Below are 56,231 nucleotides of genomic sequence, written 5' to 3'. Positions count from 1 at the left end.
GCGACCGGGAGTCCCACGGCACGATCGCGTCCCCGGTCGCCGACTCGGCGTAGAGCCGCTCGAACCAGCCCACCGGATCCCCGGCGGCCAGCGACTCACCGGCCAGCCTGATGGCGTCCTCGTCCGGATCCTTCCCCGTCATCCACGCCCCCCGCAAGATCCCGTACGGCTCGGCCGCCCCACCCGCCCGCGCGACTCGATCAGGTACGCACCTTACGCACGAAAGGAATCTTTCGCCATCCTCCGCAGCCGCGTCTCGTCGATGTCGTGGCCGAGGCCGGATTGGGTCAGGGGGACGGCGATGACGCCGGCGTTCGCGCCGACGATCGGCGTGACGATCTGGTTCTGGCGGGGCGGCTGCGTGACGTCGCACGGCAGCGTGCACCCGGGCAGGCTCGCCACCGCCACCGTCGCCGCCCTTGCCAGCCCCGCTCCCTGGCCGCCCGCGCACTGGATGTCCCACCCCGCGGCCGCGGCGCGGTCGTGCGCCCGGCGGGCCTCGGTCAGCGACGGGAAGGCGGTCGGCCGCAGCAGCAGGACGCGGGCGGCACGCAGCGTCAGGTAGTCGTCGAGCTCGGCGCTCGAGCCGACCTCGACCGCGACCGACGCGGCCACCTGGTCCTGCAGCGAGGCGTGGGCGTAGACGTCGCCGGCGGCGAAGGGCCGCTCGATCACCTCGAGCCCGTAGGAGTCGAGCGCGACGAGCTGGCCGAGGTCGGTGTAGGCGTTGCCGCAGTCGACGGCCAAAGTCAGCGCGGGGTACGCCTGCCGCACCGCGCGCACCGGCTCGACGTCCCATCCGGGCCGGATGTCCAGCGTGACGTGCCCGTACCCGGCGCACACCTGCTGGTTGACCCGGCTCACGAGGCTCTCGGGCGACGGGTCGGGAGCGAGCCGCACGGTGGCCATGAGCGAGGTGCGGGTGCCGCCGATCGCCTCGGCGAGCGGGACGCCGCGCATCCTCGTCCACAGGTCCCAGCAGGCCATGTCGACCGCGGAGTCGCCGCTCGGCACGGTGTCCGGGTGCTCCCAGTCGACCCCGATGATCAGGGCGGCCAGCGTCTCCTCCAGCCTCGACCACGTCTTCGGCTGTGGGGAGAGCGCCTCACCCCACCCCGTCATGCCGCCGTGGTCGGTGAGCTTCACGAGCAGGGTCTCCGACCTCCTGCCGTACGGCAGGACCACCCGGAAGACCTCAAGCTCCCGCACTCGCGGCATGTACCCCCCTTTTATGACGCGGTCCTCTCCATAGTGCCTGCTGCGCGGGAACGGACCAAACGCGGAGCCAGAGCGAAGGCCAGGACGGCGAGCGCCACGGTGAAGAGCAGACCCACCGCATAGGTCTCGCCGGTGGCGGTGAACAGGGCGCCGCTGACCGCGACCGCGACCACGGTGAACACCGACTCGCCGACGCCCACGGCCGCGCTGTTGTGGCCTTCCTCGCCCTTCTTCGACATCTCCAGCACCAGGACGGACACCGTCGGGTGCAACGCGCCGATGCCGAGCCCCGCCACGGGCATGGCCACGTACGCGACCGCGATCGGCACCGCGTCGACCAGCACGAGCGTCACCAGCGCGAGCCCGATCGCGAGCAGGGCGGCGCCGCCGCGGATGGCGGTCATGTGGCTCATGCGGCCGCGGCCCTTGATCCAGGAGCCGGTGGACCAGCCGAGCGCGCCGACGGTGAGCACGATGCCGGCCTGGGTGGCGCTGAGCCCGCGCTCGTTCATCAGCATGAGGGGGATGAGCACCTGGGCCGCCGTGAGCGAGCCGAACGCGAGGCCGCGCAGCACGGGCGCGGTCGGCAGCCCGGGGGCGGCCCTGAGGGAGCCGGGCAGCAGCAGCTTGGGCAGGGCCACGGCCAGCAGGACGACGCCGGCGGCGAGGAGCGGCAGGCCGGCGAGCCTCAGCGCGCTGCCGTACTGGATGAGGGCGGCGGCGACGGCGGTCAGCGTGGCCCAGGCGAGCTTGGGGCCGAGGCCGGAGGCGGGCACGGTGACTCCGGGCCGCAGGTCGTGGCCGGCGGCGCCGCGCCAGAGCAGCAGCGCCGACGGGACGACGATCAGGGAGACGCCGAGGAAGATCCACCGCCAGTCGGCGTTCTCGACCACGAACCCGGCGATCGCGGGCCCGACCATGGACGGCACGACCCAGGCGGCCGAGAACAGGGCGAAAACCTTGGGATGCAACGCGCCCGGATAGACCCGGGCGACCAGCACGTACAGCGCCACCTGGGTCAGCCCGGCCCCGAGCCCCTGCACGAACCGGCCCGCGACGAGCACCTCCATGGTCGGCGCGAACCCCGCCAGCAGCAGCCCGGCCACGAAGGCCGCCACACCGACCGAGATCGGCTCCACCGGGCCCCGCCGGTCGCTCCACCGCCCGCCCAGCACCGTCGCGATCACGCTGGCCGCCAGGGTGGCGCTGAAGGCCAGGTTGTACAGGTGCATGCCGCGCAGCTCGCGGGCCACGACGGGCATGGCGGTCGCCACCGCCATCGCCTCGAACGCCAGCAGCGTGACGATGGCCACCAGCCCGAAGCTCAGCGCCCGGTAAGGAGCGGACACCACGCCCGCCGTTTCCGATCTCTCAACAGTCGTCGTCATGCCCGGCACGCTATGGGGCAAGCGGAGGCCGGCACATCGGGCGCAGGGCCTAGACGACCTCGGCCTTTGGACCTGGATCAGGACGTGGGCATGCGCGCCCCGATGCCGTCGAGCAGCAGCTCCAAGCCGTAGTGGAAGCGGTCCTCGCCGTCGCCGGCGATCAGATCGTCAACATACGTGTGCAGGTGCGGGAGCCTCGCCGAACGACAGTCCCGGTAGTACGTGGCGATCTGGCCGGAGAACGACTCGAAGCATTCCCGCGGGTCCGTAAGCCGGATATGAAACCACGTGTGCAGACAGGTGGAAACCACACTGCGACCTCTTCGAACGCCTTCGATTCCCATGACAGTGACGCAGATCACACGATAGTACGTTCGCGTCTACGGCGAGCTGAAGGCCGCCGGGCTGGGGGCGCAGCAGGCCCAGCAAGTGATCAAGAAGGTCGCCGACGCCTACACTAGCCTGCGCGGGCTGATCCGCAACGGCCGCCTCACAGGCAGGCGACGGCGCAAGGCCGAATCCAAGCCGATCATCTTCCGCCCTGATGCGGCCCACCCGTTCGACGACCGCTGCCTGTCGTGGCTGCACGACGGCCGCACGATCTCCATCTGGACCGTGCGCGGCCGGGTGAAGAACATCGCCTTCACCGGCTCGCCCGACCAGCTCAAGACACTGGCCGCCTACCGAAAGGGCGAAATCGACCTGCTGTTTCGTGACAATGCCTGGTATCTGGTGGCGACCTGTGAGATCCCCCAAGCACCGCCGGAGGCCGACCTGGGCGCGTGGCTGGGGGTGGATCGCGGGATCGTCAACCTGGCCACCACCAGTGACGGGATTAACTACAGCGGGGAGGAACTCACCCGCTACCGCCGGAGGATGGCCAAGGTCCGGGCCGAACTGCAAGCGCGCAGAACCAAAAGCGCGCGCCGGAAGCTGAAACGGCGCGCCAAGCGGGAGCGCCGCTTCGCCACCCAGACCAACCATGTGATCGCCAACGAGATCGTGGCCGATGCGCAGCGCACCGGACGCGGCATCGCCGTCGAGGAACTGGCGGGGATCCGCGACCGGGTACGGCTTTGGCCATCCCAGCGGGCCACGCTCTCGACCTGGCCGTTCCACCAGTTGGGCGAGTTCCTGGCCTACAAGGCACGCCGCGCCGGCGTCGCCTTCGTGCAGGTGGATCCGGCCTATACCTCGCAGACGTGCCCGAACCCCTGGTGCGGGCTCACCGGACGAGGCAACCGCCCCACCAGGGATGTCTTTTGCTGTGCGTCGTGCGGGTTCGCTGGACCGGCCGACCACGTCGCCGCGCTCAACGTCTCCCGACGGGCTGGCGCGGTGTGGGCATTCGTCAACATGCCCAACGAGCCCGCCGTGGAAAGCGGGCTCAGTGCGTCCCGAGCCGGTCAGCCAGATCGGACCGCGAGGCGCAAGCCCAGGGCTCCTGCACTGGGTCGTTGACCCTCTACACCCAGTCGCCTGGCGCCGACCTGAGCAGGTCGGGCACTTGAGGATCACGCGATGAGGTGCCGTTCGGCCCACTGCGCGATGTCCCGCCGCTCGATCGCGGCGGCCATCAGGTCGGGGAACGCGTCGGGGGTGCAGGCGAACGCCGGCACCCCCATCGCGGCCAGCGCGGCGGCGTTCTCGTGGTCGTAGAAGGGCGCGCCCTCGTCGGACAGTGCCAGCAACACGATCACCTGCACGCCGGCCTGCGTCATGGCGGCCACGCGGCGCAGCATCTCCTGCCGGACGCCGCCCTCGTACAGGTCGCTGATCAGGATGAAGATGGAGTCCGCGGGGCGGCCGATGAGCCCCTGGCAGTAGGCGACGGCCCGGTTGATGTCGGTGCCGCCGCCGAGCTGTGTGCCGAACAGCAGCTCCACCGGGTCGTGCAACTGGTCGGTGAGATCCACCACGGCCGTGTCGAACACCACGAGCGACGTCTTCAGCGCCCGCATCGACGCCAGCACCGCCCCGAAGACGCTCGAATAGACCACCGAGGCCGCCATCGACCCGCTCTGGTCGATGCAGAGCACGACCTCGCGCTGCACCGAGCGCTGGCGGCGGGCGTACCCGACGAGCCGCGACGGGACGACGGTGTTCCGCTCCGGCAGGTAGTTCTTCAAGTTCGCCCGGATCGTCCGGTCCCAGTCGATGTCGGCCACCCGTTTGGGCCGGTGTGTCCTCGCCGAGCGGTCCAGCGCGCCCGTCACGGCCGCCCTGGTCTTCTGGGCGAGCCTGCGCTCCAGCTCCTCCACCACCTTGCGCACCACCGCCCGGGCCGACTCGCGGGCCTGGTCGGGCATGACCCGGTTGAGCGAGAGCAGGGTGCCGACCAGGTGGACGTCGGGCTCCACGGCCTCGAGCATCTCGGGCTCCAGCAGGAGCCTGGTGAGGTCGAGCCGTTCGATGGCGTCCTTCTGCATCACCTGGACGACCGTCGAGGGGAAGTATGTGCGGATGTCGCCCAACCAGCGGGCCACCCGCGGCGCGGACGCGCCGAGCCCGCCCTCCCGGGCCGTGCTCTGCCGGGATCCGCCGGGCCCGCCCTGGTCGTAGAGGGCCCCGAGCGCCGCATCCATCCGCGCGTCGTCCCCCTGCAGCCCGGCCCCGATGCCGTCGGCGTCGCCGCCTCCCAGCACCAGCCGCCAGCGCCGCATCCGCTCGTCGAGCCCGCCGCCGGTCGCCTCGCCCGATCCTCGTGTGGGCGTGCTCATGTGCTTTCCTCCCCGATGCCCGCTCTCCCGATGATCGCCAGCACGGTAGCGGCGGCCGCGGCGGCTCGTCGCTCGTCCACGTCCTGCTCCCCTCGCTCCTGATCGCGCTCCGACGAGCGCAGGCGCTCGCCGATGGCCCTGCGCTCCGGCGCGGCGAAGCTCCCGAACGTACGCCGGAGCAGCGGCAGCACGTCGGTGAACTGGTCGCCCGGCAACCCCGTCAGCCAGCCGTCCACCAGGCCCAGCAGGCGCGGGTCGTGCACCAGCAGCAGCCCGCCCCCGGCCAGGAATCCCTCCACCCATGCCGCCGCCCTGGCCGGGTTGTGGCCGCGGGACATCGCCCGGGACATGCGGTCGCCCGCGTCGTCGAGCTCGCCGGCGTCCAGCAGGATCCTGGTCAGCCTCCCCTCAATGAGACCGTGCAGGTCCGGCCGGTCGCTGATCCCCCGCAGGGTCGCCATCCACCGCCCCCGCTGCGCGGCTCCGCTCCCCTCGGCGAGAGCGGCGGACGTGCCGGCCTGGGGTTCGCTGAGCAGGGCGACGGCCGCGTGGACGGCGTCCACGTGCTTGAGCACGCCCGCCGCCGCGTCGTCGTCCAGGCCCGTCACCGCCACCGGCAGCCCCACGCAGATCCGATCCAGCATCGACCGCACGATCACCGCCAGCCCGTCGGCCGAGGTGCCGCGGACGTCGCCGTACCGATGGGCGCGGACCATCGCGGGCAGCGCCGCCATCAGATGGGTGACGTCGGTGTCCAGCGCCGCCTTGGCCGACAGCGCCGCCAGCACCCCGGGCAGCGCCTGCGGCAGGTCGGCCAGCAGGCACTGCTCGACCAGCGACGTCAGCTCAGCCAGCGCCGCCGACTCCTCCCCCGCCAGATCCCCGGCCCGCTGCGCGGCCGCGGCCACCACGGTCGTGCCCAGCGCGGCGTGCTCGATGAGCGCGAGATCGTGCTCGGGCCGCCACCGCAGCGTCCACGTCTCCCTGAACGTCCCCTTGCCCCGGGCCTGCCCCGGCGTGCCCCAACCCACCCCGAGCAGCCCGAGCCGGTGCAGCAGGTGGCTGCGGTCGAGGTCGAGCGGCTTGCGCAGGTCGAGGTCGATCTCGCGGTCGAGCGCCTCGGGCTTGAGCTTCAGCCGCCGCTGCTGGTCGCGCAGGTCACGCTGAAGCGGCACCATCGGCGTGCCGTCGCTGACGTGGCCGAGCCGGTCGCCGACGACCAGGCGCCGCTGGATCAGCTCCACGGCCAGGTCGTCGCCCTCGCACAGGACGGCCCTGGCCGCCTCGGTGACCTCTCCCAGCCCTGCCAGGGGGCGGCCGCGCAGGGCGGCGAGGCTGTCGGCGAGGCGTACGGACTCGATGACGTGCGCGGACGACACGGCCAGCCCTTCGTCGCGCAGCACGGCGGCGGCCTCGGCCAGCCACCGCTCGATCGGCCGGTCGGGGGCGGTGAACAGGTGGTGGTACCAGCCGGGCGAGGTGATGCCCGCGCCGTAGCCGCTCCAGGAGGCCAGCCGCCCGTACGTCCACGGCACCCACGTCAGCTCGGCCTTGACCTTGGGCAGCCCCCGCAGGACCGCGTTGTCGGCGGTGGCGGACGGCAGGGTGCCGGTCAGCGCGGGGACGTGCCAGGCGCCGCAGATCACCGCGATGCGCGTGTGGCCCTGCTTGAGCGCCGCGCGGATGGTCTTGCGCATGTACGCCTCACGCCTGGACTCGCGCTCGTCCGGCTCGTAGCCCTCGCGTACGGCGGCCATGGCCTCGGCGATCACCTCGAACCAGGGGGTCTGGTGGGGTGGGCCGGACACCGTGTCGCCGCGGTGCTCGACGACGTCCTCCCACCAGCGTTCCGGGTCGTCGTACCCGGCTGCCGCGGCCAGGGAGCCGATGGGATCGGCCCGCATGCCGGACATTTCACGATCATCGCGGTCGTCCGCGAGCGCGTGGCCCGCGGGCAGGTCGCAGAAACGCACCGGCACGCCGGCGGAGGTGCCGTACAGGATGGCCTGCCACTCCGGCGAGAACCCCGCGAACGGCCAGAACGCGGCCCGCGCCGGCGCCCCCGGCACGTGGGCGAGCAGCGCCACCGGCGGCTCGAGGTCGGGGGCCAGCGGGATGAGCGAGTCGGCCTCGGGCGGGCCCTCGATGAGGATCGCGTCGGGACGCAGCCGCTCCAGCTCCGCCCGCACGGCCCGCGCCGACCCCGGCCCGTGATGCCGCACCCCGAGCACGAAGACCCGCGCCCGGCCGACGCTCAACACCCCGGCCGCATCGCCGACCAGCACGCCGGCCACCCCGGCGGCCGGCACGCTCACGCCACCACCGACCGGCACCCCGGTCTCCCCGCCGGCCGCAGCGCCGGACGAGGTGGGTGGGGTCCGGGTGGGTGGGGTCCGGGTGGGTGGGGTGGTGGTCATGAGACCTCGCGGCAGGCGCGGTAGAAGTCTCGCCAGTCAGAGCGTTCGCGGACCACGGTCTCCAGGTATTCCCGCCACACCACCCGGTCCGACACCGGCTCCTGCACCACCGCCCCGACGATCCCGGCGGCCACGTCGGCCGGGCGCAGGACGCCGTCGCCGAAGTGGGCGGCCAGCGCGATGCCGTTGGTGAGCACCGAGATGGCCTCGGCCGTGGACAGGGTGCCGCTCGGCGACTTGAGCTTGGTGCGCCCGTCCTCCGTGACGCCCGTGCGCAGCTCCCTGAACACCGTCACCACGCGCCGGATCTCCGCCAGCCCTGTCGTCGTCTCCGGCAGCTCCAGCGCCCGCCCGAGCTGGGTGACGCGCCGCGCCACGATGTCCACCTCCTCCTCCGCGGTGGCCGGCACCGGCAGCACGACCGTGTTGAAGCGGCGCCGCAGCGCGCTGGACAGCTCGTTGACGCCCCGGTCGCGGTCGTTGGCGGTGGCGATGACGTTGAAGCCGCGCTGGGCCTGCACCTCGCGGTTGAGCTCGGGGATCGGCAGCGTCTTCTCCGACAGGACGGTGATCAGGGCGTCCTGTACGTCGGACGGCATGCGGGTCAGCTCCTCGACCCGGGCGATACGCCCCTCGGCCATCGCGCGCATCACCGGCGACGGGGTCAGCGCCTCGATCGACGGACCCTCGGCCAGCAGTCTGGCGTAGTTCCAGCCGTACCGGACGGCCTCCTCGGCGGTGCCCGCCGTGCCCTGCACGAGCAGCGTCGAGTCGCCGCTGATGGCGGCGGCCAGGTGCTCCGACAGCCACGTCTTGGCCGTGCCGGGCACCCCGAGCAGCAGCAGCGCGCGGTCGGTGGCCAGCGTGGCGACGGCCACCTCGACGATGCGGCGGGCGCCGACGTATTTGGGGGTGACGCGGTCACCGTCGCCCAGGACGTAAGTGGTGACGGCCCACGGCGACAACTTCCAGCCCGGCGGCCTGGGCCGGTCGTCGTCCTTGGCGAGGAGCGCCAGCTCCTCGGCGTACTGATCTTCCGCGTGCGGGCGCAGAACGGTCATGAAAACTCCTTGCCCGGTCTCGTGACCGGGGTTTCTGGCGAGGACAACTCTTTGTGCATGTCGGCGCGGAAGCGCAGCAGCGCGGCCACCTGCTGGATCGCCTCGACCGGCGAGTAGCTCTCGGCCAGCGGGAACAGGGCCGGGTCGATGTGCTCGCCGGCCAACTTGACCAGCTCGCCGAGGTTCCACGGCTGGGTGGCGGCCACCTTCACGATCTTGCGCAGGACGGCCGTGGCGAGGCCCTCGCGCCAGTGGGACGACACGCCGCCCAGGACCATGATGAGCTGGCTGTCCAGGTCGTGCTTGCGGACGAAGTCGGCGGCGAGCTCCTGCTGCTCGTCGGGCGGCAGCGACTCCAGGAGGTCGGCGATCGGGTCCCAGCCGAACATCGCCCGCGCCCACTCCGGGTCCTTCTGCAGCACGGCGGCGCGCACCCAGGCGGTCTTCACGTCGGCGTCCCAGTCGGGGATCCGCATCCGGAGCAGCGCGGCGGGCGGACGGCCCCACACCGCGAGCGGCGCGCGGGCGATGACCTGCTGGAGCCACCAGGCCCGCTCGCCGATCCCCCTGGGCGGCTTGGGCCGGATGCCGTCGCGTTCCATGGCCTTGTCGCACTCGCGCGGGGCCTCGATGGCGATCACGTCGCCGGCGACGGCCACGCACGCGCGTACGCGCTCGGCCATGCGTTGGGACAGGCGCGATGCGGGGAGGCGGGTGAGGAGGTTGGCGGCGGCCTGACGCACCTCTCTGCGGCGGTCGTCCAGCACCGACTCCAGGAACGGCTCGTCGTCCATGCTCAGCCCGTCGGCGAGCACCTCCACGAACTCGGCCCGGTCGTCCGGCGTCTCACGCTCCCACGTGCTCTCCAGCAGCCGCCTGGCCTCGGCCGGGTCGGCCGCCCTGAGCGTGCGCAGGTGTGCCCGCCGGTCGGCCGCGCCGCCCAGCTCCCACGTCTCGCCCGTCGGCTCCTCCAGCAGGTACGCCCACGCGGGGTTCTGCCCGGCCAGCCACCGGCCGCGCTGCCCGGCAAGGACGCCGAGGTGCACGCGGATCGAGCGGTCGCGGCGGCCGCGTTCGAGCAGCTCGGGCAGCACGTACGCGGGCACGCGGCCGCCGGTCGCGGCCGCGGCGGCCAGCCATTCGGGCAGCAGTCTCTCGTGCTCGCCGCCCATGATCCTGACCAGGCGCTCGGCGGCCCGCCTGGTGACGGCGGGACGCTCCTCCTCGGGCGCAGGCTCCGGAGGCGCCACACCGCCCGGTCGCCGCCCGGCCCGCCGCCTGGCCACCTCCACGGCCGCGTCCTCGAGCAGGACCCCGTGGTACGGCCTCCGGTCGATGCCCACGAGCGCCGCCGACGCCATCTCCTCCCAGGTGCTCATGGAGCCACCCCCGATCCCCGGTCGTTCCGTCCGTCCGTGTCGCTCACAGGATCACCGCCGCTCCCTCGTCGTCCCAGGTGGTCAGGGGGCGCACGCCCTGAGGCGTCCATTCGGCGGCCACCGTGAGCGGGCGTCCCCCCGAGACGGCGATCAGCCGCCAGGGGTCGCGGGACCTGGGGTGGAGCGGAAGGCCGCCGAGCGACCTGCGCTCCGGGACCACGCCGGTCAGCACGAGCGGCCAGGACTCGGTCCACGGATCCTCGGCCAGCGCCCTGGCCACCTCGTCGAGCGCCTCCTCCGGCGACATGCCGGGCGGCACGGTCGCCGGCCCGACTCGGCCCCCTCCGGCTGAGCGAGGGACGGCAGGAGGCGGCGAGGCGGGGAACGGCTCGGCAGCGGGCGGCGATGTCGCGACGCTCGGCACGGCGGGTGGCGCGGTGTGGGGTGACGGCGTCGCGGCGCGCGGCACGACGGCGGATGGCACGACGGCGGGTGGCGTTGGCGCGGTGTGGGGTGGCGCCGCCCGGAGCGAGCTGGCGGGCCGGGCCGCGTGAACGGCCTCCGGGGCGTCTGCCGCACCGGCGGCGGGTTCGGGCTCGGAAGCGCCGCCCTGGCGAGCGGCGGGCCGGGGCGCCGGGCCGACGCCGAAGGCAGCGGCACGAATTGGGCCATGGTCATCCACGACCTCGGCTCCAAGGGCGGCCTCGTGCCCCGTCGCGCGATCCGCCCCAGCGGGGGCCTCGTGTCCCGTCGCGGGGGTATTGCCGTGGCCGGGGGCAGGCTCGGTCGCCGGGACCGTGGCGTGCTCGGTGAGGAGTTCCGATGCCGGGACGGTGCCGTGGCGGGTGGCGACCAGAGCGCGCAGCGGGGCGGCGCCCGGGTAGAAGGTCAGCTCGGCGTCGATGGTGGTGCCCGTGACCAGCGAGGCGTCCAAGGGCTGGCCCTGCGGGGCGAAGGACAGGATCAGGGCGGGCCGGCCGGTGCGGCGGCCGCGGAGCCAGACGCGGCGGGCCGTCAGCCGGTCCTGCTGCTCGTCGCGCCGGCCCAGCACGTCCCACTGGTCGCGCACCACGGGCCCGGCCAGCACCTGTTCCCTGGTGACGGGGAATCCGGCACGGATGAGGACAGTCTGGGCCAGCGGCGCGGGCAGGTCCGCCCGCCGCCGGTAGGCGACGGCGAGCAGGTTGATCAGGGCGTATTCCTCCAGCAGCCGCCCCGGCCAGTCGTCCTCCGCCCGGACCCGCGCCAGACGGGAGACCATGCTCGCGACCCCGGGAGCCTGGGCGTCGATGAGGCGCTTGGCCAATCCGTCCCAGTCGTCCCCCGCCGCTCCTGCCAGGCCCTGATGCACCTGGTCGGCCAGCCAGCGCTCCAGCTCGGCCAGCCCGGCGGCGACGCGCGCATGCCGCACGGACTCCGCGCCCGGGCCGCCGCCCAGAGCCGCACCGGCCGGCCCCGCTCCAGCGACGGCTGCCCGGCCGCCCGGACCGACGCCGGCTCCGCCGGACCTCCCGGCGACCACCTGCCCGGGGCCGGAGGGCTCGGAGCCGACCTGACCGAAACCGGCGGCGGCCGGGGCCGCTTCGGCATCCGCGGCGCCCTCCGAGCCGGGCCTCATGGGGTCGGAGTCCTCTTCCGCCGCCTTCGCCACGGCCGCTTCAAGCCGGGCCGCCTCGAGCCGGGCCGCCGCCTTGGCGGCGCGTTCGGCTCGGGACTCCTGCCACTCCGCCGCCCACTGCGGCATGGCCTCCACCTCGGGCACCTCGTCGGCGGACCACATGAGCAGCAGCCCGAGCGCGTGCTTGCAGGGGAACTTCCGGCTCGGGCAGCTGCACCGGTACGCGGGCTCGGTCAGGTCGACGCACGCCAGGTAGGGCTTGGCCCCGCTGCCCTTGCACTCGCCGTACACGACCGTGCCCGTCGCGCCCCGCGACGTCCATTTCCCGGGCGCCGCCACCCCCTGGGCCGCCTTCTGGGAGGAGGCGTCGGGGGCGAGGGCGAGCACCTGATCACGGCTCCACCGATCGATCACCTGCCGCAGACTAGCCAGGCCGACCGACATTTCGCCGGGAGACGCCGGGACAGGGCGCGGACGTCAGCCTGCGGTCGCCTCGGCGGCGGACAGGTACGACCCGCCGAGCGCCCGATGCCCTTCCAGCCGCACGTAACGCGCGTCCACCGCCGCGAACGCAGCCGTCTTGAGCCGGGCGTCGCCCGCCCACGTGCCGGCCGCGACCTCGGTGAAGGCCTGGCCGTCGGCGCTGACGTACACCTTGTAGTCCAGGATCGTGCCGTTGAGGTTGCCGTCGAAGCGCGGCTGGTACTCGATCTTGCCGACCCGCCCGACCGCCCCCAGGTTGAGGGTGATCGACTGCGGGAGCGGGGTGGGCGGCGTGTACTCGGAGTGCCAGAACGTCGCGATGTCGCCGTCGATCGCCCGCTCGGGGCCGGTGCCGGCGTGGAAGCTGGTGGCGTACACCTTGGGCTCCATATCTATTCATGCGGCGATGAACGAACCAGGATGTCAAGCCGGACGGCAGGTGAATGCGCGCGGACACGGGTTCAGCCACATTTATCCCGAAATATCGCCCTAAACTCTCCTAAGTGGAGCTGAAGACCTATCCCGACGGCCCGTCGATCCAGGTGCCGGACGAGGCCGCGGCCCTGGCCAGCCGGCTGGAGGGGCAACTCGTCCTCGACGGCACCCGTTTCCTCCGCAGGGACGTCACGGGCGCCCCGATCGCCTTCGTCGAACGTCCGCCCGTCGCCGCGGCCCTCGACCTCCTCCCCCACCCGGAGGGCGGCTGGTTCCGGGAGACGTGGCGCTCTCCGGTGACGTTCCACCCGGACGGGTACGAGGGTCCGCGCTCCAGCGCCACCGGCATCTACTTCCTGCTGAACCCCGGCGAGGAGTCGGTGCCGCACATGGTCAAATCGGACGAGGTCTGGCTGTGGCACCGCGGCGGCCCGCTCGCCCTGACCGTCGGCGACACGACCGTCACGCTGGGCCCGAGGGTGGAGGACGGCGAGGTGCCGCAGGCGCTCGTGCCCGGCGGGGTCTGGCAGTCCGCCCGCCCGGCGGCCGACGAGCCGGTCCTGGTGAGCTGCATCGTGTCACCCGGCTTCGATTTTGCCGATTTCACCGCATAGCGGGGCTGTATATACCTCCAGGGGATGGCACTGACGGAGGGTCGCTGAGCCGGCTCACCGTCACCCTCGGCGCCGGCCAGCGTGTCACGAACGGCCATCTCCTCCGTGGCACGGTCACGATCGAACGCCTGTAGAGACGGTTTCGCCGCGCCGGCGCAGGGCAGCCCGTGTGCCCATGAAAGCAAAAGAATGGACCGTGCGAATTCGGCTGACCGAGGACGGCGACGACACCTCGGCGCAAGCGGCGCTCATCACCGACGACGGCACCGAAGTGACAGGAAACGGACACGCCCGGCGCAACCCGTCCGACCCGGCGGTGCCCGTGATCGGGGATGAGCTGGCGGCCTCGCGGGCCCTGGCCGACCTGGCGGAGAAGCTGGCGGTGATCACACAGCGGGACATCGCGAGCTCGGCCGATTCCCCTGCCCCACCCCGTTCCTGGTAAATCTTATTATACCATAAATAACTAAATTCCGCACTTTTTACGAAATGCGCGTCAAACGCTAAATTGGCGGGCATGGCTGCGATCGAGGAGAAATTCGCCCTCTCCGGAGAATTGCATCTGTGGACCGAGCGATTCGGTGACCCCGCCGGCCCCGTGGTGCTGCTCGTCATGGGCACCTCCACTCCGGGCATCGGCTGGCCGGACGAGCTGGTGGAGACGCTCGTGTCCGGCGGGCGGCAGGTCATCAGGTACGACCACCGCGACACCGGCCGATCGAGCTGCGTGGACTTCGCCGCGCAGCCGTACACGCTCGCCGACCTGGCCGGGGACGCGCTCGCCGTGCTCGACGCGTACGGCGTCGCCGCCGCCCACGTCGTCGGCGCGTCGCTGGGCGGCGCGATCGGCCAGTGGCTGGCCGTGCACCGCCCGGAGCGCGTGACCGCGTTGACCGTGATCATGTCCAGCCCGATGGGCGCCGACGCCGGGCCCGCGTGGGCGCGGGCGCTGTCCGGGCAGGAGCCCGATCCCGCCGACCTTCCGCCGCCCGAGCCGCGTTTCCTGGAGCATCTCGCCCGTTCGGCGGCCATGACGCCCGCGACGCGCGAGGAGCGCCTCGCCGCCGGCCTGGAGACCTGGCGGGTGCTCAACGGCGGCGTGCTGCCGTTCGACGAGGACGCCGCCCGGCGGTTCGTCGAGGAGTCCTACGACCGGACCACGAACCCCGACGCGCCGCTCAACCACGACAAGGCCGGGCGGAGGATGACCGAGGACCGGCGCGCCCCGCTGGACTCGATCAAGGCGCCGACGCTGATCGTGCACGGCACCGCGGACCCGCTGCTGCCGCTGCCGCACGGCAAGGCGCTCGCCGCCGCCATCCCGCACGCGCGGCTGGAGACCATCGCCGGCATGGGCCACGCGTTGCTGTCGCCCGGACTGCCCCGCCGGATCGCCGAGCTCATCCTCACGCAGCCTGCCTGACGAAGGTGCCGCGGCCGCGCACCGTCTCCACCAAGCCCGCCTCACCCAGCTTCGCGATCACCTTGCGGACGCGCTCGCGGCTGACGCCGTGGTCGTCCGCCAGGCGGGCCTGGGACGGGAGTGCCTCCCCCGGCCGCAGGACGCCCTGGTGGATCTGCTCCAGCAGGGCCTCGAGGAGATACTGCTCCACGAGATCGTCGTGCTCGGAGCCGGCCGGGGACACCGCGATCGACCACGGAATCGGGCACGGCGGGCGATGCGACGGGTCGGGGCACAGCAGCCGCTGGATACGATTCTGGAGATCCTCGGCCTGTTCCTCGGAGGCATAGACGCCGACGCGGATCTCCCAGGTCTTTCTCCTGTCGTTGCTCATCTCGTTGCTCATCGGCGCCAGTCTGCGCAGACGGCCCCCGCCCACGCAAAGGATTAACGCATGGCCAAGATGCACGCCGGCGAAGTCGACACCGACGAGTCGCTCGTGCGCCGGTTGCTGGCCGCGCAGTTCCCCCAGTGGGCGCACCTGCCCGTCACGCGGTTCCCCTCGCCCGGCACGGTCAACGCGGTCTACCGGCTCGGCGACGACCTGTGCGCACGGCTGCCCCTCATCGAGTCGGGCGTCGGGGACGTGGAGAAGGAGCAGCGGTGGCTGCCGCTGCTGGCTCCGCTGCTGCCAGTCGCCATCCCCGAGGTGCTCGGCGCCGGCGTCCCCGGCGAGGGTTACCCCTGGCCGTGGACGGTGTGCCGGTGGCTGCCCGGTGCCAATCCCGAAGCGGGCGCCGAGGCCGGGCCCCTGGCCGCGGACCTGGCGGCGTTCGTGGCCGCGTTCCGCCGGGCCGGCCTGCCCGGCGGGCCGCGGGCCTACCGCGCGGGGCCGCTGGCCCGGGTCGAGCGGGCGACGCGCCACGCGCTCGGCGAGCTGGACGGAGTGATCGACACGGCGGCCGCCGCCGCGGTGTGGGACGCGGCCGTGCGGACGCCCGAGTGGCAGGGCCCGCCCGTGTGGGTGCATTCCGACCTGATGCCCGGCAACCTCCTGGTCGAGGACGGGCGGCTCACCGGCGTGATCGACTTCGGGACGGCCGGCGTCGGCGACCCCGCGAGCGACCTGATCGCCGCGTGGAACCTGCTCCCGCCGGACGACAGGAAGATCTTCCGCGCCGCGCTGGACCCGGACGACGACACCTGGGCCAGGGGCCGCGGCTGGGCGCTGTCGATGGCGCTCACCCAGCTCGCCTACTACCAGCACACCAACCCGGCGATGGCGGCCAACGCACGGCACACGATCCAGGCGGTGATCACGGAATGCGGCTGAGGTAACGTCGGCACTCTCCACCACGATCAAGGAGAGTCGCATGGTCCACAAAGCCGTGATCCCGGTCGCCGGCTTGGGCACCCGGCTGCTGCCCCTGACCAAGGCGCTGCCCAAGGAGATGCTGCCCATCGGCGACAAGCCCGTCATCGAGCACACCATCCGCGAGCTCGTGGACTCCGGCATCGACGAGATCACCATCGTCACCTCGCCGCGCAAGGACCTCGTCCAGAAGCACTTCGCCCCCGACGCCGACCTGGAGCTGCAGCTGCGCGCCGCCGGCAAGGACGACCTGGCCGACGCGGTGGCGGAGCTGTCGTCGCTGGCCCACATCACGTACCTGTACCAGAACGGCCCGTACGGCAACGGCACGCCCGTGCTCAACGCCGCCCGCGTCATCGGCGACGAGCCGTTCATGGTGCTGTGGGCCGACGACGTGTTCGTGGCCGAGGTGCCGCGTGCCAAGCAGCTCAAGAGCGCGTACGAGGCCACCGGGGCGCCCGTGCTGGCCCTGATGCCGATGGCCGTCGAGGACGCCTCCCGCTACGGCGTGCCCGTCGTCGAGGAGGACCTCGGCGGCGGCCGGCTGCGCATCTCGGGCCTGGTGGAGAAGCCTTCCCCGGAACAGGCACCCTCCCGGTACGCCGCGATCGGCGGCTACGTCGTCACCCCCGGAGTCATCGAGGAGCTGGAGGCCGCGACGCGCCGCTGGCACGAGAAGCCCGAGGGCGAGATCTACCTCACCGACGCCCTGCACCGCCACGCCGCCGCCGGCCACCCGGTGTACGGCCAGGTGATCGACGGCACGTGGTGGGACACGGGCTCGCCGCTCGACTACCTCAAGGCCCAGTTCGCCGCCGCCCTCGCCGACCCCGCGTACGGCCCGGAGCTACGCAGACTTGCCTCGGAGAGCTAGCACGTGATCGACTCCGCGCTCGCCCGCCTCCAAGAGGCGATCATGCGGGAGATGGGGTTAGCGTCGTGTCTGGAGGATCAATGAGGAGGGCATCGGTGAGCCGTCAGATCGTTTCCATCGTGGGGGGCAAGGAAGCCGCCGCCACGACCACATATGACTCGACCAACCCCGCCCGGCCGGGCGAGGTGGTCGCCCGGGTCGGCCTGGCCGACGCGGGCGCTTTCGCCGCCGCCTGCCGCACCGCCAAGGACGCCCAGCGCGAGTGGGCCAGGGTGCCCGCGCCGGTGCGCGGCCGGGTGATCGCCTCGATCGGGCGGCTGGTCGAGGCCAACACCGAGCGGCTGGCCCGCCTGGTGACCGAGGAGATCGGCAAGCCGTACGCCGAGTCCCTGGGCGAGGTGCGGGAAATCGTCGACACGTGCGACTTCTTCCTCGGCGAGGGCCGCCGGCTGTACGGGCAGACGGTGCCGTCGGAGATGCCGGACAAGAACCTGTTCACGTTCCGGAACCCGGTCGGGGTCGCGGCGGTCGTCACGGCGGGGAACTTCCCGGTCGCCGTGCCGGCGTGGTACCTCGTACCGGCCCTGCTGTGCGGCAACGCGGTCGTCTGGAAGCCCGCCGAGTACGCCGCCGCCTCCGCGCACGCCATGTTCCAGCTGTTCACGGCGGCGGGGCTGCCGGACGGCGTGCTCAATGTCGTCTTCGCCGACGGCGCCGAGACCTTCCGCGGCCTGGAGCTGGCGCTGGAGGAGGGCACCGTGCACAAGGTCGGCTTCACCGGCTCCAGCGCGGTCGGCAGGAAGATCGGCGAGCTGACCGGGCGGCACCTGCAGTCGGCCTGCCTGGAGCTGGGCGGCAAGAACCCGATGGTGATCATGCCGGACGCCGACCTGGACCTCGCCGCCGAGGGCGCGTTGTTCTCCGGCTTCGGCACCGCCGGCCAGCGCTGCACCAGCCTCGGCACGGTCATCGTCCACGAGGACGTCCACGACGCCTTCGTCGAGCGGTTCACGCGGGCGCTGGCCGCGGCCAGGATCGGCGACCCCACGCAGGACGTGCTGGCCGGCCCGCTGCTCGACCAGAAGTTCGCCGACCGGTACGAGGAATACCTCACCTGGATACAGCCCCACCACACGGTGGTGTCGGGAACCATCGGGAAGATCACGAAGGACAATCCGCGCGGCGACTTCGACGGCGACAGCATCAACGGCGGGGGCCTCTACTACCACCCGGTGGTCGTGGACGGCGTCAAGCCCGGCGACCGGCTGTTCATGGAGGAGACGTTCGGCCCGATCGTGGGCGTGACCACGTTCCATACCCTCGACGAGGCCATCGAGCTCGCCAACCTGCCCGGCTACGGCCTGTCGAGCTCGATCTACACCACGAACCCGAAGCACGCCTTCCGCTTCCGCGAGGGCATCTCGGCCGGCATGGTGAGCGTCAACAACTCCACGTCGGGCGCGGAGGCGCACCTCCCGTTCGGCGGCAACGGCAAGTCGGGCAACGGCAGCCGCCAGTCGGGCATGTGGGTGCTCGACCAGTTCACCCGCTGGCAGGCGATGAACTGGGACCACTCGGGCCGCCTGCAGAAGGCGCAGATGGACGTCGCGGAGATCGTCCCCGATCTGGACTTCCGCCTCCCCTAGCGCAAGAGGAAAGGGCGCCGCCCGTGAGCCGGGTGGCGCCCTTCCTTCATGTCAGCCGCGGGAGGGAGAGCGGTCAGACGAGGTCCTTCTTCTCCAGGGCCGCGCAGACGGTGTTCACCAGCAGGCGGGTGACGACGTACGGGTCCATGTTGGCGTTCGGGCGACGGTCCTCGATGTAGCCCTTCTTCTCCACCTCGACCTGCCACGGGATGCGCACGGACGCGCCGCGGTGGGACACGCCGTAGCTGTAGACGTTCCACGGGGCGGTCTCGTGGGCGCCGGTCAGGCGGGCCTCGACGCCGGAGCCGTACTGGGTGATGTGCTCCATCGGCTTGTCGCCCTCGCCGAGCGCCTCGCAGGCGGCGATGATGGCGTCGTAGCCCTCGCGCATCGCCTTGGTCGAGAAGTTGGTGTGCGCGCCGGCGCCGTTCCAGTCGCCGCGGGCGGGCTTGGGGTCGAGGGTGGCCTCGACGCCGAACTCCTCGGCGGTGCGGTAGAGCAGGTAGCGGGCGACCCACAGGTGGTCGGCGACCTCGAGCGGGCCCGCCGGGCCGACCTGGAACTCCCACTGGCCGGGCATGACCTCGGCGTTGATGCCGGAGATCTTGAGGCCGGCGGCGAGGCAACGGTCGAGGTGGAGCTCGACGATCTCGCGGCCGAAGATGGCGTCGGCGCCGACACCGCAGTAGTACGGGCCCTGCGGGGCGGGGAAGCCGCCCTCGGGGAAGCCGAGCGGGCGGCTGCCCTTGAAGAAGGTGTACTCCTGCTCGATGCCGAACCAGGAGTCCTGCTCGGCGTACTGCTCGGCGATCGGGCGGAGCAGGGCGCGGGTGTTGCTGGAGTGCGGGTCGCCGTTGATCTCCTCGACCTCGCAGAGCACCAGCACGTTGTCACCGCCGCGAATCGGGTCCGGGCAGGTGAACACCGGGCGGAGCACGCGGTCCGACGAGTGGCCCTCGGCCTGGTTGGTGCTGGAGCCGTCGAAGCCCCAGACCGGCGGCTCGACCCCGTCGGCCAGGATCTTGGTCTTCGAGCGCAGCAGGGCCGTCGGCTCGGTGCCGTCGATCCAGATGTACTCAGCCTTGTAGCTCACGGCGGTCCTTTCAGGGTGTTTCACAGCCACGCCGAGTCTTATGGACAGCCGTTTCCCGCTTTTTGCCCACATGTGAACGCCGTGTTAATCGGAAGTCTTTACCAAGACGAACGCATGTGGTCCGCATCACCCTTCGCGGACCACGCCGTCGCCTTCGACGGTCAGCACGGCTTGCGGGCCGCCCGCCCCGCACTCGGGGCCGTTGGGGTAACGCAGGCGCGGGGTGACGTCGAGCGTGCGCTCCAGCACCGGTTCCCCTTCGGCGTCCAGCAGCGTCAGTCGCACCCGCACCGGCCGGTCGGGCAGCCCGGGCACGTCGCCGAAGGCGTGCTTGCCGCCGTCCGGGACCGCGCTCATCGAGCAGGTGTCGCCCGAGCAGGTCTCCTTCCCCGGGCGCGTGGACGGCATCAGCTCGGCGCGCGCCGTCTTGCAGGCTCCGTCCCAGCACACCTCCATCGACGTGGCGGCCGCCCGGCCCGCCGGCGGACCCTTGACGTTCACCGATACCCCGACGGGGGTGCCGATGAGCGTGCACGGCGCGTCCGGCGAGCATCCGGTGATCAGGGCGCCCGCGACGGCGAGCCATGCGAGCCGATGCATATCCCTTGAGACGCGGGTCAGACATATCGGGTTCGCCCGGCCATGCGACCATTTACTCAGGGGGATTAGTCATGCACGATCTGTGGTTCGGCGCGTTCCTGTCACCCGAGGCCGAGGGGCGTGACCGGCTCTTGCGCCAGGTCACCTTGGCCGACCGGCTCGGTCTCGACCTGATCGGCATCCAGGACCATCCCTATCAGGCGGGATTCCTGGACACCTGGACGCTGCTGTCCGCGATCGCGGGGCGTACGGAGCGGATCCGGCTGGTCCCCGACGTGGCCAACCTGCCGCTGCGGCCGCCCGCCGTGCTGGCCAGGGCCGCCGCCTCGCTCGACCTGCTCAGCGACGGGCGCGTGGAGCTTGGCCTGGGGGCGGGCGCGTTCTGGGACGCCATCGCGGCGATGGGCGGGCGCCGGCTGTCCCCGGCCGAGTCGATCGAGGCACTGGCCGAGGCCGTCACGGTGCTGCGGGCGCTGTGGACGCCGGGCGAACCCGTCGTGTTCGAGGGCAACCACTACCGGCTCGGCGGGACGCGGCCCGGGCCGTTCCCCGCGCATCCGATCGGCATCTGGATCGGGGCGATCAAACGCAGGATGCTGGAGCTGACGGGGCGGATGGGCGACGGGTGGCTGTGCTCGTCCTTCTACAGCCCTCCCGAGAAGGTGGCCGCGCAGGCCAAGGTGCTCGACGCGGCGGCCGAGGACGCCGGGCGCGACCCGGCGGAGATCCGCAAGGTCTACAACATCGGGGGCACGTTCGCGCCGCTGCCCGGGCCCGGGTTCCTCGACGGGCCCTCGGCGCTGTGGGCCGAGCAGCTCACGGAGCTCGCGCTCGGCGTCGGCATGACGGGGTTCGTGCTGGCGCCGGGGCTGGAGGCGGAGCGGGACCTGCGGACGTTCGCCGAAGAAGTGGCGCCGGCCGTGCGCGAGGCCGTGGCCAAGGAGCGGGGGCGGCCGGTGCCGGAGCCGGAGCCGGCCGAGCGGCCGGTCGTCCTCACCGACCTGGACGAGGCGGCCCGGCCGCGCGCGCCCAAGCACGACCCGGCCGCGCTCACGCCGGAGCAGCGGCGGCTGGGCCGCCGCCTGGTCGAGGTGCACGACGGTTACCGGCAGGAGATGCGGCAGGTCCAGGACGCGATCGAGCAGGTCGCCGAGCCGCAGGAGACGATCGACGGGTTGTCCACGCGGCAGAACCACTGGACGCTCGGCACGTACTGCGCGACGTTCCGCAGGTTGCTGACCGTGCACCATACGATCGAGGACGAGACCACGTTCCCGGCGGTCCTGGAGGCCGAGTCCACGCTGGCACCGGTGATCAAGAAGCTGGAGCAGGAGCACGAGGTGATCGCCGAGCTGCTGGCCCGCCTCGACGAGGCGTGCGTGCAGTTGCTGCGCAACCCGGCCAGGCTCGGCCTGGTGAGGGCTCGGGCGGACCGGCTGGCGGCCGCGCTGTCGTCCCACTTCGCCTATGAGGAGGAAGAACTGATGGAGCCGATCGGGCGGCTCGGGGTGCGTGCGTGATGGAGGTTCCCCCGCTGGTGTGGTGGGTGACGATCATCGGGATCGTCGCCCTGCTGCTGTTCGACTTCGTGTTCCACGTACGCCGGGCGCACGCCCCCACGCTGCGCGAGGCGTCGGTGTGGTCGGCCCTGTACGTCGGCATCGCCCTGGTGTTCGGCGCCGGCGTGTGGATCTTCGGCGGTCCCGATCCGGGGACGGAGTATTTCGCCGGCTACCTCACGGAGAAGGCGCTGTCGGTCGACAACCTCTTCGTGTTCCTCGTCATCATGTCGAGCTTCAAGGTGCCGCGGGCCGACCAGCAGAAGGCGCTGCTGTTCGGGATCGTCTTCGCGCTGCTGGCCAGGAGCGGGTTCATCGCGCTCGGCGCGGCGCTGATCAACTCCTTCGCCTGGGTGTTCTACGTGTTCGGCCTCATCCTGCTGATCACCGCGGGCCACCTGATCAAGCCCGAGAGCGAGGAGAGCCACGAGCCGGACAACATCATGGTCCGCCTGGCCCGCCGGCTCCTGCCGGCCACCGACACCTACGACGGCGACAAGCTCTTCACCGTCCAGGACGGCAAGCGGGTCATGACGCCGATGCTGCTCGTCATGGTCGCCATCGGCGGGACCGACATCATGTTCGCCCTCGACTCGATCCCGGCCATCTTCGGCCTCACCCAGAACGTCTACCTGGTCTTCACCGCGACCGCCTTCTCCCTGCTGGGCCTGCGGCAGCTGTACTTCCTCATCGACGACCTGCTCGACCGGCTGATCTACCTGGCCTACGGCCTGGCCGTCATCCTCGGCTTCATCGGGGTCAAGCTGGTCCTGCACGCGCTGCACGAGAACAACGTGCCGTTCATCAACGACGGCGAGCCCGTGCCGGTCACCGAGATCAGCACGGGCCTGTCCCTGTCGGTCATCGTCGGCGTGCTGGTGGTGACCGTGATCGCCTCGCTGACCAGCGCGAAGGGCAGGGCGCAGAACTACGTGTCGGCCGCGCGCCGGCACGCCCAGGAGTACCTCGAGGTCGAGCACGACCCGGAGCTGCGCGAGGAGCTGTTCGGGAAGGTGTGCGCGGCGGAGCAGGAGCTCCGGAGGCTGCCGGAGAAATACCGCCGGCGGATCCGCGAGGAGGAGAAGCTGATGGCCCTGCTGCGCAGGGTCCACGAGGAGCACGACCGGGGCTGCTGAGAGCCCCGGTCGCGCGCCGCGTCAGGTGCGGCCGTCGCGCCCGTTGCCGTCGTAGCCGAGCAGCCGCATGGCGGTGTCCGGGTCCATCGCCGCGGCCAGGAGCTGGGCCCGGGCGTGGGCCTCGTCGCGCTCGCGTTCGGCCTTGGCCTGCGCCGCGCGTACCCCCTTGATCGCGACCAGCGCCAGGCCGGCGCCCACGATCACTGCGACGATCACCACGAACAGCAGGAGCAGCAGCCCCGGCGAGGCCACCATGCCGGCGGCCGCCGCGGTGGCGCCGGCACCGCCCGCGCCCGTCACGGCCAGCGCCGCGATGATCGACAACGTGACCAGCACGAGCAGGCTGGCGCTGACCAGCCACAGCTTCCCCACGCCCCGCCGCCGCGGGGGCGGAGGCGCGGCCGCCGGCTCCACCATGACGGGCACCGGCGGGGGCGCCGGGGCCGTGCTGGGCGCCCACGGCACGAACTCGGGCCGATCGGACACCTCGCCGGCCGGCGTCACGGCCGCGGCCGACGGCGTGATCACCGGCGCGGGCGGCGGCTCGATCAGCACCGGCGACCCCGGCTGGACGACCTTGGCGGCGGGAGTGCTGAAGGCGGCCGCGGGCACGGCCTCCTCCTCCACCGCCCCGGGCAGCTCGCGCTCGATGCGGCTGTGCTCCTTGTGCGCCCTGGCCGCGTCCCTGTGGTAGTCCTCCAGCTCCTGGTACAGCTCGTCGGAGGCGTAGATCGTGCCGTCGATGAGCGGCCCGGGCTCCCGCCGGATGACCGCCACCACGTCGTCGCCGTTGAGCGTCTTGTGCGTCTCCAGCGCGTGCGCCACGCAGAGCACCTCCCTGCGGTGCTCCTGCAGCAGCTGCTCGGTCTTCTCCAGCAGCCGCACCAGGTTGAACTCGATCCGCTCCCCCAGCACGTCGGGGGTGAGGTCGGGTTCGCGCTTGGCCGGCTCGCGCTCGGTGATGCCGATGGAGCCGCCGCCGGGGGTGCGCTTGCGCATGGCCTTGCCCCCCATGATCTCCAGCTCCTGCAGCGCGGGCAGCGAGGTGACGCCGGAGCCCATGCCCCAGTACGACTCCATCATCGCGGTGAGGTACGTCGCCGAGAACAGGTCGCCGGACACGCCGGAGGAGTTGTCCTCGCCGAAGAACATCCGCTCCCCGGCCAGCGACGCAAGCGAGACCATGATGTCGGCCTCGTGCTCCGACTTCCACCGGGTGAACTGGTCCTCAGGCTTGATCGAGGCGACCATGCCCAGGTAGTCGGCGCCCTTCTCGATGGTGGCGATGTCGATCTCGAGGTGGAAGCGGGTCACGTATGCCACGACGGCGTGGCAGGCCTCGTGCACGGCCACGGCGTGCCGCTCGCGCTCGATGTACTCGACGTCCTCGGGCGGGCCGAGCTGCTTGAGCCGCTTGGCGCGCAGCACGTCCGACCAGGTGATGATCTCGCGCCCGTCCCGGATGGCGGTGATCAGCGACTCGTTGACCAGGTCCTTGATCGTGGCGCCGGTGGCGTACGGGGTGATGGTGGCGAGCTTGTCGATCTGCTCGGCGGTGAGCTCGTGGTCGACCTTGTCGAAGTAGCCCTGGTAGGTGCGCACCCGCCCGGCCTTGGACGGGTAGCCGACCTTGTAGATGCGGTCGATGCGGCCCGGCCGCAGCAGCGCCTCGTCCAGCGCATCCGGCCGGTTCGTGGCCATCATGACGAGGATGCGGTATTTGGGCGGCGGCTTGGGCCGCATGCCGAGCAGCCGCCTGACGAGCCGGTTGAAGAACCCGCGCGGCTTCTTGAGCCCGGACAGCTCGGTGAGCAGCGCCTGCAGCGTGCCGGGGTCGCCGCTGCCCGCCATGCCGCCGCCCATGAAGAAGCGGTTGCGCGGCTGCTCCGGCTCCTCGCGCCGGGCGCGGAAGGCCAGCACCTGGCGGGTCTCCTCGGACAGGTAGTTGAGCCCGTGGCAGCCGTTGTGCCCGGACAGTCCCGAGAAGCCGCCACCCGGCACGTTCGGGCCCTGCTGGGCCAGCCGGCCGCGCTTGCCGAGCGAGTCGGCCTCGTCGAAGAAGACGATCACGCCGCCGTACCGGAGCGCGAGCTTGCGCAGCTTCCTGAACAGCGACTTCACCTTGAGGATGCCGATGCCCATGAACATGTTCGTGAACGCGCCCGGATCCACGAACACGTACGGCTTGCCGGTCTCGCCGGCCACGGCCTCGGCCATCAGCGTCTTGCCGGTGCCCGGGGGCCCCCACAGCAGCAGGCCGCTGGGGACGTACCCGCCGCGCTTCTCGATCTCGTCGGGCTTCTCCAGGAAGACGATGTTCTCCCGGACGCGCTCGACCACGTGGTCCTGTCCCCACACGTCGTTGAAGCGGGTCTTGATGTCGTCGGGGAAGTACGTCTCGACGCCACCCCTGGACAGGAACCAGAACAGGCCGACGAACTGGATGATGATGAAGAAGAAGAGGAAGACGATCTGAAGGAAGAACGGCAGCGCCTGCCAGATCAGCGCCGGCACCTGGAACAGCGCCTGGAACGGGCTCACGTCCAGCACCGCCCCCAGCACCAGGGCGGTCAGCACCACGAAGAACGTGATCTTGAGGGCCCGCGAGAGGCGGTATCTCGTCCAGTCGTCGAAGCGGCGATGCGTCCAGCGGTCGAAGCCGCCGAAGACCTTCTGGCTCCAGAAGCGGTGGTAGGCCGACCAGCGCTCACTGATGAGGAAGTGCAGCTGGCGGACGACCTCCACGCCGATGAGCCAGAAGATCCACTGGTACTCCAGCGCGATGACCCGCGCGGCCTCGGGGAAGGGAACGATGCCCTCGTAGTCGGCCATCACCTTCCACGTCAGGATGAAGTAGGCCGCCACGAGGGCGATGAGGAACTTGCTCCGATCCCAGAACTGCATCTTCTTCCTGGTCACGGAGTCGGGGTCGGAGGGCCCGCTGCCGGGGGCACGCAGCCCTTCATGGGGAATGGTCGTGGTCAATGGTGCTCCCTCATCCAGGCAGCCGGAGCAGCTTGAACGAACTCGCGATCTTGTCGAACTCGCCGGCGCGCTTCCTGAAGCAGATCGACTGGCAGCCCATGAGCATGACGGAGACCGTCGAGCCCTTCTCGTCGAGGAGGGCGGTGTGGTCGAAGGTCTGGACGTCGTTGCCGATCTGGTAGTTGAAGCGGACCCGGACCCCACGGGCGCCGTTGTCCAGGGTCAGAACCTCGTCATTGAGGAGCTCGAAGTTACGGAAGGTCGGCGGCTGACCCATCGCCACCGACTGTTGCGTGTACGCCTCCCGTGTCTGCGTGGTGACGGGCAGGATGAAGTCACGCAGCAGGTCGAGCGAGATTCTGTCCCGCTGCTCCTCGGTGAGCTGGTGCACGGTCGCGTAGACGAAGGGATCCGCCGAGCCGAGCATGTGGTTGACCGACGGTTCCGTGGACTGGTCGAAGGCCGTCGACCAGACCCGCTGGGCCCGCAGCTGCGCCGCCTGCGAGTTGGGGTGGTCGCCGGACAGGTATCCCTCGATGGCCTTCGTGTCGAGCTGTGTGAACGAGGACGGCACCTTGAAGTACGTGGTGCCGGCCCGGTCACGGACGTAGGTGAACTCCGGCTGCCCGCACGCAGACAGCATGAAGATCGCGATGCTGAGCGCGATCCAAGCCCGTGTCTTTTTCACCAGGGCCTACCTCCGCTTTACGGACCAACGGAGTTGTTGTGCCCGCTTTCAGGCAGAATGAGCCCGATGCACGGTGAGAAATCTTGACCAAATCTTGCTCATACATTGGCTCGACTTGTTACAGATCGAGAAGCCGTGTCCACCTGCGGCGCTCCGGCCGCTACAACGTTCATGCAACCCCCATTGGTGCAACTCAGGAAGTAGCGAAAGATATGAGGATCCCTTCCGACACCCGGAGCGCGCGATGACTGAACCCGCAATGGAGACCGTCGACTCCTTCGGCGTCATGGCCGAGCGCCAGTTCGCCGACGTCTGGTCGCGAACGGTCCTGTCGGTCAGGGAGCGGCGGCTGCTCCTGCTCGGCCTGCTCGTCGGCCAGGGCCTCGACGAGCAGACGGACGTCCAGCTCGACGCCGCCCTGCGCGGCGGCGACCTCACGGAGACCGAGCTGCGCGAGGTCGTCGTCTTCCTGTCGCACTACGCGGGCTGGGCGCGGGGGGCGAGGCTGAACGACCAGGTGGAGAACCTGATCGAGCGGGTCAGGCGGGCTCGATCCGGTAGAGCGGACCCCGCAGGCTGAGGGCATAGAGCTCGCCGTCGTGGCCCTCGCCGAACGACGACAGCTGCGCCACCTCGCCGACCTCGGCGGCCTGGTCCAGCTCGTCGACGGGCGCGGCCTTGACCCAGCCGGCGCAGAAGTCCCCGTACAGGAAGTGCCCCCGCAGCCAGGGGATCTTCTCGCCGCGGTAGACGTGCCCGGCGATCACTGAGCAGTTGCCGCCCTCTTTGAGCGGGTAGACGATCACCGGGTCGACCAGCTCGCGGCCCTTCCCGCCGCGGAAGGGCTTGTCGCCCTCGCGCAGGTTCCACCCGTAGTTCTCGCCGCCCTCCGAGCCCGCGGGCTGGTAGTCGACCTCCTCCCACGCGTTCTGCCCGACGTCGCCGATCCACAGGTCGCCGGTCTCGCGGTCGAAGGTGAACCGCCAGGGGTTGCGCAGGCCGTAGGCCCAGATCTCGGGCTTGGCGCCCTCCTTGCCGACGAACGGGTTGTCCTCCGGCACCGCGTACGGCCGCTTGCCGCGCGGGTCGATGCGCAGGATCTTGCCGAGCAGCGTGCCGAGGTCCTGGCCGTTGCCCTGGGGGTCGCCCGCGCTGCCGCCGTCGCCGAGCGCGATGTAGAGGTAGCCGTCGGGGCCGAAGGCGAGCTGGCCGCCGTTGTGGTTGGCGTACGGCTGGTCCTGGGTGAGCACGTCGCGCCGGCCGGTCGCCCTGGAGCCGTCGTAGGCCCACTCGGTGACGTGGGTGTGGCCGCGGGCGTCGGTCCAGTCGAGGTAGACCCACCGGCCGGTCGGATGGAACGCCACGCCCAGCAGGCCCTGCTCGTTGCCGGTGCTCACCTCGCCGGACAGGTCGATCACCGTCTCGCCGTCGTCGGTGCGCAGCCGGCCGGTCTGCTCGGCGATGTAGAGCCGGTCGTCGCCCTTGCGCACGGCGAACGCCACCGGCTGGTCGAAGTCGCCGATCCTCCGGAACCTCAGCTCGCCGCGCTCGGCCGGGGCCGGCTCAGGACTGGCGGTGGTCTCGGTGGGCGGTGGCGAGGTGGCGGTCGTCGTCTCCGCACGGGGAGTGAGCGTCCCGGCGGACGGCGGCGACTCGGGCGGCTGCCAGCCCGTGCAGGCGGTGACGGCCACGAGGACAAGAAGCACAGCCACGACGAGGCGCACGCCGATCATCCTGCCACGAGTACCGATGAGAAATCTGCGAATTGTCCTGCCGGTACCGTCTTGGCCCGGCAGGACGGTGGGCCGGCAGTCTGATGAGCAGGTTTCTCATCGGTAGGGTCGATGCATGCCAACCGCATTGATCACCGGTGCCACCGCCGGTATCGGCGCCGCCTTCGCCCGGCGCCTGGCCGCCGAGGCGTACTCGCTCGTCCTGGTGTCGCGGGACGAGAGCAGGCTCGCCGAGGCCGCCGACCAGCTCAAGCTCAGGTACGGCGTGAGCGTCGAGGTGCTGCCCGCCGACCTCGCGACCGACGACGGGATCGCCAAGGTCGAGTCCAGGATCCGCGACGGGGTCGACCTGCTGGTGAACAACGCCGGATTCGGCCACCCGGGCCGATTCCCCGACGTGCCGGTCGCGGACGAGGTGCGCATGCTCAAGGTGCACTGCGAGGCCGTGCTCAGGCTGACGCTGGCCGCGCTGCCCGGGATGCGCGAGCGTGACCGGGGCGCGATCGTCAACGTGGCTTCCGTGGCGGCGTTCTTCACGCGTGGCACTTACAGCGCGACCAAGGCATGGGTGGTGAACTTCAGCGAGTCGGCCGCGGCCGAGGTCGGCAACCCGCGCATCAAGATCATGGCGTTGTGCCCGGGGTTCGTGCGGACCGAGTTCCACCAGCGGGCCTCCATGGACACCTCCGGCATTCCCGGGTTCCTGTGGCTGAAGGCCGACGACGTGGTGCGGGAGGCGCTTCGCGACCTGGCGCTGGGCAAGCGGGTGTCGGTGCCGGACGTGCGCTACAAGGCCATCGTGGCGCTCGGCAGGCTGGTCCCGCGCAACCTCCAGAGCCTCGTGTCGGGCCGTCTCGGCCGCTGACCCACCGCACCGGATCCGCGCTCAGCCTCCTGTCCGCGACCTCGATCGGCGCTCGCGCGAATGCGCCGAGCGGCGTACGGAGACGCCGCCGACCAGACGCGCCGCCCCAGGGCACCCGGCCCTCGTCGCGCAGGCAGAGGCGCACCCGGCTCCCGACGCGCGGGCAGAGGCGCACCCGGCCCCTCACCGCACCGGTGCCGGTGCCACGTCGGAAGCCCGGTCGGCGGCGGGCACCGGCACCTGTGATGCCACGTCACAGGCGCGCCCGGTGTCGCGTGCCGGCGCAAGCGTGCGCGGTGTCGAGGCGGGCCTCGTCATGGGCACGATCGTCATGAGCACGATCGGCTGCGGAGGCCATGCGATGGGGCGGGATGGCACGGGTGGATCAACCGCCGGCCGCCCTCCGCGGCTGGAATGGAACGGGCCCCCACCGCGGGAGGGGGTCGCGGTGGGGGCCCGGCGGTCGTGAGCGTGGCTCACGACCGGGCACGAGGGGCCTGAGGCCGGATGATCAGCGGTTGGCCTCGTGGCCGATCGCCAGACCGGAGGCCGGGTCGAAGAAGTGCATGTTGTGCGTGTCGACGACCAGGTCGATGCTCTGACCCGGGCGGACGTGGCTGCGGGCGTTGACGCGGGCCGTCCAGAGGGACTTGTCGCCGGTCAGCGGCAGCGTGGCCTCTTCCTCGTCACCCGTGTCGGCGGCGGCGACGGTGTCCTTGTGCTCGACCGGCGGGGCGTCGATGAGGAACAGGACGTTGATCTCGGAGCCCAGCTCCTCGGTGACCTCCGCCTTGACCGGCAGCGTGGCCCAGCCGTTGGCGTGGTTGCCCGCGGAGCTGGCGTCCTCGAAGTCGGACGGGCGGATGCCGAGGATGATCTTCTTGCCGATGTACTGGTCGAGGCCCGGCTTGTCGGTGAAGGTCGAGTCGGGGATCGGCAGCTTGTAGCCGGCGAAGGTGACCGCGGCGCCGCCGTCGCGGACCAGCTCGGCGGTGACGAAGTTCATCGACGGCGAGCCCATGAAGCCCGCCACGAACAGGTTGACCGGCTTGTCGAACAGGTTCTGCGGGGTGTCGACCTGCTGGAGCAGGCCGTCGCGCAGCACGCAGACGCGGTCGCCGAGGGTCATGGCCTCGACCTGGTCGTGGGTGACGTACACGGTGGTGACGCCGAGGCGCTCGTGCAGCGTGTTGAGCGAGGCGCGCATGGAGACACGCAGCTTGGCGTCGAGGTTGGACAGCGGCTCGTCCATGAGGAAGGCCTGCGGCTCACGCACGATGGCGCGGCCCATGGCGACACGCTGCCGCTGACCACCGGACAGGGCGGCCGGCTTGCGCTTGAGGTACTGCTCCAGGCCGAGCATCTTGGCGGCGTCGTTGACGCGCTTCTGGATCTCCGCCTTGGGCATCTTGCGGAGCTTGAGGCCGAAGGCGAGGTTCTCCTCGACCGTCATGTGCGGGTAGAGCGCGTAGTTCTGGAAGACCATCGCGATGTCGCGGTCCTTCGGCGGAAGGTGGTTGACGACCTTCTCGCCGATCGCGATCTCGCCGCCGCTGATGTCCTCCAGACCCGCGATCATCCGGAGCGCGGTCGACTTACCGCAACCGGAGGGACCGACCAGCACCATGAACTCGCCATCCTTGATCTCAAGGTTGAGCCCGTTCACGGCCTTTACGCCACCGGCGTAGACCTTGTCGACGTTCGTCAGAACGATGGATGCCATGACATTCCTTCGCGCTCCAGGGCTGTGGCCCGGACGTTGTTACCGTGTCCCACTCACGTGGATACGTTTTCAAGCATCTCACCAAGAAACGGACAAGTGTGTCAAGGGTTACGGTGTGACCAGCCTTTGTCGCCCGGCCGGGCTTCCCCCGTTTCGGAAACCATGATGGAATCGTTTCCATGGAGAAGCGGGCGACGATCAAGGATGTGGCCGAGGCGGCCGGCGTGGGCGTCGCGACCGTGTCCAGAGTGCTCTCGGGCGGCTCGGCCAGCCCGGAGACCCGGGAGCGCGTCCTGGCCGTCGCGGCGCAGCTCGACTACCGTCCCAGCGCGCTGGGCCGCAACCTGCGCCAGCGCCGCACCGGCGGCATGGGCCTGCTCGTCCCCGACCTGACCGACACCTTCTACGGCCAGCTCGCCGAGGGGGTGCTGGCCTGCGCCCGCTCGGCGGGCGAGCCGGTCGTGCTCGGCTCCACGGGCGACGACCCGGAGCAGGAGTCCGAGCTGATCGGCATGCTGCTGGAGCAGAGCGTGGACCGCCTCATCGCCGTCCCCACGGGCGACTCCGACACCTGGGCCCCGGCGATCCGCGCGGGCATGACCGTGGTCTTCGCCGACCGCCTCCCCTCCCAGGCGGTTCTGGAGGACCCGGGCGCGGCCGCCGTCGGCGACCTCATGCTCCTGGACGGCCTCGCCCCTGCCCCCCGAGCCCGTCCGCTGGACGCGCCGTCCGTGGTGGCCGACGACCGGGCCGGCATCCGTACGGCGGTCCGCTATCTGCGGGGCCTCGGCCACAAGCGCATCGCCTTCCTCGGCGGGCCCGGCCACGACCGGCGGGAGGCGGCCTTCAGGGAGGCGGTGGGGGCGCCCGTGGACGAGGAGCTGGTGGTGTTCGGGACCGGCAGCCGCGACTCCGCCTACGCCGCCGCCTCTGGTCTCTTCCAGAGCCGTCCGGACCTGTCGGCCGTGGTGGCCGGGGGGAACGTGCTCGGGGAGGCGGCCGTGCTGGCGGCAAGGGAGCTGGATCTGCGGGTGCCGCAGGATGTGTCGCTGGTGATGTACGACGACGTGCCGTGGGCCGAGCTGTGCTCCCCGCCGCTGACGGTGATCGCCCAGCCGGGCCGGGACATGGGGTATCGCGCGGCGGAGCTGGTGCTGCGCGCCGGTGGCCGCAGGCCGCGCAGCGTGGTCCTCCCCACGGAATTGATCATCCGCGGCAGCTGCGGCCCCCACCGCTGACCCCACACCCCGACGACCCGCCTCCCACGGACCCCCGCCCGCACCACAGACCCGCCCCGCCGCGCACGCCGCCGATCGGCACCTGTCGCCGCCCGTACTCGCCGGCACCGTGCCCGCCGCGACGCCATCGCTCGGGTTCAGCCTGAGCAGAGGCGGCGAGCAGGGAGAAGGCGGCCCGCCTGCTGCGCCCGCGTTGCGGGTTCTGCCCATCGCCGCTCTCGTGCGATGTCGACCGCGCACCTGCTCGACCCGTTGCGGCGGAGCGCGGAAGCAAGAAGGGCGGGTGTTCAGGGAAGGGGCAGGCCGTGGTCGGCGGTGCCCTCGGCGGGTGGGGCCGTGGCCGTACCCGAATGAACGGGGCCGGGTGGGGCCGTGGGGGAACCGGGACGAAGGGGGCCCGGTTCAGCTGTGTCGAGGCCGAGGATCGCGCCCGCGCCGCGCAGGAGCTCGGCGCGGAGTTCGTCCTCGGGCACGTCCGGCAGGCCTCCGAGCCCCACCGGGTCGGTGACCGCGGCGAACGCCTGCGCGGCCCGGACCCGCGCCCGCCAGTCCGGGTCCGGCCCGGCCAGCAGCTCGACGGCGCTCTCCACGACATCGACCACCCGGGACATGACCTCGGTCGTCTCGTCCCCGTAGACGGAGGCGTCGCGCAGCAGCAGGACCATGGTCGCGCGGTGGGCCAGCATGACGTCCAGGCAGCCGCCGAGCACCTGCCGGCGGGCCTCGCCGTGCGTGGGCGCGGCCGCCGCCGCCCGGACGGCCGCGTCCAACTGCTCGACCGGCGGCCCCACGAGGCTCGCCAGGATCTCGCTCTTGCTGCGGAAGTGGTGGTAGAGGGAGGGCTTGGTGATGCCGACGCGTTCGGCGATGTCCCGCATGGACGCGGCGCGGTAGGTCTGCGTGGTGAACAACTCCCGCGCCGTCGCGATGATCCGCGACCTGGTGTCGCCGGGCTCGTCTCGGCTCAACGCCTTCCCTCCGGTGGTGGCGGCTGTGGGTGGCTCCCCAGCGTAGCAGCCCTACCTACCGGTCGGTCGCTATGCGTGGCCGGCCGCCGACGCCCCGGTGTACCGGCGGGGAAGGATCATGACCGGATTGTCGTCGAGGATCACGTCCGGCGGCCCGAACCGCGCGGCGACCTCGCGGATCTCCGGCTCGTCGAGGATCAGCAGCCGCCCGCGCTCGATGAACAGCTCCCCGTCCACCACGACGGTCGGCCGGTCGACCTGGCAGTCGCAGTGCGCGAAGCCCGGCCCCGTCTTGACCGCCACGCCGTCGGTCAGCCCGTCGATGCCGCAGTAGAAGGCTCCCGCGTGCTTCTCCCGCTCGAACTGTGTCCCGCCGGCCACCCGCACCTTCGGGTTCAGCCCGATCAGGCCGTGCCGCATGTAGTAGCCGCCGGGCGCGTAGCGCCGCAACTGCTCGGCCGCGACCCCGCCCTCGATCTTGCGGACCAGGTTGTCCTCGAGGGTGATGCGCAGCGGCTCCTCGGGCACGCCGGTGACCGTGCTGTCCTCGATGACGAGGACGCCCTCCGTGTTGACCGGCCAGAAGTTGGCGCCCCCGTACGGGAAGGGCCGCCAGTCCCCCGGCCGCATCGCCCCGGGGTCGGGGTCGAACGCCGGCCCCGAGAACGTCACGTCCGTCCCGCGCTCGGACGTCACCCGGATCGACCGGGCCTCGGACAGCTGCCCCAACGTCCGCCGCAGGAGCGCGTAGAAGACGTCGGCGGGCAGGCGTCCGCCGGTCAGCAGCGCTCCGGCGGTGGCGGTCATGTGCAGGGACAGCCACCGCGAGGAGCGCGACTTGATCTGGTCGAAGAAGAGCGGCGCCGTGTGGACCTCGCCCCACCAGGTGCCGCTGATCACGACGTCCGCCTCGCGGAAGGCCGCCGTCTCGATGCCGAGCGGCGCCTCCCTGTCCCATCCTCCGGGACTGAACGGCGGCACCGACAGGATGCGCACGTCGGCGTCCCGGTACGCGGCCGCCGCCGCGATCGCCTGGACGACGACCGGATCAACGGTGTGCTCCATGAGCAGCAGCACCCGCTCACCCGGTTGCAGCCCCACGTATTCGCACAGGTTGCGGACCCCGGGCATCAACTCGACGATCGAGTACGGCGCCGCGGCCGGCTCGGCCACGTAACTGAAGGGCGATCCTGCGTACGGGTTGATCGTCATGTGGGTGCTCCCTGCGGGACGTCAGGCCAACGTGCGCTAGATCGATACCCGAAGGGGGAAAACGCATAACGTGCCCGTCTCATCACTTTCCGTCGATGGTCAGCCCCATGGACCTGGCCGTACCGGCGACGATCTTGACGGCCTGGTCCAGGTCCGCGGTGTTGAGGTCGGCGAGCTTGACCTCCGCCACCTCCCTGAGCTGCGCCATGGTCACCACGCCGGCGCTCTGGTGCCCCGGCCGGGGGCTCCCGCCGTTCAGCCCCGCGACCCTGCGGATGAGGGACGCCGTGGTCGGCTGCTTGACCCGTACGTCGAAGGACCTGTCCTCATAAACCGTGACGACGGCGGGGACGACGTGCCCGCGCAGGTTCGCGCTGAGCGCGTTGTACTGCTTGCAGAACTCCATGAGGTTGATGCCGAGCGGGCCGAGGTCCTTGCCGACGTTCGCCGGGCTCGCCTCCCCGGCGCCGAGGTGCAGCGTGACGGACCTGGTCACCTTGTTCTTAGCCATGCGCGGTACGCTAAAGTCTCCCGTAACTGGAGACTCAAGTGCATTATTCGATCGGGCAGCTGGCCGCGCTCACCGGGTTGCCGGTCAAGACGATCCGCTTCTACTCGGACGAGGGCGTGCTGCCCGCCCCCGACCGCACCCCGGCGGGCTACCGCCGCTACACCGAGCAGCACCGGGCCCACCTGGAGCTGGTGCGCACGCTGCGCGAGATCGGCCTCGACCTGGCGACGATCCGCTCACTCGGGCACCGCAGGCTCAAGGACGTCCTGGCCCTGCACCTGAAGGTGGTCGAGACGCAGATCGGCGCGCTCCAGCGGACCCGGGCCGTCCTGCGCGCCACCCTCGACAAGGACGACCCGGCCGAGGAAGACCTGCGCCGGCTGCACGCGCTCGGCCGCGTGGGCGCAGCCGAGATGGCCGGCCTGCTCGACACGTTCATCGACGGGGTGGGCGGGGACGTCCCGGCCCGGCGCGAGTGGCTGGCGGGCATGCGGGAGTGCATGCTGCCCGACCTGCCGGAAGAGCCCACGACCGCGCAGCTCGACGCCTGGCTGGAGCTCGCCGACCTGCTGGCCGACGACGACTTCCAGGCGAGCCTGCGCAGGATGAGCGAGGACTACTGGGCTCGGCCGCGCGACCACGACGCCTGGCGGAAGACCACCGCCGCGATGGTCGAGGAGCTGAGGGCCGCCCTCGCAGCCGGCATCGCCCCCGGCTCTCCGGAGGCCGCTCCTGTCGTCGAACGCGTCCTGAAGCTGACGGGACAGACCGGGGAGGAGATGCTGCGCGGGTTCGACGAGCACGACCGGCGGGCCGAGCGGTTCTGGGAGCTCGTGGCGATCGTCCGCGGAACGGAGTCCGCTTCGGCGGCCCACGCGGCTCCGTACCAGTGGCTCGAACAGGCGCTGCGAGCTCGGTCCTGATGGCGTGATATACCCGGTCGGGTGGATCTTCGCCATCATCGGACGCGGGCATGAGCGGGGAGACCGATCTCGGCCGGTTGCTGGCCGGGCTTGATCCGGTCCTGCACGAAGGCGTGTACGTCTTCGTCACGCTGCCCGATCGGACTCCGCCCGCGGGGGTGGACCCGGTGCTCGTCTTCCAGGAAGCCGAGGGCTCGACGCTCGTCCTCTCGCGCGATCAGGCCGACCGGGCCGGATTGCCCGGTGTGTTCCCGAGCGCGTGGATCACGTTGCGCGTTCACTCGTCGCTGGAGGCGGTGGGCATGATGGCCGCCATCGCGGGGGCCCTCGCGGAGGCGGGCATCAGCTGCAACGCGGTCTCGGCCTACTACCACGACCACCTCTTCGTCCCGCACGAGCGGGCGGAGGAGGCGGTCCGCCTGCTCAGGGGGCTGGGCGCGGGGCCATGAAGGGCCTCCAGAGGGTCGCCTCGACGTGCAACGTCTCACCGGTGACGAGCCAGGCCCCGTCCGAGCACAGCCACACCACGGCGTCGGCGACCTGCTGCGCACCGGCCCGCGGCGCGGCGGCCACGGCGTTGATCCGGACACCGGAGCCGGCCGCCTCCAGCGCGGCCGCGCGCGTCAGCTCGATCACCGCACATCCCGGGCCGGCGACGTTGACGATGCGGCCGCCGCCGGCCCGCCGCATCGCCGCGATCTCGTACGTCATCGCCGCGGACGCCTCGGCGACGTTGACCGCGGCGTCGAGCCGGCCGAACGCGCCGAGCGTCTGCTCGACCAGCCGCCGCACCGACACCGGGTCGGTGACGTCCGCGCGAACGGCGACCGCCTGGCCTCCGGCCGAGCCGAGCTCCTCGGCCAGTGCCGCGAGTGAGGGGCCGTCGCGGGCGGCGAGGACGACGCAGGCGCCGGCCCGGGTCAGCGCGCACGACACCGCGGCGTCGGCGCCGATGACGAGGACGGTGCGACCGCTCAACGGCGCGTGCTCCATGACGACCTCACCTTCGCGGGTTCGCGCCCACACGTTGCCGCTAGGACGCTAGGCGCGCCGCCGCTCCGGCCGCATCGGCGAAGTCGCCGGTCTTCGGGGATTCCCACGGGTGCCGGCTCTCTCTATGCTCGGCGTGTGCTGGGGAGAGAAGCTCGGCACGTGCTGGGGAGAGACCGCGAGACCGAGCTGCTCACGTCGTTGCTGCGGCACGCCGCCGAGGGGCGCGGTGGCGGGGTCGTCCTGCACGGCGAGCCCGGGATCGGCAAGACCGCCCTGCTGTCGTACGCCGAGGAGCGCGCCGCCGGCTTCCGGGTGCTTCGCGCGATCGGCGTCGAGCAGGAGGCCGACCTCGCCTACGCGACGTTGCACCAGCTCCTGTTCCCGGTGCTCGATTCGGCGGGCCGGCTGCCGGGGCCGCAGGCGCAGGCCCTGCACGTCCTGTTCGGACGCGCGCACGGAGCGCCGCCCGACCCGTTCCTGGTGGCGCTGTCGACCCTGTCGCTGCTGTCCCTGCTGGCCGGCGAGCAGCCGGTGCTGTGCGTCGTCGACGACGCGCACTGGGCGGACCAGCCGACGCTGAAGACCCTGGCCTTCGTCGCCCGCCGGCTGGACAACGAGCCCATCGCGCTGGCGCTGGCCGCGCGTGCCGACGAGGGCCACGACACCCGGCTGCCCCAGCTGCGCCGCGTCCCGCTCATGGGCCTCGACGCGGAGGCGGCCAACGCGCTGCTCGGCGAGCGGGGTCTCACCGACGGCGAGCGGAATCGGCTGCTGGCCGTCACCGGCGGGAACCCGCTGGCCCTGCTCGAACTCGCCGGACGGGAGCTGCCGCCGGCCGGAACGCAGGAGCCGCCGGCCATGACGGACGAGCTGCGGCAGTCGTTCCTGGCCAGGATCCGGGCGCGGCACGCCGACGCGCTGCCGCTGCTCCAGCTGATCGCCGCCGACGGCTCGGGCAGCGTCGAGACGGTCGAGAAGGCGGCGGCGTCCCTGCGGATCGCCACCGATCCGCTCCACCGCGCCGACCTCGACGAGCTGCTCACGTACGACGGGGCGCGGCTGGTGTTCCGGCACCCGCTGATCCGGTCCGCGATCTACCACAGCGCCACGGTGAACCGGCGCGCCGCGATCCATCGCGCTCTCGCCTCCGCCTTCGACACGCCGGACGAGCAGCACCGCCGCGCCTGGCACCTCGGGCAGGCCGCCGCCGGCCCCGACGAGGAGGCCGCCGGGCAGCTGGAGCGCTCGGCCCAGCAGGCGGCCCTGCGCGGCGGCCCTGCCGCTGCCATGGCCGCGCTGTCCCGGGCCGCCGAGCTCACCGCGGACGGCGCGCGGCGGGGACGGCGGCTGTGGACGGCCGCGCTCGCCGCGCTCGAAGGCGGGTTCACACCCTCGGCCGTGGAGCTCCTCGACCGGGCCGGACGCGAGCCCCACCTGGAGGAGGCGGACCGGATCGCGCTGGCGGCGATCCGGGCCACCGTGGACCAGTTCGCGGGCTCGCCCGAGGACGCGATGGACCTCATCAAGCCGTGGATCCCGCGCGCGCTGAGGCTCGACCGGCGCCTCTTCACGCCGACCGTGGCGATGTACGCCGACCTCGGCTTCCGTACCAACCGGGCGTGGGCCTGGTCCGACCTCGCCGCCTGGCTCGGCGAGATCACGCTGTCACCGGACGCTCCGGAGGACGCGGTGCTACGGCTGCTGCACCGCACCTGCCGGGCGCGCACCGGCCTGGACCCTGCCCGCAGCCCGGAGCAGCCGGCCCGAGACGACCGAGACCCGGCGCAGGCGGCCTGGGGCAACCGGGACCCGGCGCACGTGGCCCGGGGCGACCGGGACCCGGCGCAGGCGGACCGGGGCGACCGCGCCCTGGAGCAGGTGGCCCGGGACGGTGCCGCGGTCGAGGCGCTCGCCGATCCGGTCACGATGACCCTGGCCGGTGCGATCGCCCGCGAGCTGGGCGACCACGAGCTGAGCCGGCGCCTGTGCCGCGGCGCCGGCCGGCTGGCGCGCGCCAGGGGATCGCTCGGGGCGCTCGCGTGGAATCTCGAGTACCAGGCCGCCGACGAGCTCGCCCGCGGCAGGTACGGGCTCGCCGAGGCCCACGCCGAGGAGGCCTGCCAGTTCGCCGCCGAGGCCGGTCAGCCGAACACGGCCTGCCGCAACCGGGGACTGCTGGCCTTGTCCGCGGCGCTCCGGGGCCGCCCGGAGGCCGGCGAGCTGGCCGCCGGAGTGCTGGCCGAGGCGAGCGGACGCAAGCTGGCCGACGCGATGTCCTACGCCAGGCGGGCGCTCGGGCTCATCGAGCTGGTCGCGGGCAGGCACCACGAGGCCATACGGCATTTCGACTCGGTCGGCGACTGGAAGTCCGACCCGCCGCCCGACCTGGCGATGGGCGTCGTCCCCGACCTGGTGGAGGCCCTGGTACGGGCCGGCGAGCACGACCGGGCCGCCGAGGCGGCGGCCCGCTACGCCCGCTGGAGCGAGCGCAGCGCCGCACCGGAGCCGGCCGCCCTCGCGGCCCGCTGCCGGGCGCTGGTCAGCGGCGACGGCGACGCCGCCGACGCACACTACGCGGAGAGCCTGCGCCTGCACGCCAGGTCCGACTCGCCGCTGGAGCACGCCCGCACCGGACTGCTGCTCGGCGAGCACCTGCGGCGGGAACGGCGGCGTTCCGAGGCGCGGCAGCACCTGCGCGGCGCGGCGGACGACTTCCGCCGCATCGGCGCGCTCGCCTGGGCCGATCGCGCCCTGGGCGAGCTGCGGGCCACCGGGGAGTCCACGCGCGCCCCCGCCACCGTGGAGCCGGCGCCCGGTCCCGAGGCGGGCACGTTGAGCACGCTCACCCCGCAGGAGCTGCGCATCACGCTGGCCGTCGCCGAGGGGCTGACCAACCGGGAGATCGCCGCGCAGCTGTTCCTCAGCCCGCGCACCGTGGACTACCACCTGCGCAAGGTCTTCCAGAAGGCCGGCATCACCTCGCGCGCCGAGCTCATGCGACTGGTGCTCGCCGAACGACCGGCGTGAGGACCGGCGACTTCACTGATCCGCGGCCGCGGCCGCCTTCCTAGCGTGGGCGACATCACATCCGTCGGCGTGAGGAGCCCAGCAATGTCGTCCCACGAGGCACGTACCGGCAAGATCCGCATGGTCGGCCGCTTCCTCTGGCACTACGTCGAGATGGTCATCGCGATGAGCCTCGGGATGCTGCTGCTCGGCATGCTGTGGAACGCGGTCCTGCCGGAGATCACCCGGATCGACGTCGACACCCTGATCATGGCCGCCGACATGACCGTCGGCATGGCCCTCTGGATGCGCGTCCGCCGCCACGGCTGGCCGGGCATCGCCGAGATGAGCCTGGCGATGTTCGTGCCGTTCCTCGTCCTGCTCGTCCCGTACTGGTTCGGTGTGCTGCCGGGCGACATGGTGATGTCGATCGGGCACGTGCTCATGTTCGTCGCGATGGCGCTGGCCATGCTGAAGCGGCGCGACGAGTACACCCGCCACCAGCACCGGCTCCGCATCCGGATTCCGTCGAAGTGGCTCTGGCGGGGCGCCGTCGTGCTGATCGCGCTGCTGCCCGCCGGCGCGGTGTCCGCGGTGAACACGATCGGCAAGTTCGGCGACCTGTACGGTGCGCGCCCGGACGCGGTGACCGCCGGACCGGCGTCGGCGCGCCTGGCCGCCGGTCACGACCCGGCCAAGCCCACGGTGGCCTTCCTGGCCGCCACCGATGGCACCAACGTGGCCGACCTGCTCGGCCCGTACGAGGTGCTGGCCGGGACCGGCCGCATGAACACCTACGTCGTCTCCCCCGGCCGGCGCCTCGTCCCCCTGACCGGCGGCCTGGACCTCGTGCCGGACCTGACCTTCGACGAGCTGGCCCGCCTGCTCGGCGAGCGGCGCGACACCCTCGACGCCGTGGTGGTCCCGGCGCTGAACAAGCCGAAGCCCGCCGAGCTCGACTCGATCACCGCGTGGCTGCGGCAGCAGTCGGCCGCCGGCGCGCTGACCGTGAGCGTCTGCAACGGGGCCCGCACGCTCGCCGCGAGCGGCCTGCTGGACGGCCGGCCCGCGACCTCCCACTGGTGGCGGATGAACGGGCTGCGCGCCGACTTCGGCAACGTCGACTGGACGAGCGGCCGGCGCTACGTCGACGACGGCAACGTGATCACCGCCGCCGGCGTGCTGTCCGGTATCGACGGCGCCCTCCGCATCATCGAGCGGCTGCTCGACACCGGCACCGCCCGCGAGGCGGCGCAGCGGGTGCACTGGCGCCACTACTCCCCCGGCGCCGCCGCCCTGATCCCCACCTCCGCCCTGGAGCCGGCGGACGTGGTGGTCGCGCTCAACGCCTCCTACCACCCCGGCCCGTCGACCATCGGCGTGCGGCTCACCGACGGCATCGGCGAGCTGGAGCTGGCCTCCGCGTTCGTCTCCTACACCGAGCACGCCATGGTCGGCCGCACCATCGCGATCGGCGACGGCGCGATCCGCTCCCGCCACGGCCTGACGTTCGTCCCCCGCTCCACGCTCGCGGCGGCCGCCGGCGACCTGGACCGCCTCCTGGTCCCCGGTGTGGACGCCGCCCGCCGTCAGGCGGGCGGCACCGGTCCGGCCGCCGGCGGCCCCCGGCCCGAGTACCTCCACACCACCGGGGAGTTCCCCTTCGACCCGGTGCTGCGCGACATCGCCCGCACCTACGACCTGCAGACCGCCCGCTGGACCGCGAAGACCCTGGAGTACCCGACGACCGACCTGGGACTGACCGGCAGCACCTGGCCGTGGCCCGCGACCGTCATCCCCGTGGCACTCACCCTCCTTGGCGCCGCAGCCGCCATCACCACCGGCCGGCTCTTCCGCCGAATCCGCCGCGCCGGCCCCCAAGCAACCGACGAGGGTCCGGAGGAACTCGCCACACTGACCGAGCCGAGCCCCGCCGAACTGGCACAAAGCCGCTCATGACGAGTTCCGCTACGCTCAAAACCTGATATTTCCTCCTCGCCCTGGCCGCCCGCCGTTTCCCCCGGCGGCCAGGGCGGGGCCGCTCCGGCAGAGAGGTCAAGCGCGGCTCTCACCGCAGGGCCTCGGCACCGCCGTGACCATGTCGATGTCGTGAGCCGAGATAGGGATCCGCGCTCACAGCCTCCGCTTGACTGAGAGCGCGCGTCGGGATGACGTGCTGTGGAGAAACGTCCTTGGCGCTCCTTCTCATAGTCTGTCGCCGGCGAAACGGAGCGCCTGTGTTCCGCGTCGGCTCATCGCCTCGTCGGAGAAGGCGACGCCTCTGCCGGACACAGGCACTCTGCCACGGTTCACGACGACCGGGATGAGGCCGCGTGATCGGCACTCGCCCGTTCGACGCGCATCTGCGAGCGCTTCACGGGACTAGCCATTGGACGTCAGCGCATCCGTCGTGAAGTCCGGAATCTGGTCTCCGTCCTGGTTTTTGGACTGGAACTGGTCCTGGTCCTGGTCTTGGTCCTGATCCTGACGCGCGGCCTGGTCCTGGTTCTGACGGTTGTTGTTGTGGAGCCAGATGTGGACCTTCTGCCTGTGGCGGTGGCTCTCGTGGTGGAAGTGGTGCTGGACGTGAGGCTTGACGACGGGGCGTTGGACGGGCGCTTTGACGGGGGCTTTGACGGGCTGTGGCGGTACGCCTCCGGCGACGTAGGTGGTGATGGGTGTGGCATTGGCGGTCGAGGAGGTGGCCAGCGCCACGGCGGCGCCGGTCATAGCGGTGCCGACTGCGAGAGCCGCGGTAGCAGTCTTGAACTTGGGCATTGAATTTCCCCCCAAAGGTTCGGTTGCCCCTGTTCTCAATATTCCCCGGACTGGTTGGAAAATATCGCCGAATGGCGCCTAATACGCCATCCGTGCGTTTTGTTTCCAGGATGGGTGTCGGGCAAACAGGGCTTTCATGGTGTTTGCCTGACTCTAACGCTTCCGTGGCCCTACTTAAGCATTCACGAAATGAAACGAAATGAGGTGATTTGCCGCGTGTCAAAGACCGGAGCATCACCTTGAAGGACCGCCCACCCACGGCCTCGACGGGCCGCCCGGCCACACCGTTCATTGCGCAGCCGACTCGACCAGAAAGCGCAAATTCGGGCTGACGCGGTCGCACGTCTCTTTTGCCCCAGTGGTTCCACAAATGTCCGATAACAGCCAAATCGCTATCAGCACAACAGAGAGTTCTTCACACACTGCGTCGAGATCGTTTACACCACCGAGAGGGCTACGCGCGGTTCCAGCGCGCCGCGTGAGGTGTCGAGTTGGCCGGGTGTCATACGCCCCGGAATGGCTTCCTCCTCCAGGGCGGAAGCCTTCGACCGTAGCTCATTCCCGTGACCGCGTACGTCGGAGGCTCCCCGAGAGCGGCTCGATGGAAGCACCACATGAAGAACCCCAAGACCTGATGAGCCGAGGGCCGGGGGCTCGGGGGCCGGCAGGTCCCCGAATCGGGGGTGTGGGGGCATGCCCCGGGGAGGCGCTGTCTGGAGCCAAAGGCGCTCAGCGCCCCCCAAAGCGGAAGGCCATGCTTTTGGCTAGAGGAGCTTTTCGATGGCCGACGTGATCGACGGGTCGTCCGGCGTAATGCCGGGGCGGAAACGGGCCACCGTCCTCCCCTCTGCGTCGATCAGGAATTTCTCGAAGTTCCACCGGACGTCGCCGGCCTCGCCCGCCTCGTCGGCGGTCTGCGTCAGCTCGGCGTACAGCGGGTGGCGGCCGGGGCCGTTGACGTCGGTCTTCTCCAGCAGGGGGAAGTCGACGCCGTACGTCGTCGAGCAGAACTCCCGGATCTCCTCCGCCGAACCGGGCTCCTGGCCGGCGAACTGGTTGCAGGGCACGCCGATCACCGTGAAACCACGCGGGCCGTACCGCTCCTGCAGCTCGACCAGGCCCCCGTACTGCGGCGTCAGCCCGCAGCGGGAGGCGACGTTCACGATCAGGGCGGGCTTGCCGAGGGTCAGCTCGCCCAGGGTCGTGGGGGTGTCCGTGAGGGTGCGCACAGGGATGTCGCTGAGGCTCATGGTCCGACCCTACAGAACCCCGCCGGGCACTCCAGGCGCCAAAATGTGACTTAAACCTCATTTATCCGACAAAACTGCTGAACAACCAAATATTGGGATCTTTGCCAAGAGGCTACCTTTTCATGGTCAATTCGCGATGAAAGGTGCCTATCGGGCAGGGTGGCGCGGTCCATGTCCCCCTTCGAAAGGGAACCCGCATGCCCATGCTCCGCCGTACCGGCGTCCTGGTCCTGACCGCCACCCTGGTGACGGCAGGCGGCGCCGCGGCCGCACAGGCGCAGAGCTCCCAGACGAGCACGAGCAGCAAGAACAAGTCGATCGCCAAAGCCCTGGTGGCGGCGCGCGGCTGGAACAAGGCACAGTTCAGGTGCCTGGAGAAGCTCTGGCACCGAGAGAGCGGATGGAACCACCGCGCGGGCAACCGCTTCTCCGGCGCCTACGGCATCCCGCAGGCGCTCCCCGCCCGCAAGATGGCCTCAGCCGGCAGTGACTGGCGCACCAACCCCCGCACCCAGATCAAGTGGGGCCTCAAATACATCAAGCAGCGCTACGGCACGCCGTGTCGCGCATGGGCTCACTTCCAATCCCACCGTTGGTACTGAGCCAAACCCCAGGCTTGCCCGCGTTTTCCGGCAAGGGCCCGTCATATGAGCGGCGGGCCGGGCAATCCCGATCCAGCGGGCGAGCCTTTTATCCGCAACGATCACACAAACACCTGTCCTTCGCGTGTCGAGATGTATGACCCACGGTGACTGTGCGTAATAGGAATCGTGCTAAAGGACACGTCGCGGAGCCCTCCGGGCCGCCCGGCACGATCGGGCGGAGCAGGATCCCGGGGGGCCGGGCGGACCCACCTCGTCCGAGCCACGGACGCGGACCGGCAGCGCGCAGGCAGCCCGACGAAGGCTGTGCGCCAGTCCGCACGCGACCCGACAGCAAGGATCGCCTTGGACAGCAAACGCGCAATCAGCGGCACTATCATCTCCATCACCGCGTTCACCGGCGTCGCGACGACCGCCTGGGCGGATTCAGGGCCCCAGGTGAAGACCCGGATCTGGACGACGTCGGCACAGCCGGAGATCCCGGCCGTCCGGCCGGAGAACAGGAACAAGAAGATCGCACTGGACCACGTCGTCCAGCGGTCCTGGAATCTCAAGGAATTCCGCTGCCTGGACAACCTGTGGACCAGGGAGAGCAATTGGAACCATCGCGCGCTCAACCGCTCGTCGGGCGCGTACGGCATCCCGCAGGCGCTGCCCGCCGGGAAGATGCGCGGCGCGGGCCGCGACTGGAAGCACAACCCGGAGACGCAGATCCGGTGGGGCCTGGCCTACATCAAGGGCAGGTACGGCAGGCCGTGCGGAGCCTGGGGCCACTGGAGATCGCACAACTGGTATTGATCACCGGGTGCCCTCCCTGCGGGACGCGTGCGCCACGGCGGCCTGGATCAGCAGTTCGAGCCCGAACTCGAACTCGGCCTCGTGGTCGCACTCGTCCAGCAGCGGCGCCAGCGAGCTCACCTCGGGGAACAACGCGGGATCGACGCCCTCGGCCTCGATCGTCCTGGGGTGGACGGGTGCGAATGAGGGCGTGACGCCGACCTCCCGCAGCAGCGAGCCCACGATGTACGCGATGAACATCCGCAGCATCCTGACCGCGTCCGCCCCGTCGAACCCGGCGCTGCGCAACGTGGCCAGCGCCCGCTCGACGGGCAGCAGGCCGGCCGTGGAGTGGAGCTGGCGGCTCACCACCAGCATGGTCGAACGCGGGTAGTGGTGGGCGATCTGCCGGAAGGCCCGCGCCTGCATCCGCACCCGGTCGGTCCAGTGGGCGCCGGGCTCGTCGGTGAACTCGATCTCGCTGAGCACCGCCTCCGCCACGCCGTCGAGCAGGGCGTCCTTGCTGGGCACATGGTTGTAGAGGGACATCACGCCGACGCCCAGCTCGGCCGCGATGCGCCGCATGGAGACCGCGTCGGCGCCCTCGCGCTCGATGAGGTCGATGGCCGCGGCGACGATCCGGCCTCGCGACAGTGGCTCCGTGGGCATAGCTCATTCTATTGACATACGTACACCGTACGTGCAGTCTCAAGGCGTGGACGTACGGTGTACGTAACCCCCGGAGGTCAGATGTCGACCCACGATCTCTACACCATCCCCGCCGGCCTCTCCACCTGGGACGTCGAAATGGCCGGCGCCAGCCGGTTCACCTGGGAGTACGACGACGGCAGAGATCGCATGCTGGCCCTCTACCAGAAGGGCAAGGACAAACAGTGGGACTCCGCCAAGCGCATCGACTGGGATCTCGAGGTCGATCCGTACAACGTGTTGGGGATCCCCGACCAGACGATCGCCATCTACGGGACCCCTCTCTGGGAGCGGATGAGCGAGAAGACCCGCCAGGACGTGCGGCTGCACGGCGCGGCCTGGCAGTTCTCCCAGTTCCTGCATGGTGAGCAGGGCGCGATGATCTGCTCGGCCAAGATCGTGGAGTCGGTCCCCGACCTGGACTCGAAGTTCTACGCGGCCACGCAGACGATGGACGAGGCCCGCCACGCCGAGACGTACGCCCGTTTCCTGCAGGAGAAGGTGGGCCTGGCGTACCCGATCAACGAGCACCTCAAGGCGCTGCTGGACAGCACGCTGACCGACTCGCGGTGGGACATGCCGTACCTCGGCATGCAGGTCCTCATCGAAGGGCTGGCGCTGGCGGCGTTCGGGGTGATGCGCGACATCACGACCAAGCCGCTGCCCAAGCAGATCCTCGCCTATGTGATGCAGGACGAGGCCAGGCACGTCGCGTTCGGCCGGATGGCGCTGCGCGACTACTACCGCGACCTGCCGGAGGCGGAGCTGCGCGAGCGCGAGGACTTCGTCATCGAGGGCTGCTACCTCATGCGCGACCGGCTGCGCGGCCGGGAGACCTGGGAGAACCTCGGCCTGTCGAAGTCCGACGTCGAGGAGGCCATGGAGGCCACGGAGCACTCGGAGTACCTGCGGCTGTTCCGTTCACTGCTGTTCAGCAGGATCGTGCCCTGCGTCAAGGACATCGGGCTGTGGAGCCCGCGGCTGCAGCAGGCGTACGCGGACATGGGCGTGCTGGAGATGGCCGGCCAGTCTCTGGAGGCGCTCATGAAGCAGGACGAGGAGATCGCCGACAAGCTCGACGCGGAGCGCTTCGCGCAGGAGGAGGCCGAGCGGCACGCCGAGGTGGCCGAGACGATCGCCCTCGGCGCGACCGACTGACGCGACGCCGTCGCGCTGCTCGACGGCACGACCACGCTTTCGGCCCTGCTCGACAAGGGCTCGTCCATGATGCTGCTCGGGCTGGGCTCGCCCGGCCTGTTCGACGCCCGCGCCGAGGCGGTGCGCATGGGCGACAAGCTGATCCGCGCCCTGCGGGACAAGATCAAGGGCTTGAGCAGGTACGACCGGACGCAGCGGCTGGCTGCGGCGCACGCGGTCATCGTGTTCAGCGCGTACCTGGAGGTGCTCGGCGAGGCGGACGTACTGCCCGAGCTGACCCCGAGGACCAGCGGCGGCTGACCGGGCTGGAGACGAGCCGGCTCGTGGACGACGAGTCGTGGCGCAGGATCGCCCGGCTGTGGCATTCGCAGCTGAGCGGGGCCGAGTGGGCGGCGCTCATCCGGACCCTCCGGGTGCGCCATTTCGTGCGCGACGGGGTCAGGGAGCTCGACGTGGGGCTGGATCGCGGCGAGGATTTCGACCTCAGGGACCCGGTGCTGCCCCCGTGGCCCGACAGGTTCGGCGTCAGGCGCCCCGATCCGCTGACGGTGCCGGCCGACTGCGTGGTCGCGTCGTGGGTGCGGGAGATCTACTTCCGCGACGACACGCTGCTGGCCGACCTCTTCCACTGCCTGCTCACCGAGGCGGCGGACTTCATCTACCGGGAGGACGCGGACGTCCCGGTCGTCCACCTGCTGGAGGTCATGCAACGCCGGACGGGCCGCGATCGGTGGGCGCTGCGCCGGATCCTGCGGGGAGACGATCAGCTGTGGCAGCGGCGGTGCAGCTCGCGGATCTGCTCGGCCAGCTCCGGCACCGGGCCCTCCACGACCACGCCGGGCGCCACGTCGTTGATGGGAAGGGTGCGGACCGGCGGCGGGGGCACGCCGAGCTCGGACAGCCAGGCGGCGAGCTGCTGCGACGACGCGGCGTACACGATCCGTCCCAGCCCCACCCAGGCGTGGGCGGCCGCGCACATCGGGCAGTGCTCACCGGAGGTGTAGACGGTGGCCGCGGCCCGCTCCTCCGGCGTCAGATGCGCCGCGGACCAGCGAGCCAGCGCGAACTCCGGATGCCGCGTGCGGTCGCCGGCGGCCACGCGGTTGTGGTCCTCGGCCAGGACGGCGCCGTCGCCGGAGACGAGAACGGAGCCGAACGGCTCGTCACCTGCCTCCAGAGCGCGCGTGGCGAGCTCCACGCAGCGGCGCAGGTGGGCGAGGTCGGTTTCGTCGATCATCAGGTAACGGTCCTCCAAAAGTGGATGATTCCTCGCGTTTTCCCATGTCACGCACGGTAAACGCACCCTGGCGACACAGAAAATGGGTTGATCCACCGTATTAGCCTAGAAGGGATGCCTCCCGATACGCGTACATCTCGTCGTCCCCTGCTCTCCTCCAACTCCCTGTGGCGGATGAAGTCCTACCTCCGCCCGTACGTCGCCAGACTCGTCTTCATCTGGCTGACCGCGCTCGTCGGCATCGCCGTCGGCATCGCCTTCCCCCTCATCAGCAAGGAGGTCATCGACGGCCCCGTGCTCCGCGGGGACTCCGGCGCGCTGCTCCCGCTCGGGCTGCTCGCGATCGGCGTCGGCGTGGTCGAGGCCCTGCTGATCCTGCTCAGGCGGTGGGCCCAGGTCAAACCGGTGCTCGGTCTGGAGACGGCCATCCGCGACGACCTCTACGAGCACCTGCAGCGCCTGCCCATGGGCTTCCATGGCGAGTGGCAGTCGGGCCAGCTGTTATCCCGCGCCACGACGGATCTGTCCACGATCCGGCGTTTCCTCGGCTTCGGCATGCTGTTCCTGGTCATGAACATCCTGCAGCTGATCACGGTGACCGTGCTGCTGCTGAACATGTACTGGCCGCTCGGGCTGCTGGTGCTGGCCTCGTCCGTGCCGATCGTGTGGATGTCGCTGCGCTTCGAGAAGCGCTACATCAAGATCTCCCGCCAAGTGCAGGACGAGCAGGGTGACCTCGCCACGCTCGTCGAGGAGTCCGCGATCGGCATCCGCACGATCAAGGCCTTCGGCCGCCGCCACCACGTCTACGACCGCTACGACGACGCCGCGCTCAAGGTGTACGGCACGTCGATGGACAAGGCGCGCCTGTCGGCGAAGTTCTTCGCCTTCCTCGATGTGATCCCCAACGTCACCCTGGCCCTGGTGCTGCTGCTCGGCGCGCTGGCCGTCGGCTCGGGCGGGCTGACGCTGGGCGCGCTGGTCGCGTTCACCACGCTGATGCTGCAGCTCGTGTGGCCGATCGCGAGCCTGGGCTACATCCTGGCCATGGCCCAGGAGGCCATGACCTCCGCCGACCGGCTCATGGAGGTCATGGACACGGTCCCGTCCATCGAGGGCGGCACGGGCACCATCGACGATCCGCGCGGCCACCTGCGTTTCGAGGGCGTCGGGTTCCGCTTCCCCGGCGCCGACCGGCCGGTGCTGCGCGACGTGTGGCTGGACGTGCGGCCCGGCGAGACCGTGGCCGTCGTGGGCGCGACCGGCGCGGGCAAGACCACCCTGACCGCGCTGGTGCCCCGGCTGATCGACCCCACCGAGGGCCGCGTCACGATCGACGGGCACGACGTGCGCGATCTGAAGCTCACGACGCTCCGGTCGGTGGTGGCCACGGCGTTCGAGGAGCCGACGCTGTTCTCGATGAGCGTGCGCGAGAACCTCACGCTCGGCCGGCACGACGCCACGGACGAGGAGCTGGCCGACGCCATCCAGACCGCGCAGGCCATGTTCGTGTACGACCTGCCGTGGGGGCTCGACACCCGCATCGGCGAGCAGGGCCTGTCCCTGTCCGGCGGCCAGCGTCAGCGCCTCGCCCTGGCCAGGGCGGTGCTCAGCAAGCCGCGGATCCTCGTGCTCGACGACACGCTGTCCGCGCTCGACGTGGAGACCGAGGCGCTGGTGGAGGAGGCGCTGCGGCACGTGCTGCGCGACGCCACCGGCATCGTGGTCGCCCACCGCGCCTCCACCGTGCTGCTGGCCGACAAGGTCGCGCTGCTGCGCGACGGCACGATCACACACGTCGGGCAGCATCATCAGCTGCTGGCCGAGGTGCCCGAATACCGGGAGCTGCTGGCCCAGGACGCCGACTTCGACGACGCCGCGGAAGGAGCGCTGCGATGACGACGACCACGACGGCCTCCTGGCGCGGCGTGGCCTCCGAGGAGCAGGACGAGCTGCCGGAGAAGGTCTCCGTCCTGTTGCGGGAGCGCTCCCGCCGGCTGCTGGGCGACCTGCTGCGGCCGTACCGGAAGAAGATCGCGCTGCTCATCACGATCATCGTGGTGTCGAGCGCGGCCGGGCTCTCGATCCCTTACCTGGTCAAGGTCGGCATCGACGAGGGCATCCCGCCGATCACGCGCGGGTCCGGCCCGGGGGTCCTGCTGACGGTGGTCGGGGTGATCCTGGTCGCGGCCGCCACGCAGGCGCTGACCCGGCAGGCGTTCCTGCGGATGTCCGGGACGATCGGCCAGAGCGTGCTGCTGGAGCTGCGCAGGAGGGTGTTCGACCACTTCCAGCGCCTGTCGCTGAGCTTCCACGAGCAGTACACCTCCGGCCGCGTCATCTCGCGGCTGACCTCCGACATCGAGTCCATCGCCGAGTTGCTGCAGTCGGGGTTCGACGCGCTGGTCAGGGCCGTGCTGACCATGGTCGGCACAGCCGTGCTGCTGCTGGTCCTCGACCTGCACCTGGGTCTGATGGCGATCGTCCCGCTGCCGCTGCTGCTGCTGTTCACCCGCTGGTTCCGGCGCCAGTCGACCCTCGTCTACCGGCGCACGCGGGAGTCGGTGGCGCTGCTGATCGTGCACTTCGTGGAGTCGATGACCGGCATCCGCGCGGTGCAGGCCTTCCGCAGGGAGCCGCGCAACCAGGAGATCTTCCAGCAGCTCAACGACGACTACCGGAGCGCGAACGCGGGCGGCATGCGCCTCGGCGCGACGTTCATGACCGGCATCAAGCTGATCGGCAACCTGACGGTCGGCGGGGTGCTCCTCTACGGCGGGTGGCTGGCGCTGCGGGGCGAGGTCAGCGTCGGCGTGCTGGGCGCGTTCCTGCTGTACCTGCGGCAGTTCTACGAACCGATGCAGGAGATCAGCCAGTTCTACAACACGCTGCAGTCCGCGAGCGCGGGCCTGGAGAAGCTGTCCGGCGTGCTGGAGGAGGAGCCGTCGGTGCCCGAGCCCCGCAAGCCTCAGCCGCTGCCGCAGGGCCGGGCCCGCGGCAGGGTGCGCTTCGAGAACGTCAGGTTCGCCTACGTCGAGGAGATGCCGATCCTGCCGGGGCTCGACCTGACCATCCCGGCCGGGCAGAGCGTGGCGCTGGTCGGGGCCACGGGCGCGGGCAAGACGACGCTGGCCAAGCTGATCTCCCGCTTCTACGACCCCACCGAGGGCCGGGTGCTGCTCGACGGCGTCGACCTGCGCTCGCTGGACGAGCCGACGCTGCGCCAGGCCGTGGTCATGGTGACGCAGGAGAACTTCCTGTTCAGCGGCACGGTCGCGGACAACATCAGGTTCGGCCGGCCGGGCGCGAGCGACCGGCAGGTGCGTGAGGCGGCCAAGGCGATCGGCGCGCACGACTTCATCGCCGGCCTGCCCGACGGCTACGACACCGAGGTCGGCAAGCGCGGCGGCCGCATGTCCGCCGGTCAGCGCCAGCTGGTCGCCTTCGCCCGGGCGTTCCTCGCCGATCCCGCGGTGCTGATCCTGGACGAGGCGACCTCCAGCCTGGACGTGCCGAGCGAGCGCCTGGTGCAGCGCGCGCTGCGGACCATCCTGGCCGACCGCACGGCGCTCATCATCGCGCACCGGCTGTCGACCGTGGAGATCGCCGACCGCGTGCTCGTCATGGACCGCGGGCAGATCGTCGAGGACGGGCCGCCGGACCGGCTCATCGCCGCCTCGGGCCGCTTCGCCGGCCTGCACCAGGCCTGGCTGGACAGCTTGAGCAGCTAGTGATGCGGGCGCGCGGCGGAGGCGAGGTTCGCCCACAGCTGGTAGGCGACGAACACCGCCACCGGCACCCCGAGCGCCTCCGGCAGCCGCCCGGACAGGGATCTCCGCTCAGCGGGCACCCCTGTCCGGGGGCGGCGGCAGGTACGGCTCAGGCTCGGGCGGGCACGAGGACCACCCCGGCCTCGGGTTGCCGTTCGCCCCGAGTGTCCGCCCGCCCGTTCAGGCGGGCACGACGGGTGTCATGACACTTCGCGCTATGAAATGCTCACCCTGAGTCAGGTCAATTGTCAGTAAAGCGGCCTGGGCACCGGGCTCAGCAGCGGGGTGGGATCCGGCGCCGGCGGCTTCTCCGGCGGGATCAGCTCGGGATGGCGCGACAGATAACCCTCGGGGAACGTGGTCGCGTCCTGGCGCCCGCACCGCGGGCAGATGGCGCCGGGCGAGGGCGGCGGCACCACCAGCCCGTTGCGCAGCCAGACCTCACCTGCGTTGCCGTGCTCGTCGTCGGCGTGCCTGACCAGGTAGCCCTCTTCCCACACGTGCCAGCAGCTCCGGCACTCGAATGGCACGATCCTGCGTTCTTCTTCCAACGAGGTCACCCCCTTGTTTCCGAGTTTCCGCCTGCTTGTCGAAATCTCGCAAGCGACTCACCGAACGGTGAAGATAAAGGTCAGGGCACCTGCGACCACGCAGAGCGTGCCAAGCCAGGCGAAGACCGCGTCGAGCCGGGAATCAAGGGGCTTGCCGCCGTGCAGCGCGGCCTGCACCCGCCGGAAGCGGGCGCGCGTCCTGATGAGCAGCACGCCGCCGCAGAGCGCGGCCAGCGCGAACACCACGACGGCCAGGGCCGGCAGGCCGCTCCTGACCGCCAGCCCGGCCGCGCCGAGCCCGCCGGTGGACAGTGCCACGGCCGTGCGCACCCAGGCCAGCCTCGTCCGCTCGCTCTGCAGTCCACGATCCCAGACCTCCTCTTCGGGGGCCATCCTCACCTCCTCAGAGTGAGAGGACGATGAGAACGAGGGCGATGACCGCGACGGCGGTCACGCCGTACCCGAAGACGGCCGCGAGCGCGGGCGGCGGCAGCGGCGCCTGATTGCGCAGGGCCCGCTGGATGTTGCGCCAGCGGGGGTACGCCATGCCCGCGGCCAGCGCGGACAGCGAGACGAGGACGATGGCCAGCGCGGTGCGGATCCAAGGCACGAACACGTGGGACGGCACGGCGGCCATGGCCACCCCACCCGCGCTGAGCGCCAGCGCCGTGCTCAGCCATGTGAGGAATGTGCGTTCGTTGGCCAAGGTGAAACGCGGGTCGGGCTCCATGATTGAGACGGTAGTTCGTCCATATTTCCCCTAGAGAAGGCGGGATTGCCTATGCCCCAGGGGCGGGAGGCCTGGTCAGCCGGTGCAGGCCTTGGTCACCTTCTCCAGGTACGCGGCCGAGTCGGTGGCGACCTTCTGCGCGGCGTCGACGGCGTCGTTGGCGTTGTTGACGTTGATGCCGCTCAGGGTGTTGGCCAGGTCGTTGGTCGCCTCCTTGAGCGTGGTGTTGGCGGCCTTGTCCGCCACGTCGTTGAGCTTGGTGGCGGCGTCGTCCAGGGCCTTGTCCATGGCCTGAGGGTCGTTGGTCAGCTTGGCGACCTGCGCGCCGAGCTCGCTGACGATCTTCGGCGCTTCCAGGCACGCCTGGGCCTTGTCGATGGTCTGGTTGACCTCACCGCACCCGGCGGCGAAAACGCCGATGGCGAAGAGGGCGAGGGGCACGAACCGGCTCTTGTGGAGTCGCATGCTTCGACCCTACCCAACCGCCCCTGCCCGGCCGGGGAATAAGACACTCACGCAGGCGAGATTCGGTGGAGGTGGCGTGGCGAGGGCCATGGAACCGCGCACGGTCAGCGTGCGGCTCACCCTGGACGAGTACCGTCACGAGCCCGACGGCGGCATCCGGCGATGCCGGTCGGAGGTGCTGATGGACGTCACGGCGGACGGGGAGGCGGTCGTGGCGTTGGTCGCCGCGCAGGTCGAGGAGAGCGGCCGGCTGACCGGTTGGACACGGTGGCGATCCGGTCAGGAGCGGCTGCTTCGCTGGGATGCGTCGGTCAAGCGAATCGATGAACTTCCGCTGCCCACTCCGCCGGGCATCACAGCCGTTCTCGAGGACGCCTTCGGGCCGAATTCTCCGGGCGACATTCGCGAGCGGACCTTCGAGGCGGTCGATCCGCGAAATGGACAGGTGCAGAGCAGGATCAGCGCTATCCGCCTCAGCGACACTCTCGTGATCACAGCGGACATTCTGGAGATGATGGCCTCTGTCCCCTCCGGCGGCAACACGAAATTCCTCCGTCCCGCAGGCGAGGACTGACGAACCCGGCCGCCGAGCCATCAGGTGCCACCCTGGTCGGCCAGGCATCATACGGTTTTCGATATCGGCCGATTCGCGATATCGCTATTAGACATCCCCGGATCGCATCTGCTTTGCTCCTGGCGCTGACAACCGAGAGCAAGGATTTGACATGCGACACTTCCGCGCCCGCCGGCTCGCGGCCGCTTTGACGATCTCGTTCCTGTCCGCAGGCACGCTCGGCACGGTCCCGGCCTCCGCCGCCACCGTGGTGGCGGTGCAGGCGGTCTCCGGCGAGGCCCAGGTCAAGAAGGAACTGCGCGCGCTGGAGAAGTCCTTCAAGGGCCGCATCGGCGCGTACGCCGTCGACACCGCCACCGGCAAGACCGTGGGGTACCGGGCGGGCGAGCGCTTCCCGCTGCTGTCCACGTTCAAGGCCATGGCCTGCGCGGCCGTGCTGCACAAGGCCCGCACCTCGGAGCCCGGGCTGATGGACAAGAGGATCCGCTGGACGGCCGCCGAGGTGCTGGACTACTCCCCGGTGACCGAGAAGCACGTCGAGGACGGGCTGACCGTGGCCCAGCTGTGCGAGGCGACCATCACGGTGAGCGACAACACCGCGGGCAACCTGATCCTCAAGGAGATCGGCGGCCCCGCCGGCCTGACGAAGTACTTCCGCTCGCTGAAGGACCCGATCTCCCGCCTGGACCGCTACGAGCCCGGGCTGAACGACTGGACGCCCAAGGACAAGCGCGACACCACCACCCCCGCGGCCATCGCCCGCGACCTGCGCGCGCTCACGACCGGAAACGCCCTGCACGCCAAGGACCGCGAGCAGTTCAACGCCTGGCTGATCGCGACCAAGACCGGCGACGCGCGCATCCGGGCGGGCCTGCCCAAGACCTGGACGATCGGCGACAAGACCGGCACCAACTCCACGGGATTCGGCGGCGGGAACGACATCGCCGTCATCTGGCCCAAGAAGGGCGCCGCCCCCATCGTCATGGCGGTCTACACCAACCGCACGCCGGGCCTGCCCACCGACGAGAAGACGATCGCGAAGACCGCCACGATCCTGGCGCGCGGCCTCGGAAAGCTCTGATGGCACGTCGGGGGACGAACGTTGTACGTCTCGCCGCCGCGGGCGCGGCGGCGGGCGTGCTCCTGGCCGGGATCGCCGTCCCGGCCGTCGGGGGCGCGGGCTTCGGGCTCGTGTCGGCGGCCGGGGCGGTGGACCTCAGGCCGGCCGACCTCGTGGAGCCGCCACCGGCCGAGGTCACGATCGTGCAGGACGCCCGGGGGAAGGAGATCGCGCGGTTCTACGAGGAGTACCGCGAGGTCGTGGGCTTCGACGAGATCGCCGAGATCATGAAGACGGCGATCGTCGCGATCGAGGACTTCCGCTTCTACGAGCACGGCGCGATCGACATCGAGGGCACGCTGCGCGCGCTCGCCACGAACCTGCAGGCCGGCAAGGTGAGCCAGGGCGGGTCGAGCATCACCCAGCAGTACGTCAAGCAGGTGCTGCTCAACTCCGCCGACACCGAGAAGGAGCGGAACGCGGCGCTGGAGGCGAGCTACGCGCGCAAGCTGAACGAACTGCGGTACGCCATGGGCGTCGAGAAGAAATACACCAAGGACCAGATCCTCGAGAAATATCTGAACATCGCCTACTTCGGCGCCGGCGCCTACGGCGTGGAGGCGGCGGCGAAGCGCTTCTTCGGCGTCCGGGCGGCCGACCTCACGTTGCCGCAGGCCGCGACGCTGGCGGGCGCCGTGCAGGACCCGAACG

54 protein-coding genes and 1 pseudogene (2 of these 55 only partly in view) are annotated in these 56,231 nt (G+C 71.0%); 25 read left to right on the top strand and 30 right to left on the bottom strand.

What is annotated here, in order from left to right; genetic code table 11:
• The 4 genes from ID574_RS04500 to ID574_RS04485 form a co-directional block, all read right to left on the bottom strand.
• Positions 1-142 carry the 5' end (the start) of a class I SAM-dependent methyltransferase gene (locus ID574_RS04500; protein ID WP_188187445.1) on the bottom strand. 506 nt of this gene lie to the left of the window's left edge, so the window shows 142 of its 648 coding nt (coding positions 1-142); it begins with the start codon at positions 140-142; the stop codon falls past the left edge of the window.
• A gap of 71 nt (positions 143-213) precedes the next feature.
• Entirely contained in the window at positions 214-1,218 is a 1,005-nt protein-coding gene (locus tag ID574_RS04495) for an enolase C-terminal domain-like protein (RefSeq protein WP_188187444.1), read from the bottom strand.
• Between the two features lie 11 nt (positions 1,219-1,229).
• On the bottom strand, positions 1,230-2,606 hold the full coding sequence (locus ID574_RS04490) for an MFS transporter (protein WP_223166364.1): 1,377 nt from the start codon (positions 2,604-2,606) through the stop codon (positions 1,230-1,232).
• A 77-nt stretch (positions 2,607-2,683) separates the two neighbouring features.
• Entirely contained in the window at positions 2,684-2,917 is a 234-nt protein-coding gene (locus ID574_RS04485) for a TetR/AcrR family transcriptional regulator C-terminal domain-containing protein (RefSeq protein ID WP_188187443.1), read from the bottom strand.
• A gap of 79 nt (positions 2,918-2,996) precedes the next feature.
• Here ID574_RS04485 and ID574_RS04480 point away from each other — a divergent pair, with 79 nt between their 5' ends.
• Positions 2,997-4,067 (top strand): RNA-guided endonuclease InsQ/TnpB family protein, encoded by a 1,071-nt coding sequence (locus tag ID574_RS04480; RefSeq protein WP_336245494.1) that lies wholly within the window; start codon positions 2,997-2,999, stop codon positions 4,065-4,067.
• 53 nt (positions 4,068-4,120) lie between these two features.
• On the opposite strand, the gene ID574_RS04475 is transcribed toward ID574_RS04480, so the two are convergent.
• The 6 genes from ID574_RS04475 to ID574_RS04445 all read right to left on the bottom strand — a co-directional run bounded on the left by ID574_RS04475 (position 4,121) and on the right by ID574_RS04445 (position 12,662).
• Positions 4,121-5,326, bottom strand: coding sequence for a VWA domain-containing protein (locus tag ID574_RS04475; protein WP_223166362.1), 1,206 nt, complete (start codon positions 5,324-5,326; stop codon positions 4,121-4,123).
• Positions 5,323-7,743 carry a DUF5682 family protein gene (locus ID574_RS04470; protein ID WP_223166361.1) on the bottom strand — a complete coding sequence of 807 codons (2,421 nt, stop codon included), beginning with the start codon at positions 7,741-7,743 and terminating at the stop codon, positions 5,323-5,325. The genes ID574_RS04475 and ID574_RS04470 overlap by 4 nt, the downstream gene beginning before the upstream one ends.
• Positions 7,740-8,804, bottom strand: a complete 1,065-nt coding sequence (locus tag ID574_RS04465) for an ATP-binding protein (RefSeq protein WP_188187442.1) — start codon at positions 8,802-8,804, stop codon at positions 7,740-7,742. The genes ID574_RS04470 and ID574_RS04465 overlap by 4 nt, the downstream gene beginning before the upstream one ends.
• Complete coding sequence (locus ID574_RS04460) at positions 8,801-10,183, bottom strand: DUF5691 domain-containing protein (protein ID WP_223166360.1); 1,383 nt, start codon at positions 10,181-10,183, stop codon at positions 8,801-8,803. Before ID574_RS04460 ends, ID574_RS04465 begins: the two co-directional genes overlap by 4 nt.
• 43 nt (positions 10,184-10,226) lie before the next feature.
• Entirely contained in the window at positions 10,227-12,215 is a 1,989-nt protein-coding gene (locus ID574_RS62675) for an SWIM zinc finger family protein (protein WP_442939212.1), read from the bottom strand.
• 63 nt (positions 12,216-12,278) lie between these two features.
• Positions 12,279-12,662 carry a discoidin domain-containing protein gene (locus ID574_RS04445; protein WP_223166359.1) on the bottom strand — a complete coding sequence of 128 codons (384 nt, stop codon included), beginning with the start codon at positions 12,660-12,662 and terminating at the stop codon, positions 12,279-12,281.
• Between the two features lie 125 nt (positions 12,663-12,787).
• On the opposite strand from ID574_RS04445, the gene ID574_RS04440 reads away from it, so the two are divergent.
• The 3 genes from ID574_RS04440 to ID574_RS04430 all read left to right on the top strand — a co-directional run bounded on the left by ID574_RS04440 (position 12,788) and on the right by ID574_RS04430 (position 14,756).
• Positions 12,788-13,333: a cupin domain-containing protein gene (locus tag ID574_RS04440; protein WP_336245486.1), complete on the top strand. Its 546-nt coding sequence runs from the start codon at positions 12,788-12,790 to the stop codon at positions 13,331-13,333.
• 196 nt (positions 13,334-13,529) lie between these two features.
• Positions 13,530-13,778 (top strand): DUF1876 domain-containing protein, encoded by a 249-nt coding sequence (locus ID574_RS04435; protein ID WP_442939211.1) that lies wholly within the window; start codon positions 13,530-13,532, stop codon positions 13,776-13,778.
• A gap of 72 nt (positions 13,779-13,850) precedes the next feature.
• A complete protein-coding gene (locus ID574_RS04430) occupies positions 13,851-14,756 on the top strand; it encodes an alpha/beta fold hydrolase (protein ID WP_188187439.1) in 906 nt (301 codons plus the stop codon).
• Here the strand turns inward: ID574_RS04430 and ID574_RS04425 are convergent.
• The gene (locus ID574_RS04425; protein ID WP_188187438.1) at positions 14,740-15,141 is read right to left on the bottom strand and encodes a winged helix-turn-helix domain-containing protein; all 402 of its coding nucleotides are present in this window, start codon (positions 15,139-15,141) and stop codon (positions 14,740-14,742) included. The two genes, ID574_RS04430 and ID574_RS04425, sit on opposite strands and share 17 nt — an antisense overlap.
• Before the next feature lie 48 nt (positions 15,142-15,189).
• Here ID574_RS04425 and ID574_RS04420 point away from each other — a divergent pair, with 48 nt between their 5' ends.
• From ID574_RS04420 to ID574_RS04410, 3 genes are all read left to right on the top strand, one after another.
• Entirely contained in the window at positions 15,190-16,068 is an 879-nt protein-coding gene (locus tag ID574_RS04420) for an aminoglycoside phosphotransferase family protein (protein WP_223166358.1), read from the top strand.
• Between the two features lie 40 nt (positions 16,069-16,108).
• Positions 16,109-16,981 carry a UTP--glucose-1-phosphate uridylyltransferase gene (locus tag ID574_RS04415; protein WP_188187437.1) on the top strand — a complete coding sequence of 291 codons (873 nt, stop codon included), beginning with the start codon at positions 16,109-16,111 and terminating at the stop codon, positions 16,979-16,981.
• A gap of 95 nt (positions 16,982-17,076) precedes the next feature.
• Positions 17,077-18,627, top strand: a complete 1,551-nt coding sequence (locus ID574_RS04410; RefSeq protein WP_223166357.1) for an aldehyde dehydrogenase family protein — start codon at positions 17,077-17,079, stop codon at positions 18,625-18,627.
• 73 nt (positions 18,628-18,700) lie between these two features.
• Here ID574_RS04410 and glnII read toward each other — a convergent pair whose 3' ends face one another.
• The gene (glnII, locus tag ID574_RS04405) at positions 18,701-19,720 is read right to left on the bottom strand and encodes a glutamine synthetase (RefSeq protein ID WP_188187435.1); all 1,020 of its coding nucleotides are present in this window, start codon (positions 19,718-19,720) and stop codon (positions 18,701-18,703) included.
• A 126-nt stretch (positions 19,721-19,846) separates the two neighbouring features.
• Positions 19,847-20,320, bottom strand: coding sequence for a hypothetical protein (locus ID574_RS04400; protein ID WP_188187434.1), 474 nt, complete (start codon positions 20,318-20,320; stop codon positions 19,847-19,849).
• 71 nt (positions 20,321-20,391) lie between these two features.
• On the opposite strand from ID574_RS04400, the gene ID574_RS04395 reads away from it, so the two are divergent.
• Positions 20,392-21,840 (top strand): LLM class flavin-dependent oxidoreductase, encoded by a 1,449-nt coding sequence (locus ID574_RS04395; protein WP_188187433.1) that lies wholly within the window; start codon positions 20,392-20,394, stop codon positions 21,838-21,840.
• The gene (locus tag ID574_RS04390) at positions 21,840-23,015 is read left to right on the top strand and encodes a TerC family protein (RefSeq protein ID WP_188188284.1); all 1,176 of its coding nucleotides are present in this window, start codon (positions 21,840-21,842) and stop codon (positions 23,013-23,015) included. The genes ID574_RS04395 and ID574_RS04390 overlap by 1 nt, the downstream gene beginning before the upstream one ends.
• 21 nt (positions 23,016-23,036) lie before the next feature.
• On the opposite strand, the gene ID574_RS04385 is transcribed toward ID574_RS04390, so the two are convergent.
• The gene (locus ID574_RS04385) at positions 23,037-26,000 is read right to left on the bottom strand and encodes an AAA family ATPase (protein WP_223166356.1); all 2,964 of its coding nucleotides are present in this window, start codon (positions 25,998-26,000) and stop codon (positions 23,037-23,039) included.
• 10 nt (positions 26,001-26,010) lie between these two features.
• Entirely contained in the window at positions 26,011-26,688 is a 678-nt protein-coding gene (locus ID574_RS04380; protein WP_188187432.1) for an LptM family lipoprotein, read from the bottom strand.
• Positions 26,689-26,932: 244 nt separating this feature from the next.
• On the opposite strand from ID574_RS04380, the gene ID574_RS04375 reads away from it, so the two are divergent.
• Positions 26,933-27,268, top strand: a complete 336-nt coding sequence (locus ID574_RS04375) for a carboxymuconolactone decarboxylase family protein (protein WP_188187431.1) — start codon at positions 26,933-26,935, stop codon at positions 27,266-27,268.
• Here the strand turns inward: ID574_RS04375 and ID574_RS04370 are convergent.
• Positions 27,228-28,421, bottom strand: coding sequence for a PQQ-dependent sugar dehydrogenase (locus tag ID574_RS04370; RefSeq protein WP_188187430.1), 1,194 nt, complete (start codon positions 28,419-28,421; stop codon positions 27,228-27,230). The genes ID574_RS04375 and ID574_RS04370 overlap by 41 nt on opposite strands.
• Before the next feature lie 115 nt (positions 28,422-28,536).
• Between ID574_RS04370 and ID574_RS04365 the strand changes: the two genes are divergently transcribed.
• Complete coding sequence (locus tag ID574_RS04365; protein WP_188187429.1) at positions 28,537-29,286, top strand: SDR family NAD(P)-dependent oxidoreductase; 750 nt, start codon at positions 28,537-28,539, stop codon at positions 29,284-29,286.
• A gap of 511 nt (positions 29,287-29,797) precedes the next feature.
• On the opposite strand, the gene ID574_RS04360 is transcribed toward ID574_RS04365, so the two are convergent.
• Positions 29,798-31,009 (bottom strand): ABC transporter ATP-binding protein, encoded by a 1,212-nt coding sequence (locus tag ID574_RS04360; RefSeq protein ID WP_188187428.1) that lies wholly within the window; start codon positions 31,007-31,009, stop codon positions 29,798-29,800.
• A 179-nt stretch (positions 31,010-31,188) separates the two neighbouring features.
• On the opposite strand from ID574_RS04360, the gene ID574_RS04355 reads away from it, so the two are divergent.
• Positions 31,189-32,247 (top strand): LacI family DNA-binding transcriptional regulator, encoded by a 1,059-nt coding sequence (locus ID574_RS04355; protein ID WP_188187427.1) that lies wholly within the window; start codon positions 31,189-31,191, stop codon positions 32,245-32,247.
• 287 nt (positions 32,248-32,534) lie between these two features.
• Here the strand turns inward: ID574_RS04355 and ID574_RS04350 are convergent, their stop codons facing one another.
• From ID574_RS04350 to rplK, 3 genes are all read right to left on the bottom strand, one after another.
• Positions 32,535-33,215, bottom strand: a complete 681-nt coding sequence (locus ID574_RS04350; RefSeq protein WP_188187426.1) for a TetR/AcrR family transcriptional regulator — start codon at positions 33,213-33,215, stop codon at positions 32,535-32,537.
• 69 nt (positions 33,216-33,284) lie between these two features.
• A complete protein-coding gene (locus tag ID574_RS04345; protein WP_188187425.1) occupies positions 33,285-34,427 on the bottom strand; it encodes a 2,5-dihydroxypyridine 5,6-dioxygenase NicX family protein in 1,143 nt (380 codons plus the stop codon).
• An 82-nt stretch (positions 34,428-34,509) separates the two neighbouring features.
• Positions 34,510-34,938, bottom strand: coding sequence for a 50S ribosomal protein L11 (gene rplK / locus ID574_RS04340; RefSeq protein WP_188187424.1), 429 nt, complete (start codon positions 34,936-34,938; stop codon positions 34,510-34,512).
• A gap of 38 nt (positions 34,939-34,976) precedes the next feature.
• Here rplK and ID574_RS04335 point away from each other — a divergent pair, with 38 nt between their 5' ends.
• Positions 34,977-35,861: a MerR family transcriptional regulator gene (locus ID574_RS04335; RefSeq protein ID WP_188187423.1), complete on the top strand. Its 885-nt coding sequence runs from the start codon at positions 34,977-34,979 to the stop codon at positions 35,859-35,861.
• Between the two features lie 50 nt (positions 35,862-35,911).
• Positions 35,912-36,310 (top strand): ACT domain-containing protein, encoded by a 399-nt coding sequence (locus ID574_RS04330; RefSeq protein ID WP_188187422.1) that lies wholly within the window; start codon positions 35,912-35,914, stop codon positions 36,308-36,310.
• On the opposite strand, the gene ID574_RS04325 is transcribed toward ID574_RS04330, so the two are convergent.
• A complete protein-coding gene (locus ID574_RS04325; RefSeq protein ID WP_188187421.1) occupies positions 36,285-36,854 on the bottom strand; it encodes an SDR family NAD(P)-dependent oxidoreductase in 570 nt (189 codons plus the stop codon). The genes ID574_RS04330 and ID574_RS04325 overlap by 26 nt on opposite strands.
• A gap of 159 nt (positions 36,855-37,013) precedes the next feature.
• Between ID574_RS04325 and ID574_RS04320 the strand changes: the two genes are divergently transcribed.
• Together ID574_RS04320 and ID574_RS04315 are read left to right on the top strand one after the other, a co-directional pair.
• Positions 37,014-39,881, top strand: coding sequence for a helix-turn-helix transcriptional regulator (locus ID574_RS04320; protein ID WP_188187420.1), 2,868 nt, complete (start codon positions 37,014-37,016; stop codon positions 39,879-39,881).
• Positions 39,882-39,965: 84 nt separating this feature from the next.
• Positions 39,966-41,819: a DJ-1/PfpI family protein gene (locus tag ID574_RS04315; RefSeq protein WP_188187419.1), complete on the top strand. Its 1,854-nt coding sequence runs from the start codon at positions 39,966-39,968 to the stop codon at positions 41,817-41,819.
• Between the two features lie 423 nt (positions 41,820-42,242).
• Here the strand turns inward: ID574_RS04315 and ID574_RS04310 are convergent, their stop codons facing one another.
• Together ID574_RS04310 and ID574_RS04305 are read right to left on the bottom strand one after the other, a co-directional pair.
• Positions 42,243-42,638, bottom strand: coding sequence for a hypothetical protein (locus tag ID574_RS04310; RefSeq protein WP_188187418.1), 396 nt, complete (start codon positions 42,636-42,638; stop codon positions 42,243-42,245).
• Positions 42,639-43,402: 764 nt separating this feature from the next.
• Positions 43,403-43,888: a glutathione peroxidase gene (locus ID574_RS04305; protein ID WP_188187417.1), complete on the bottom strand. Its 486-nt coding sequence runs from the start codon at positions 43,886-43,888 to the stop codon at positions 43,403-43,405.
• A gap of 197 nt (positions 43,889-44,085) precedes the next feature.
• Between ID574_RS04305 and ID574_RS04300 the strand changes: the two genes are divergently transcribed.
• Together ID574_RS04300 and ID574_RS59440 are read left to right on the top strand one after the other, a co-directional pair.
• Positions 44,086-44,490, top strand: a complete 405-nt coding sequence (locus ID574_RS04300; protein ID WP_336245485.1) for an aggregation-promoting factor C-terminal-like domain-containing protein — start codon at positions 44,086-44,088, stop codon at positions 44,488-44,490.
• Between the two features lie 345 nt (positions 44,491-44,835).
• Entirely contained in the window at positions 44,836-45,288 is a 453-nt protein-coding gene (locus tag ID574_RS59440; protein WP_223166354.1) for an aggregation-promoting factor C-terminal-like domain-containing protein, read from the top strand.
• On the opposite strand, the gene ID574_RS04290 is transcribed toward ID574_RS59440, so the two are convergent.
• Positions 45,289-45,936, bottom strand: coding sequence for a TetR/AcrR family transcriptional regulator (locus ID574_RS04290; RefSeq protein WP_188187416.1), 648 nt, complete (start codon positions 45,934-45,936; stop codon positions 45,289-45,291). It lies immediately after the preceding gene.
• 81 nt (positions 45,937-46,017) lie between these two features.
• On the opposite strand from ID574_RS04290, the gene ID574_RS04285 reads away from it, so the two are divergent.
• Together ID574_RS04285 and ID574_RS04280 are read left to right on the top strand one after the other, a co-directional pair.
• A complete protein-coding gene (locus ID574_RS04285; RefSeq protein WP_188187415.1) occupies positions 46,018-47,133 on the top strand; it encodes a ferritin-like domain-containing protein in 1,116 nt (371 codons plus the stop codon).
• A gap of 12 nt (positions 47,134-47,145) precedes the next feature.
• Positions 47,146-47,433: pseudogene (locus tag ID574_RS04280) on the top strand (NACHT N-terminal helical domain 7-containing protein); the annotation flags it as partial.
• A gap of 463 nt (positions 47,434-47,896) precedes the next feature.
• Here ID574_RS04280 and ID574_RS04275 read toward each other — a convergent pair.
• Positions 47,897-48,370 carry a nucleoside deaminase gene (locus ID574_RS04275; RefSeq protein ID WP_188187413.1) on the bottom strand — a complete coding sequence of 158 codons (474 nt, stop codon included), beginning with the start codon at positions 48,368-48,370 and terminating at the stop codon, positions 47,897-47,899.
• Between the two features lie 114 nt (positions 48,371-48,484).
• Here ID574_RS04275 and ID574_RS04270 point away from each other — a divergent pair, with 114 nt between their 5' ends.
• Together ID574_RS04270 and ID574_RS04265 are read left to right on the top strand one after the other, a co-directional pair.
• The gene (locus ID574_RS04270) at positions 48,485-50,269 is read left to right on the top strand and encodes an ABC transporter ATP-binding protein (RefSeq protein WP_188187412.1); all 1,785 of its coding nucleotides are present in this window, start codon (positions 48,485-48,487) and stop codon (positions 50,267-50,269) included.
• Positions 50,266-52,101, top strand: coding sequence for an ABC transporter ATP-binding protein (locus ID574_RS04265; protein ID WP_188187411.1), 1,836 nt, complete (start codon positions 50,266-50,268; stop codon positions 52,099-52,101). The genes ID574_RS04270 and ID574_RS04265 overlap by 4 nt, the downstream gene beginning before the upstream one ends.
• Here the strand turns inward: ID574_RS04265 and ID574_RS61465 are convergent.
• From ID574_RS61465 to ID574_RS04245, 5 genes are all read right to left on the bottom strand, one after another.
• Positions 52,098-52,220, bottom strand: coding sequence for a hypothetical protein (locus ID574_RS61465; protein ID WP_262495937.1), 123 nt, complete (start codon positions 52,218-52,220; stop codon positions 52,098-52,100). The genes ID574_RS04265 and ID574_RS61465 overlap by 4 nt on opposite strands.
• A 168-nt stretch (positions 52,221-52,388) precedes the next feature.
• The gene (locus ID574_RS04260; RefSeq protein WP_188187410.1) at positions 52,389-52,670 is read right to left on the bottom strand and encodes a hypothetical protein; all 282 of its coding nucleotides are present in this window, start codon (positions 52,668-52,670) and stop codon (positions 52,389-52,391) included.
• Positions 52,671-52,748: 78 nt separating this feature from the next.
• Positions 52,749-53,084 carry a DUF202 domain-containing protein gene (locus ID574_RS04255; RefSeq protein WP_188187409.1) on the bottom strand — a complete coding sequence of 112 codons (336 nt, stop codon included), beginning with the start codon at positions 53,082-53,084 and terminating at the stop codon, positions 52,749-52,751.
• A 10-nt stretch (positions 53,085-53,094) separates the two neighbouring features.
• Positions 53,095-53,421, bottom strand: a complete 327-nt coding sequence (locus tag ID574_RS04250; RefSeq protein WP_188187408.1) for a YidH family protein — start codon at positions 53,419-53,421, stop codon at positions 53,095-53,097.
• Between the two features lie 75 nt (positions 53,422-53,496).
• Positions 53,497-53,886: a hypothetical protein gene (locus tag ID574_RS04245; RefSeq protein WP_188187407.1), complete on the bottom strand. Its 390-nt coding sequence runs from the start codon at positions 53,884-53,886 to the stop codon at positions 53,497-53,499.
• A 181-nt stretch (positions 53,887-54,067) separates the two neighbouring features.
• Here ID574_RS04245 and ID574_RS04240 point away from each other — a divergent pair, with 181 nt between their 5' ends.
• From ID574_RS04240 to ID574_RS04230, 3 genes are all read left to right on the top strand, one after another.
• Positions 54,068-54,460, top strand: coding sequence for a hypothetical protein (locus ID574_RS04240; RefSeq protein ID WP_188187406.1), 393 nt, complete (start codon positions 54,068-54,070; stop codon positions 54,458-54,460).
• 151 nt (positions 54,461-54,611) lie between these two features.
• Positions 54,612-55,541, top strand: coding sequence for a class A beta-lactamase (gene bla, locus ID574_RS04235; RefSeq protein WP_188187405.1), 930 nt, complete (start codon positions 54,612-54,614; stop codon positions 55,539-55,541).
• On the top strand, positions 55,541-56,231 hold the 5' end (the start) of the coding sequence (locus ID574_RS04230) for a transglycosylase domain-containing protein (RefSeq protein ID WP_188187404.1). It continues 1,514 nt past the right edge of the window; only the first 691 of its 2,205 coding nucleotides appear in the window; its start codon is at positions 55,541-55,543; its stop codon lies beyond the right edge, outside the window. Before bla ends, ID574_RS04230 begins: the two co-directional genes overlap by 1 nt.

Origin of the sequence: Nonomuraea sp. SYSU D8015 (assembly GCF_008065375.1) — a bacterium.
GTDB lineage: Bacteria > Actinomycetota > Actinomycetes > Streptosporangiales > Streptosporangiaceae > Nonomuraea.
Note: the sequence above shows the minus strand (reverse complement) of the source record. Positions and strands in the feature narration are given on the sequence as shown.

Coding starts and splice junctions, on each gene's coding strand:
- ID574_RS04420 (WP_223166358.1), top strand. CDS start 15,190: ATGGCCAAGATGCACGCCGGCGAAGTCGACACCGACGAGTCGCTCGTG.
- ID574_RS04415 (WP_188187437.1), top strand. CDS start 16,109: ATGGTCCACAAAGCCGTGATCCCGGTCGCCGGCTTGGGCACCCGGCTG.
- ID574_RS04375 (WP_188187431.1), top strand. CDS start 26,933: ATGACTGAACCCGCAATGGAGACCGTCGACTCCTTCGGCGTCATGGCC.
- ID574_RS04475 (WP_223166362.1), bottom strand. CDS start 5,326: ATGAGCACGCCCACACGAGGATCGGGCGAGGCGACCGGCGGCGGGCTC.
- ID574_RS04355 (WP_188187427.1), top strand. CDS start 31,189: ATGGAGAAGCGGGCGACGATCAAGGATGTGGCCGAGGCGGCCGGCGTG.
- ID574_RS04345 (WP_188187425.1), bottom strand. CDS start 34,427: ATGACGATCAACCCGTACGCAGGATCGCCCTTCAGTTACGTGGCCGAG.
- ID574_RS04425 (WP_188187438.1), bottom strand. CDS start 15,141: ATGAGCAACGAGATGAGCAACGACAGGAGAAAGACCTGGGAGATCCGC.
- ID574_RS04365 (WP_188187429.1), top strand. CDS start 28,537: ATGCCAACCGCATTGATCACCGGTGCCACCGCCGGTATCGGCGCCGCC.
- ID574_RS04465 (WP_188187442.1), bottom strand. CDS start 8,804: ATGACCGTTCTGCGCCCGCACGCGGAAGATCAGTACGCCGAGGAGCTG.
- ID574_RS04250 (WP_188187408.1), bottom strand. CDS start 53,421: ATGGAGCCCGACCCGCGTTTCACCTTGGCCAACGAACGCACATTCCTC.
- ID574_RS04290 (WP_188187416.1), bottom strand. CDS start 45,936: ATGCCCACGGAGCCACTGTCGCGAGGCCGGATCGTCGCCGCGGCCATC.
- ID574_RS04390 (WP_188188284.1), top strand. CDS start 21,840: ATGGAGGTTCCCCCGCTGGTGTGGTGGGTGACGATCATCGGGATCGTC.
- ID574_RS04285 (WP_188187415.1), top strand. CDS start 46,018: ATGTCGACCCACGATCTCTACACCATCCCCGCCGGCCTCTCCACCTGG.
- ID574_RS04245 (WP_188187407.1), bottom strand. CDS start 53,886: ATGCGACTCCACAAGAGCCGGTTCGTGCCCCTCGCCCTCTTCGCCATC.
- ID574_RS04310 (WP_188187418.1), bottom strand. CDS start 42,638: ATGCCCAAGTTCAAGACTGCTACCGCGGCTCTCGCAGTCGGCACCGCT.
- ID574_RS04360 (WP_188187428.1), bottom strand. CDS start 31,009: ATGGCATCCATCGTTCTGACGAACGTCGACAAGGTCTACGCCGGTGGC.
- ID574_RS04430 (WP_188187439.1), top strand. CDS start 13,851: ATGGCTGCGATCGAGGAGAAATTCGCCCTCTCCGGAGAATTGCATCTG.
- ID574_RS04330 (WP_188187422.1), top strand. CDS start 35,912: ATGAGCGGGGAGACCGATCTCGGCCGGTTGCTGGCCGGGCTTGATCCG.
- ID574_RS04470 (WP_223166361.1), bottom strand. CDS start 7,743: ATGACCACCACCCCACCCACCCGGACCCCACCCACCCGGACCCCACCC.
- ID574_RS04275 (WP_188187413.1), bottom strand. CDS start 48,370: ATGATCGACGAAACCGACCTCGCCCACCTGCGCCGCTGCGTGGAGCTC.
- rplK (WP_188187424.1), bottom strand. CDS start 34,938: ATGGCTAAGAACAAGGTGACCAGGTCCGTCACGCTGCACCTCGGCGCC.
- ID574_RS04240 (WP_188187406.1), top strand. CDS start 54,068: ATGGACGTCACGGCGGACGGGGAGGCGGTCGTGGCGTTGGTCGCCGCG.
- ID574_RS04315 (WP_188187419.1), top strand. CDS start 39,966: ATGTCGTCCCACGAGGCACGTACCGGCAAGATCCGCATGGTCGGCCGC.
- ID574_RS04400 (WP_188187434.1), bottom strand. CDS start 20,320: ATGCATCGGCTCGCATGGCTCGCCGTCGCGGGCGCCCTGATCACCGGA.
- ID574_RS04265 (WP_188187411.1), top strand. CDS start 50,266: ATGACGACGACCACGACGGCCTCCTGGCGCGGCGTGGCCTCCGAGGAG.
- bla (WP_188187405.1), top strand. CDS start 54,612: ATGCGACACTTCCGCGCCCGCCGGCTCGCGGCCGCTTTGACGATCTCG.
- ID574_RS04370 (WP_188187430.1), bottom strand. CDS start 28,421: ATGATCGGCGTGCGCCTCGTCGTGGCTGTGCTTCTTGTCCTCGTGGCC.
- ID574_RS04395 (WP_188187433.1), top strand. CDS start 20,392: ATGCACGATCTGTGGTTCGGCGCGTTCCTGTCACCCGAGGCCGAGGGG.
- ID574_RS04270 (WP_188187412.1), top strand. CDS start 48,485: ATGCCTCCCGATACGCGTACATCTCGTCGTCCCCTGCTCTCCTCCAAC.
- ID574_RS04305 (WP_188187417.1), bottom strand. CDS start 43,888: ATGAGCCTCAGCGACATCCCTGTGCGCACCCTCACGGACACCCCCACG.
- ID574_RS04300 (WP_336245485.1), top strand. CDS start 44,086: ATGCCCATGCTCCGCCGTACCGGCGTCCTGGTCCTGACCGCCACCCTG.
- ID574_RS04460 (WP_223166360.1), bottom strand. CDS start 10,183: ATGAGCACCTGGGAGGAGATGGCGTCGGCGGCGCTCGTGGGCATCGAC.
- ID574_RS04255 (WP_188187409.1), bottom strand. CDS start 53,084: ATGGCCCCCGAAGAGGAGGTCTGGGATCGTGGACTGCAGAGCGAGCGG.
- ID574_RS04490 (WP_223166364.1), bottom strand. CDS start 2,606: ATGACGACGACTGTTGAGAGATCGGAAACGGCGGGCGTGGTGTCCGCT.
- ID574_RS04495 (WP_188187444.1), bottom strand. CDS start 1,218: ATGCCGCGAGTGCGGGAGCTTGAGGTCTTCCGGGTGGTCCTGCCGTAC.
- ID574_RS04325 (WP_188187421.1), bottom strand. CDS start 36,854: ATGGAGCACGCGCCGTTGAGCGGTCGCACCGTCCTCGTCATCGGCGCC.